Origin of the sequence: Rhodopirellula halodulae, from assembly GCF_020966775.1 — a bacterium.
GTDB lineage: Bacteria > Planctomycetota > Planctomycetia > Pirellulales > Pirellulaceae > Rhodopirellula > Rhodopirellula halodulae.
Map to the genome: position 1 here is coordinate 57,672 of NZ_JAJKFV010000007.1, position 57,549 is coordinate 115,220.

At 55.9% G+C, this 57,549-nt stretch carries 53 protein-coding genes and 1 tRNA gene (2 of these 54 running past the window's edge); 12 read left to right on the forward strand and 42 right to left on the reverse strand.

What is annotated here, in order from left to right:
- The 19 genes from LOC70_RS05650 to LOC70_RS05735 form a co-directional block, all read right to left on the reverse strand.
- Positions 1–186 carry the start of a phage tail tape measure protein gene (locus LOC70_RS05650; RefSeq protein WP_230252427.1) on the reverse strand. It extends 1,908 nt beyond the left edge of the window, so the window shows 186 of its 2,094 coding nt (coding positions 1–186); it begins with the start codon at positions 184–186; its stop codon lies off the left edge, out of view.
- Positions 187–235: 49 nt separating this feature from the next.
- Entirely contained in the window at positions 236–1,171 is a 936-nt protein-coding gene (locus tag LOC70_RS05655; RefSeq protein ID WP_230252429.1) for a hypothetical protein, read from the reverse strand.
- Positions 1,126–1,602 carry a hypothetical protein gene (locus LOC70_RS05660; protein WP_230252431.1) on the reverse strand — a complete coding sequence of 159 codons (477 nt, stop codon included), beginning with the start codon at positions 1,600–1,602 and terminating at the stop codon, positions 1,126–1,128. Before LOC70_RS05660 ends, LOC70_RS05655 begins: the two co-directional genes overlap by 46 nt.
- Before the next feature lie 3 nt (positions 1,603–1,605).
- A complete protein-coding gene (locus LOC70_RS05665; protein ID WP_230252432.1) occupies positions 1,606–2,061 on the reverse strand; it encodes a hypothetical protein in 456 nt (151 codons plus the stop codon).
- Positions 2,062–2,350: 289 nt separating this feature from the next.
- Positions 2,351–2,830, reverse strand: coding sequence for a hypothetical protein (locus tag LOC70_RS05670; protein WP_230252433.1), 480 nt, complete (start codon positions 2,828–2,830; stop codon positions 2,351–2,353).
- A 130-nt stretch (positions 2,831–2,960) separates the two neighbouring features.
- Positions 2,961–3,245, reverse strand: a complete 285-nt coding sequence (locus LOC70_RS05675) for a hypothetical protein (protein WP_230252434.1) — start codon at positions 3,243–3,245, stop codon at positions 2,961–2,963.
- Positions 3,246–3,295: 50 nt separating this feature from the next.
- Positions 3,296–3,769 (reverse strand): hypothetical protein, encoded by a 474-nt coding sequence (locus tag LOC70_RS05680; RefSeq protein ID WP_230252435.1) that lies wholly within the window; start codon positions 3,767–3,769, stop codon positions 3,296–3,298.
- A gap of 67 nt (positions 3,770–3,836) precedes the next feature.
- Positions 3,837–4,313, reverse strand: coding sequence for a hypothetical protein (locus LOC70_RS05685; RefSeq protein ID WP_230252436.1), 477 nt, complete (start codon positions 4,311–4,313; stop codon positions 3,837–3,839).
- On the reverse strand, positions 4,313–4,678 hold the full coding sequence (locus LOC70_RS24660) for a hypothetical protein (RefSeq protein ID WP_449314292.1): 366 nt from the start codon (positions 4,676–4,678) through the stop codon (positions 4,313–4,315). The genes LOC70_RS05685 and LOC70_RS24660 overlap by 1 nt, the downstream gene beginning before the upstream one ends.
- 76 nt (positions 4,679–4,754) lie before the next feature.
- Positions 4,755–5,744 carry a hypothetical protein gene (locus LOC70_RS05690; protein WP_230252437.1) on the reverse strand — a complete coding sequence of 330 codons (990 nt, stop codon included), beginning with the start codon at positions 5,742–5,744 and terminating at the stop codon, positions 4,755–4,757.
- 94 nt (positions 5,745–5,838) lie between these two features.
- Complete coding sequence (locus LOC70_RS05695) at positions 5,839–6,219, reverse strand: capsid cement protein (RefSeq protein ID WP_230252439.1); 381 nt, start codon at positions 6,217–6,219, stop codon at positions 5,839–5,841.
- A gap of 43 nt (positions 6,220–6,262) precedes the next feature.
- The gene (locus LOC70_RS05700; protein WP_230252440.1) at positions 6,263–7,591 is read right to left on the reverse strand and encodes a S49 family peptidase; all 1,329 of its coding nucleotides are present in this window, start codon (positions 7,589–7,591) and stop codon (positions 6,263–6,265) included.
- A 21-nt stretch (positions 7,592–7,612) separates the two neighbouring features.
- Positions 7,613–9,172, reverse strand: coding sequence for a phage portal protein (locus LOC70_RS05705; RefSeq protein ID WP_230252441.1), 1,560 nt, complete (start codon positions 9,170–9,172; stop codon positions 7,613–7,615).
- Positions 9,173–9,490: 318 nt separating this feature from the next.
- Complete coding sequence (locus tag LOC70_RS05710) at positions 9,491–9,763, reverse strand: hypothetical protein (protein WP_230252442.1); 273 nt, start codon at positions 9,761–9,763, stop codon at positions 9,491–9,493.
- Between the two features lie 12 nt (positions 9,764–9,775).
- Entirely contained in the window at positions 9,776–10,126 is a 351-nt protein-coding gene (locus tag LOC70_RS05715) for a hypothetical protein (RefSeq protein ID WP_230252443.1), read from the reverse strand.
- Between the two features lie 47 nt (positions 10,127–10,173).
- The gene (locus LOC70_RS05720; protein WP_230252444.1) at positions 10,174–12,201 is read right to left on the reverse strand and encodes a terminase gpA endonuclease subunit; all 2,028 of its coding nucleotides are present in this window, start codon (positions 12,199–12,201) and stop codon (positions 10,174–10,176) included.
- A gap of 612 nt (positions 12,202–12,813) precedes the next feature.
- Positions 12,814–13,011, reverse strand: a complete 198-nt coding sequence (locus tag LOC70_RS05725) for a hypothetical protein (protein WP_230252445.1) — start codon at positions 13,009–13,011, stop codon at positions 12,814–12,816.
- Between the two features lie 63 nt (positions 13,012–13,074).
- The gene (locus LOC70_RS05730; RefSeq protein WP_230252446.1) at positions 13,075–13,488 is read right to left on the reverse strand and encodes a hypothetical protein; all 414 of its coding nucleotides are present in this window, start codon (positions 13,486–13,488) and stop codon (positions 13,075–13,077) included.
- Between the two features lie 6 nt (positions 13,489–13,494).
- Positions 13,495–13,761: a hypothetical protein gene (locus LOC70_RS05735; RefSeq protein ID WP_230252448.1), complete on the reverse strand. Its 267-nt coding sequence runs from the start codon at positions 13,759–13,761 to the stop codon at positions 13,495–13,497.
- 431 nt (positions 13,762–14,192) lie between these two features.
- Here LOC70_RS05735 and LOC70_RS05740 point away from each other — a divergent pair, with 431 nt between their 5' ends.
- Complete coding sequence (locus LOC70_RS05740) at positions 14,193–14,813, forward strand: hypothetical protein (RefSeq protein ID WP_230252449.1); 621 nt, start codon at positions 14,193–14,195, stop codon at positions 14,811–14,813.
- 244 nt (positions 14,814–15,057) lie between these two features.
- Here the strand turns inward: LOC70_RS05740 and LOC70_RS05745 are convergent, their stop codons facing one another.
- The 6 genes from LOC70_RS05745 to LOC70_RS05770 are packed head-to-tail and all read right to left on the reverse strand — an operon-like array spanning position 15,058 to position 20,802.
- Positions 15,058–15,855 (reverse strand): hypothetical protein, encoded by a 798-nt coding sequence (locus LOC70_RS05745; protein WP_230252452.1) that lies wholly within the window; start codon positions 15,853–15,855, stop codon positions 15,058–15,060.
- A gap of 51 nt (positions 15,856–15,906) precedes the next feature.
- Positions 15,907–16,593 carry a hypothetical protein gene (locus tag LOC70_RS05750; RefSeq protein ID WP_230252454.1) on the reverse strand — a complete coding sequence of 229 codons (687 nt, stop codon included), beginning with the start codon at positions 16,591–16,593 and terminating at the stop codon, positions 15,907–15,909.
- Positions 16,593–18,692: a hypothetical protein gene (locus LOC70_RS05755; protein ID WP_230252456.1), complete on the reverse strand. Its 2,100-nt coding sequence runs from the start codon at positions 18,690–18,692 to the stop codon at positions 16,593–16,595. Before LOC70_RS05755 ends, LOC70_RS05750 begins: the two co-directional genes overlap by 1 nt.
- Positions 18,693–18,740: 48 nt before the next feature.
- Positions 18,741–19,337, reverse strand: coding sequence for a PAS domain S-box protein (locus LOC70_RS05760; protein WP_230252457.1), 597 nt, complete (start codon positions 19,335–19,337; stop codon positions 18,741–18,743).
- A gap of 47 nt (positions 19,338–19,384) precedes the next feature.
- Complete coding sequence (locus LOC70_RS05765) at positions 19,385–19,696, reverse strand: hypothetical protein (protein WP_230252458.1); 312 nt, start codon at positions 19,694–19,696, stop codon at positions 19,385–19,387.
- Between the two features lie 50 nt (positions 19,697–19,746).
- Positions 19,747–20,802 (reverse strand): hypothetical protein, encoded by a 1,056-nt coding sequence (locus tag LOC70_RS05770; RefSeq protein WP_230252459.1) that lies wholly within the window; start codon positions 20,800–20,802, stop codon positions 19,747–19,749.
- A gap of 787 nt (positions 20,803–21,589) precedes the next feature.
- On the opposite strand from LOC70_RS05770, the gene LOC70_RS05775 reads away from it, so the two are divergent.
- From LOC70_RS05775 to LOC70_RS24590, 4 genes are all read left to right on the forward strand, one after another.
- The gene (locus tag LOC70_RS05775) at positions 21,590–22,111 is read left to right on the forward strand and encodes a hypothetical protein (RefSeq protein WP_230252460.1); all 522 of its coding nucleotides are present in this window, start codon (positions 21,590–21,592) and stop codon (positions 22,109–22,111) included.
- A 68-nt stretch (positions 22,112–22,179) separates the two neighbouring features.
- Positions 22,180–23,898, forward strand: coding sequence for a DNA primase family protein (locus LOC70_RS05780; protein ID WP_230252462.1), 1,719 nt, complete (start codon positions 22,180–22,182; stop codon positions 23,896–23,898).
- Entirely contained in the window at positions 23,895–24,089 is a 195-nt protein-coding gene (locus LOC70_RS24585; protein WP_390888998.1) for a helix-turn-helix transcriptional regulator, read from the forward strand. The genes LOC70_RS05780 and LOC70_RS24585 overlap by 4 nt, the downstream gene beginning before the upstream one ends.
- 176 nt (positions 24,090–24,265) lie before the next feature.
- A complete protein-coding gene (locus LOC70_RS24590; protein WP_390889000.1) occupies positions 24,266–25,345 on the forward strand; it encodes a tyrosine-type recombinase/integrase in 1,080 nt (359 codons plus the stop codon).
- Between the two features lie 175 nt (positions 25,346–25,520).
- On the opposite strand, the gene LOC70_RS05785 is transcribed toward LOC70_RS24590, so the two are convergent.
- Positions 25,521–25,604 (reverse strand) — tRNA-Leu (locus tag LOC70_RS05785).
- Positions 25,605–25,916: 312 nt separating this feature from the next.
- Here LOC70_RS05785 and LOC70_RS05790 point away from each other — a divergent pair.
- From LOC70_RS05790 to pgsW, 4 genes are all read left to right on the forward strand, one after another.
- Entirely contained in the window at positions 25,917–26,717 is an 801-nt protein-coding gene (locus LOC70_RS05790; RefSeq protein ID WP_230252464.1) for a 3-keto-disaccharide hydrolase, read from the forward strand.
- Between the two features lie 787 nt (positions 26,718–27,504).
- Entirely contained in the window at positions 27,505–28,830 is a 1,326-nt protein-coding gene (gene pgsB / locus LOC70_RS05795) for a poly-gamma-glutamate synthase PgsB (RefSeq protein WP_230252465.1), read from the forward strand.
- A gap of 1 nt (position 28,831) precedes the next feature.
- The gene (pgsC, locus tag LOC70_RS05800; protein WP_230252466.1) at positions 28,832–29,332 is read left to right on the forward strand and encodes a poly-gamma-glutamate biosynthesis protein PgsC; all 501 of its coding nucleotides are present in this window, start codon (positions 28,832–28,834) and stop codon (positions 29,330–29,332) included.
- Positions 29,329–30,543 (forward strand): poly-gamma-glutamate system protein, encoded by a 1,215-nt coding sequence (gene pgsW / locus LOC70_RS05805; protein WP_230252467.1) that lies wholly within the window; start codon positions 29,329–29,331, stop codon positions 30,541–30,543. The genes pgsC and pgsW overlap by 4 nt, the downstream gene beginning before the upstream one ends.
- Before the next feature lie 165 nt (positions 30,544–30,708).
- On the opposite strand, the gene LOC70_RS05810 is transcribed toward pgsW, so the two are convergent.
- The 3 genes from LOC70_RS05810 to LOC70_RS05820 form a co-directional block, all read right to left on the reverse strand.
- Positions 30,709–32,283 carry a hypothetical protein gene (locus LOC70_RS05810; RefSeq protein ID WP_230252468.1) on the reverse strand — a complete coding sequence of 525 codons (1,575 nt, stop codon included), beginning with the start codon at positions 32,281–32,283 and terminating at the stop codon, positions 30,709–30,711.
- Positions 32,284–32,674: 391 nt separating this feature from the next.
- Positions 32,675–33,877, reverse strand: a complete 1,203-nt coding sequence (locus tag LOC70_RS05815; RefSeq protein ID WP_230252469.1) for a 3-hydroxyacyl-CoA dehydrogenase — start codon at positions 33,875–33,877, stop codon at positions 32,675–32,677.
- Positions 33,878–33,891: 14 nt separating this feature from the next.
- Positions 33,892–34,890, reverse strand: coding sequence for a YdjY domain-containing protein (locus tag LOC70_RS05820; RefSeq protein WP_390889001.1), 999 nt, complete (start codon positions 34,888–34,890; stop codon positions 33,892–33,894).
- 218 nt (positions 34,891–35,108) lie between these two features.
- Between LOC70_RS05820 and LOC70_RS05825 the strand changes: the two genes are divergently transcribed.
- Complete coding sequence (locus LOC70_RS05825; RefSeq protein ID WP_230252472.1) at positions 35,109–37,160, forward strand: hypothetical protein; 2,052 nt, start codon at positions 35,109–35,111, stop codon at positions 37,158–37,160.
- 44 nt (positions 37,161–37,204) lie between these two features.
- On the opposite strand, the gene mqnB is transcribed toward LOC70_RS05825, so the two are convergent.
- The 4 genes from mqnB to LOC70_RS05845 all read right to left on the reverse strand — a co-directional run bounded on the left by mqnB (position 37,205) and on the right by LOC70_RS05845 (position 41,626).
- Positions 37,205–37,912, reverse strand: coding sequence for a futalosine hydrolase (gene mqnB, locus LOC70_RS05830; protein ID WP_230252474.1), 708 nt, complete (start codon positions 37,910–37,912; stop codon positions 37,205–37,207).
- Positions 37,902–39,209, reverse strand: coding sequence for a nucleoside monophosphate kinase (locus LOC70_RS05835; RefSeq protein WP_230252476.1), 1,308 nt, complete (start codon positions 39,207–39,209; stop codon positions 37,902–37,904). Before LOC70_RS05835 ends, mqnB begins: the two co-directional genes overlap by 11 nt.
- Positions 39,210–39,296: 87 nt before the next feature.
- The gene (locus LOC70_RS05840) at positions 39,297–40,661 is read right to left on the reverse strand and encodes a hypothetical protein (RefSeq protein ID WP_230252477.1); all 1,365 of its coding nucleotides are present in this window, start codon (positions 40,659–40,661) and stop codon (positions 39,297–39,299) included.
- A complete protein-coding gene (locus LOC70_RS05845) occupies positions 40,658–41,626 on the reverse strand; it encodes an ABC transporter permease (protein WP_306796886.1) in 969 nt (322 codons plus the stop codon). The genes LOC70_RS05840 and LOC70_RS05845 overlap by 4 nt, the downstream gene beginning before the upstream one ends.
- Positions 41,627–41,976: 350 nt before the next feature.
- On the opposite strand from LOC70_RS05845, the gene LOC70_RS05850 reads away from it, so the two are divergent.
- A complete protein-coding gene (locus LOC70_RS05850) occupies positions 41,977–44,397 on the forward strand; it encodes a hypothetical protein (RefSeq protein ID WP_230252479.1) in 2,421 nt (806 codons plus the stop codon).
- A 47-nt stretch (positions 44,398–44,444) separates the two neighbouring features.
- Here LOC70_RS05850 and LOC70_RS05855 read toward each other — a convergent pair whose 3' ends face one another.
- Both LOC70_RS05855 and LOC70_RS05860 read right to left on the reverse strand, forming a co-directional pair.
- Complete coding sequence (locus LOC70_RS05855; RefSeq protein WP_230252480.1) at positions 44,445–44,762, reverse strand: P-II family nitrogen regulator; 318 nt, start codon at positions 44,760–44,762, stop codon at positions 44,445–44,447.
- A complete protein-coding gene (locus tag LOC70_RS05860; RefSeq protein WP_230252482.1) occupies positions 44,759–45,835 on the reverse strand; it encodes a Gfo/Idh/MocA family oxidoreductase in 1,077 nt (358 codons plus the stop codon). Before LOC70_RS05860 ends, LOC70_RS05855 begins: the two co-directional genes overlap by 4 nt.
- A gap of 235 nt (positions 45,836–46,070) precedes the next feature.
- Here LOC70_RS05860 and LOC70_RS05865 point away from each other — a divergent pair, with 235 nt between their 5' ends.
- Entirely contained in the window at positions 46,071–48,890 is a 2,820-nt protein-coding gene (locus LOC70_RS05865) for a hypothetical protein (protein WP_230252483.1), read from the forward strand.
- Between the two features lie 1,187 nt (positions 48,891–50,077).
- On the opposite strand, the gene recG is transcribed toward LOC70_RS05865, so the two are convergent.
- From recG to LOC70_RS05895, 7 genes are all read right to left on the reverse strand, one after another.
- On the reverse strand, positions 50,078–52,330 hold the full coding sequence (gene recG / locus LOC70_RS05870) for an ATP-dependent DNA helicase RecG (RefSeq protein WP_230252484.1): 2,253 nt from the start codon (positions 52,328–52,330) through the stop codon (positions 50,078–50,080).
- Positions 52,331–52,339: 9 nt separating this feature from the next.
- The gene (locus LOC70_RS05875) at positions 52,340–53,149 is read right to left on the reverse strand and encodes a TatD family hydrolase (protein WP_230252485.1); all 810 of its coding nucleotides are present in this window, start codon (positions 53,147–53,149) and stop codon (positions 52,340–52,342) included.
- A gap of 118 nt (positions 53,150–53,267) precedes the next feature.
- Positions 53,268–53,525, reverse strand: coding sequence for a hypothetical protein (locus LOC70_RS05880; RefSeq protein WP_230252486.1), 258 nt, complete (start codon positions 53,523–53,525; stop codon positions 53,268–53,270).
- An 80-nt stretch (positions 53,526–53,605) separates the two neighbouring features.
- Positions 53,606–53,770: a DUF2256 domain-containing protein gene (locus tag LOC70_RS24595; protein WP_230274005.1), complete on the reverse strand. Its 165-nt coding sequence runs from the start codon at positions 53,768–53,770 to the stop codon at positions 53,606–53,608.
- A gap of 64 nt (positions 53,771–53,834) precedes the next feature.
- On the reverse strand, positions 53,835–55,112 hold the full coding sequence (serS, locus tag LOC70_RS05885; RefSeq protein ID WP_230252487.1) for a serine--tRNA ligase: 1,278 nt from the start codon (positions 55,110–55,112) through the stop codon (positions 53,835–53,837).
- Between the two features lie 256 nt (positions 55,113–55,368).
- Positions 55,369–56,808 carry a hypothetical protein gene (locus tag LOC70_RS05890; RefSeq protein ID WP_230252488.1) on the reverse strand — a complete coding sequence of 480 codons (1,440 nt, stop codon included), beginning with the start codon at positions 56,806–56,808 and terminating at the stop codon, positions 55,369–55,371.
- Positions 56,805–57,549, reverse strand: partial view of a penicillin-binding protein activator LpoB gene (locus LOC70_RS05895; RefSeq protein WP_315857205.1) — the 3' portion only. Its footprint extends 167 nt past the window's final position; only the last 745 of its 912 coding nucleotides appear in the window; its start codon lies off the right edge, out of view — the gene reads right to left on this strand; its stop codon occupies positions 56,805–56,807. Before LOC70_RS05895 ends, LOC70_RS05890 begins: the two co-directional genes overlap by 4 nt.

Consider the following 57,549-nt stretch of genomic DNA (forward strand, 5'->3'; position numbering starts at 1 on the left):
AGCGAGGCTAACCAATGGAGCGAGGGCAATTGCTGACGAGGCCGCGAGGGCTCCGCCAATTTTCGTGAGTCCGGCACCGAATCCGCGAAGTCTTCGGGAGAGTTTCCCGAGCTGCCCCTTCACGTTCTTATCGTTGAGCCAGACGCTGATTGCCGCGCGCCCAGCTTGAATATCTTTTCCAGACATGCTCAAGGTCTCAGAAGGTCAGAAATGATTCCGTCCTATGTTTGAGAGCCTATTCCTGGTCGCTCTTGCGGTCCGGCACGTTCCCAGAACTCGCCCCGCGATTCAAAGGGCTATCTGAAAACTGGAACGACTGGAAACGAATCGCCTGAAAGAATCGACCCACCGAAGCCCGTGAAAGATCCGACTTCTCCACCAATTTCCTCACGAGCGATTGAGAAGGGGCCTCGTCCGTCAGGAACAGCTCTTCCAGCGAATCAATAAGAAGAAGATGCTCCCGATTGAACCGGCAAAGGTCGCGGGCCTCCGAGAAAAATCGATCCATCGCGCCCGAATCCCGGTTTATATCTCGACGCTCCATAGCCGACTTGTAGCCATCATGCTGCATCCCATCACGATTGTCCTTCTTGATATAGGCGAGAATACAAGTCCTCGAAACCTGCGTCCAGAGATTGAAGACCTTCGAGGTACCACGCCAAAGGATACGCTCCGTCCCGCCATACCTCCCCTGAGAAGGCTCAATGATTGCTTCCCCAAGGAGCGAGGCCCCACAATGCGGGCAGCGGTACCGGCTCAGCCTCTGGACCTCCTCCAAAGTCTTAATTCCGTACTCGAATTCGCCGACGGTATAAAGCACGGACCTCGAAGGCTGTTTGGGCCTGAAACAGGTGCGGCAATGGGGCGTTGCCCTGAATTTGTAGAGCGTTCTCTCGATCTGAATCCAGGCTGTCTGGACCAGATCCCCAAAGGATGCATCATCATGTCCAGCATAGATCTTATGCAGCCCCTGCTTCCGAATGATCTGGCGGATAAGACTCTCGCTCCACTGCATAATCTCATCACGAAGTTCCACGCTCGTGCAGCCCGTCCAGTTATATTGGGTCAGTAGCCATTCGACGACCTCATTCGTGAAATAGTAGTTCCGCTTCATAGCCTGAAGGTCTACGTCGCTCGGGATGGCCAACCCCTCGGATTTTTCGCTATACATAAGAGCTTGCTCCCCTCCCAATCAGTCTCCAGGAAGCAATGCTCCCCACGAGCCTGGATAAGTGCGTTGCGAAGCTTGCGGGCCTTCCCCGCCAGCTTCCAGATTTCAAATTCATACGCCCGAAGACCTGCCGGTTCCTTGGTCTTCAGATAATGTTGGTAGGCTGCCTGCATCGAAATCGAACGCTCCGAAGCAATGACCTCGATGCATTCCCTTCGAAGATCCCCTGACAGTTTCCAGAGAAGACGCTCCAAATACTTCGTCTTCTGGATCGCATCGCCGCTCGTCACGTAATAGTCACGCGGTGAAATCCCCTCCCTATCCAGCCCGAAATCTTTTGTAGAGATCGGTTTGAAATAGTCCGAAAGAACCAGCTCAAAAACCGTCTCATCGCCCGCGACAGGCTCGCCAATTTTCGGGAACTCACTCATGGGCTACGGAAGAATCGCCTCCGAAAGCGACTCGTGTAGCGTCCCCTGGGCCAGCTCCTCATCCAGAGTTGGTCCCGCAAATGGAAACGCGCGATAATCAACGCTCTTGTCGACGCCATTCTGGGAAACGACGCCGGTCTTCCCGAATTCGAGAAGCTCCGGAAGGGGTGTAGTCCCTTTCACCTTCGAACTGCGGAGCTTGACCGCCCCAATGATGGTCGTCTTCTTCTTCGCATCCACATAAAACTGAATATTCTTCAGCGTCGCATACTTATGCTTCGAGTGGACGCTCGGAGCCTGCCCATTCTTGGCGGACTTCTTCCGCCTCCTGAGTTTGGACCGCATCCGTCTACGAGCGAAGGCCCCGAATCTCGTGAGTGCCCGAATTTCAGCCCTGTCCAGAGCCGTCAGGATCTTCTGCTGATGAAGTACGAATTTCGAGGTGAATTGCGCGTTCATGCGACAGCCTTTCGTTTGTTCCTTTCGCGAATCACTTTCTGCCAGACGCTAAGCATGTCGTTCGTGAGCGGCTCTCCTCCGCCCGAAGGTCTCGCAGCCTCACGCTGAGTCAACGGATGGAATTCTGCGGGGCTATATGGCTCAGACCTTCGTTTCGGATCTCGATTGACCTCAGCAATCATCGCCATGATGGCGGAGGCCGGTCTCCACATCTCGTCGATATGAATCTCATAGCGTTCGAACAGTTCGCGAAGGCTCATCGGATCAGGGTCCAGCTTGATGGCGTACCCTATTCGTCGGATTTGCTCCCAGAGTCGCGCCCCATCTTGTCCAGTTCCTTCTCCGCCTTCTCCAGCTCCTGAGAGATCACTCTGCTGATCGCGTCCGTCGTCGTCTTGCTCTCCAATAGCTGGAGCCGTTTCAGCTCCGCCTCGTTCGTCGCCTCCCAGACCCTCGCTATCGCTCGGCCTACCGCTTTCTTCCCGTGCCTCTGGGAAAAATCCGTGACGGCACCCACCAAGGCCGTGTAAGCGGAATCTGCGGACTTGCTATATCGCTTCGCGAATTCTTCAGCATCAATGGAGAGACTCTCGGCCTGATCCTTGACGATGTGCCAAAGAATCTCGTAGGCATCGAAAATGTCGCTAAGTTGTTGCGAGAACTTCTCGAAATCCATCATGTCAAAACCATTTTCCTTGAGTCTCTTCGCATCAAGGATGGAGATTTCGACGTTCCATTCGACGTTCTTATGGTCGCTGAAAGTGTGCATTGAAGGGGCGGCTCCTGTCTGGGGAATTGAACGGGGTAACTTTGCCCGAAATCATTCCTATCTACGACAGAGCCCCACTTCACCCGAAGACAAAATGGGGCTCCCCCAGACGCACCCTCAAGGTGAGAGGCTATTTCTTATCGCCGGTCTTCTCGCCGCCAGTGAAGCCCGAAGACTTCGGGCTAGGCTTCTTGGAAACCAACAGTTCCGCCACCGAATGATGGACGCTCAGAGTGTCCGAGAATTTTCCTCTGAAAACCTCCAGGGTCTTCGCCATCGAGACTTCCGCATCGACATCGGATTTCGGATCTGGCCCGAACGCCTCCGCCAGTTCGCAGAAGGTCTTGGCCTTGATCCGCACATACTTGGGATTTTTCGCCAAGGCTTGCTCGATCATCTCGGTTGGATTTTTCATCTGGGGCCTCAAGTTCTATAAGAAGGAAGGACTAGTGAAGGGGGACTGAATTAAGAGGTCGTGAATTCCACAACGTCGACGACGCTATCGCTCTCCTCGTGATCAACCTCTTCCCAAGTCACGCTGCGGGTCACCGAATCGTTGACGGGCTCAGCTCGTGAAAGTTCAGTGACGGCGAATTGCCCACGAACTCCGGTGCTGCCCGAGGTTTCAATGTCCTGATTCATGGCAGCCATATCCATTTTCCCGCCAGTGTCGTCTGGTGTATCTGCCATATAACTGGTGAGAATCGCGTCGAGCACACTATCGGCAGCGATTTTCTCGTGATAGGTGGCGGTGAGTTGGAAGATCTTGGAACCAATAACGGTCTTCTGGTCCGGGCTCTCCCTCGTCGTCACGCTGCCCGTATTCTTCGTCATATTGACGTTGACATCGGAAACGCGGACGATTTCCACCCAGGTAGGCGAGGCGTACGTTCCACTGTTGTAGTAAAGCTTGGCCAAACGACCAGGATGAAATGACATTTTCGTATAACCTCAGTCGTGGACTTCGGAAGGATTGATTCTTACTCCTTAGTTTTGACCAGAGGCTTCATTCACCATTGAACATGAAGCTGACCACCACAATCGAGCTAAATAGACGGTGCATCAGCTCATCCGAATTGAATAGTCTCTCGTGAGACAGGCCATTGAAATAACATCCCCCAATTCGGACGCTCCTCAATTCTCCTTCGTCCCGAAACAGATCCTTGATCGAATCCACCGTCTGCATCCGAGCATCCAGGAAATCCAGTTGGTTGAATTCCGCGTCGGGATTCCCTGGGGATTGTTCTCCGGATTCGGGCAACGTTTGAGCTACCTGGATTCCAAGTTCGAATCGATCGTCATCATGGCTGCGAGTCGTGACAGTCTCGGAGTCACTGACCATATAGACCGTGATTCGCTCCTCTTCGAGCTGGACGTTTTGGCTCGTCAAATACGGAAGGTAGCGTCTACGGACCTCTTTCCCGAGCTGGGCTTCGAGCTTGGTGGTGAGATCCTTTGCGAGTGTGATGATTCGGGCTGCCATTAGTCGTTTGTCAGTTGTACGTGAATGCGGTAGTGACTTTTAAACTGGTCGGTGTATCTCCAGCAGCCTTCTCCACTGATGTACGGGACAGCCGCGAAGGTTTCGGAGCCAATGACGATGCGGTCCCCAGGGAGTGGCTCGTGTTTGATGCCGCCAAATGAATACTGGCTTGGCCGGATGAGGATTTCCTGATGCTCAAGTTCAACGTAGGCTTGACCGTCTTGGCTCATTAGCTTCGGCTTGTTCGATCCTCGGACTACGGTGACGGTCGTGGAGTGGTGGCCCCGCCTCAGTGTGGCCGTCTCGCCGTCCAGGAATTCGGAGGTGCTGTTGAGCCATCCGAGGGCGTCGCTGTGAGATCCCATCTGGTTCCCCTATGAAATGAGCCCACCCGCCGAATTGGGCGAGCGGGCTCTATGAAAATCAGTCGAAGGCGACTGCTTATGCCGAAGTAGTTACGTTGTCCAAGAGCTGGACAAGCTCAGGATAAAGTATGACTTCATCCACATCGTGACGAACTCGGATGATGTCACTGCGGCTCTGAGGCTCGTAGTAACTTTCTACCCGTCCACCGGGCATCGAACCGTCCTCGGACCAGTGAATGATGCGCCCGAAGCACGTGTCCTTGATGCTGTTTGTCGTGGCAACACGAGTCACGGCGGCGTATTCGTTGCTCCAGATCTGCTCCAGATCCACTTCAAGACCTTCATCCGCAGCGTTGACATAGTTCCCAGCGACCAAGACATAATCCAGGTCGAAAACCGAGGCCAACATTTGCGGAGTGATATCCGAAGGCTTGCCCGGATTTCCAGCACCAGAAGCCGTGATTCGGTTCACGATCTGGTTGAGATTTCGCAGGTTCCTGAAGACCAAGCGGTTGATGACCAAGGCATTCGGCCAAATACCGGTGCGGCTTGCTACCTCTCGGACTGCCGTCTCCACGTCGTCGATTGGAGTCGCGTCAGTGGTGTGATTCGAATCCCACTCATTGCTGACGTTCGTGGTCTGGCTAGCAAAAGCCGTCGCGTTGAACAATGAATCGGCGACTCTTCGCTCTTGGCTGGAAAGGACCGTCTCATATGCCGCAGCCGTGGCGTCCTGTTCCGCGTCGAAGTAGCTCGCATACAGTGCGGCTTCCCTGCGGTCGACAGGTTCCTCAACTCCGTGCTCCTGGGTGGCGAAACTAGCGGTATCGAAGTTCCGCTCTTTTCGGTTATAGCCACTACCTGGAGCCCGAGCTGTTTTCTCGGAGCTACGGGCAATTAAGTCTTTGAGCTTTTTCTTTCCGAATTTTCCTGCAGACGCACCGGCCTCGAATACGGGCATCACGCGAGATGCAATGTAGCCGCGTCTCTGCATTTCGAGATCGAATTCGTCAAAGGTTGCGAGGTCTGGACGCAGTGTCTCGACTGCATTGTCTGGACTTGGCATTTCATCATCTCACTTCCCCTAGTATTAATGATGTTGAATTGAAAAAATGAGCGGGGTCAGTGGCCACATCACCCGCCCACCACTAGGGTTCGGTTTATGACTCGGCGGAAACGCCTGGAGCCTGAAGCAAAGCGCATTCAATGATCGAGCCATCGCTAGAAGCAGCCTGAAAGGCCTTGGCGAACTTGAACGAAGTGCTAGCGGCAGTATCCTGGACCTTGCCCGATACCTCCGTGTAGAGGTCCGCGCCAGCAGCAAAGGCTTCGCCAGCAATCATTTTGAAAGTGCCCGCACTGTTCCAAAGCTTCACTGGGATGGAGTCTCCAGCAGCGAAGGCTTCGCGCATCGCAATACCATCACCAATTTGGGCGATGCCTGCGGTGACGATTTTGCCATCAGCTTCCAGAATGACCCTGGCATATTGCGCTATAGCCGCATCAGCTTCGAAAGTTTTTGTGCCGTTATCGTTGTACATGTTTGAATCCGAAAAATTGGGTTATAAGATCTTTGAGCGGCGATTACCCGTTGACTTCCTCAAGCATCGCCTTATGCAAATTCGGATCTTGGCGAACGACCGTGGCCGTTGCCTTGCCCCGAGTCATTCCCTGAGCGACCTTCTCCGAAACCAGAGCGTTGAACTGCTCAGTAGCGGAACCAGACGCCGACGAAGTCCGAGGCGAATCCTCCAGTGGGTCAACGCCCAAGGTCGAATCGGTCGCAGCAGCTTCGGCAGCCTCAGCCTTCGCTTCAGCATCGCTCAACTTTTTCGCTAGCTCCGCGTTCGCTTCGGACAGGGCTGCATTCTCAGTGGCCAATTCTTGAAGCCATGCGTTCTTGCATTGGTCCAAAGTCTTTCCGGCTTCGGCGAATTCCAAAACCTTGTCGCTCGAAATACCAGGGCAGTTAGCCTTGATGTCAGCAACACTCGCAGTTGCGTTTTCAGATGCCATTCTTCGGCTCCTATTAGTAGAAAATGAATTCTGGCCCTGAACTTCGGCCAACGTCTCTTCAAAAGATTGAACGCCATCGATCAACCCCAAATCCTTCGCCGCAGCGGCGAAATGAGTCCTGCCGTCAGCAAGGCCCTTCACAGCATCAGCTGAAAGACCACGCCCCCTAGCTACCGCATCCAGAAAGAACGAATTCGTTCCCTCAATCTGTCGCTGCAACTCTTCAAGTTGCTGAGTTGAAATCTCCGTGCCAGGAATCCCCATGCCCTTGAACTCACCAGCACGGACAACGTGAACCTTCACGCCCTCCTTCGCAGCCAATCCCGAAGAATCCGTGACCACCATATAAGCACCGATGCTGCCCACCTTCGCCGGACTATTAGCCCGAATTTCGGGAGCCTGGGACGCCAACCAGTAAGCCGCCGATGCCCCGAGATCCTCAATATGGGCAACCAAACGCTTCCGCTTGGCAGCCGAGGCGATGTCATCCGCAAGCTGTTGCGTGCCCGAAGCAGTGCCACCAGGGCTTTCGATCTTCAGGACGATTGATTTGATGTCGTCATCGGTGACAAGAGTCTTCAAGGCGCGACGAGCCAAGACGGTCGAAGTGCCTCCTGTAACCGAAGAGGCATGCTTCATAAGAACGCCGTCGAGGTTCAATATGCCCGTGCTTCCACTGACTTCGATAAGTGATTGAGCATCGTCGAGGCCCATGCTTCGAGTCTTTGCGACGACTTCCGAAGCCATATGGGCGGCGATGTCCAGCGACTGAATGCGGCTGAGAAGCAACGAAAATGTCGCCTCCTCGCATAGCCAAATACCGGCGTACTGATCCAGGTGCGGAATCCCGGCTAGATCCTTCCTGGTAAACTCTGTCGTTTTGAAGTTGTCGCTCATACCTTAGAATTTGACCGGGAATTACCTCCCGCTCTGTGCAGCTATCGCCACAGGCTCCGGCTCCGAATCAAACGAGAGACGATCCTTCTGGCTCAGGGAAAGCATTTCGCGCCAAGTGATGTTGGCCTCAGGAAACTGCCTATTCAGATCAGCAGCCGCCTCCAAAGCCTTCATGAGCATCAGCTTGTTATCCTCGACGATTTCGGAAGCGACCGTCGTATAGTCGCGTCCCCTCGCAGCCTGAATTCGGCGGGGGCTATTCAGCAAAGCCTGCTGTTGCCAATCATCCGCCTTCGCATCCGTGAGAGGCTCGATATAGGCCCAGGATGGAGGATTCCACACATGCCTAAAAATCTCGATACCGCCCCTCTTCGCCGCTCGCTGTAGAGCTGAATCCGACGCCAACCATTGACGCATCTTCCACTTATAGACGGGGCTGTGGAATTTCTGCCGCAAATCGCATTGAAACTGGCGGAAGCGAATCCGGGCCTGATCGATGCTGCCCCTCCATGAGGAGAAATTGCTGTCCGAGGGATCAAGCAACATCACAGCTGCGGGAAGATCAAGGTTCGCGCCAATGAACCTCAAGATCATCATCACGTGCTCGAAATACTGCGGCGAAGGAATGTTTGGGCTGAACCCCTGAAGCTTTTGTCCAGGTCTGCCCGTGATATCCAGGCCAGCCGCCAATCCTTCGATCTCCCTTATGCTTCCGTCCTCGGAAACCTCCGTCGTCGGGCCAAGTGGGGTATCGAATGGCAAATCTTCGGTGCCCGCAGCCTGTTCACGGAAAATCGCGATAAGGCTTGCCACCTGTTGCTTGACCAATGCACTGAACTGGAGATCCCCGTGGATACCAGCTGGAATCACGACTGGGGCTAAGGCTGAGATTCCCCTTCGCTGCGAGAACCTGTCGGGCAGATAGCAATGAAAGACCGCCCGATTCCCCTGGGAGTCTCTTGCTGGATATCGTTGAACATCAGTTACCCTTTGAAGCGTCTCACGAAGTCCGAGGTCTTCTTTCGAGATCCAATATTCCGTGCGTTGAGCCTTCTTATTCATCATGACCCCATGTACGACATTCCGCGTCGTGTTCGTAGGCGTCCTCAGGCGGTGAGCTTCCACGCATTGAAGGGCTCCGGACTTCAACGGGAGGTGAATCATATCGCCATCGCGAAGGATGCTCAGGAGCGTCAATCTTTCTATGGTGTGGAAATCCAGCTCGCCTTCGGAGTGACACTGATCAGGGTCACTTCCCCAGTCCTGGAACTTGGCTTTAATGTCCTCATCGAGCCCGTTGTCCCCGGTCTGCGGGTCCAGCGAGAATCCGTCCTGGACGATATTCGCTACGAGCCTTTTCAGGGCGGACCCGATGATTAGGTCGTTTCGCTCAAGATCCCGAGAACGCTCGATGATCTTCAGGAATTCGCGCTCATTCCTGATGTGGTAGGAGTGCCCTGAACCAGCTGGATCTACTCCGGAAAGCCTTGGGACATAGCGATTCTCCTTGGCTGCGTCGTAGTCGGCCTTCGCATCATTGAAGGCGTTCAGAAGGCTGATCGTATTTCGGCGGCGCGTCATATGGAGACCTACAGGAGAGGAATTCTTCTCCTGTAGGTTTGGCCGAGGGATTACCGGCGACCGATGTTGCTAATGTCCGCAATACGAACACGACCTTGGCGTCCAGACTTCGCCGAAACGAAAGTCTCCGCCCTCTTCAGATCCGCCATAATAGCTGCGCTATTGAAGCGAGTGCTCACGCCATCGGTGTTGATGCTGGCGGGACGCCTCATCAACAGAATCCGACAGGCCTGGATGAATAGCCGCGCCTGTGGCAGGCTATTGTCAACGTCATATAGGCTATTGTCCGTATATGCCGCGACGATTTCGTCAATGGAACTACTGCTGGTCAACATCTTCGGACCTCAATTCGATTTGGCCTATGATCCAGCGGACGGCATGCATGACGGTCTGGACCTTCGTTCCGTCCGAGAGTGCAGCACCCTCGTCTCGAAGTTCGTCGCGAACCGTCAGGACTTTCAAAGCCTCCTCCGGCGTCACGCGAATACGATGCAGATCGAGTTGGAGCCAACCTCCGGCGGCGCTTTGCTGCTCGTAGTTCAGCTTTTCTTTGGCGGGCTTTTTGGCCGGTTTCTTTTTAGTCGTTGCCATTTCGCTGGCTCCTTAGCCCAGACGCTCTTCGAGGATTTCGAGCAGGAACTTCAGGATGAGGCTCCAGGGAATGGCTGCTTGCGTGACGATCTCGCCTTCGCCAAGTTCTTGCCTTTTGTCGATGGCTCTTTCGAGGGCCTGGATTGCCTGCTCGCTCGTGTCGGCGGTCTGTGCCGTCAGCTCGAAATCGGGAGCGTCTGGCGTCTCCGTTTTGGCTTCACCGATGAGCATTTTTTGCGCGTAGCCTTGGACGACCCATATGGCATGGGCGAATTCGTCCAGGTGCCCATCAACGGTGCCGCTTCTGAGGCGGTCGATGATGAGCTTGATTTCGGTCAGGGGGAGACTGTCTGGGTATTGCATTCGAATTCCTCGGATGAAAAGGGGCTCACGGTATATTTGGCCCGTATTTACCGAGCTGTTACCCAGAAACTTCGATGCCCCTTGGGGGCAGATCTTGTGGTTTGTTGCTGTTGCTTCTGCTGCGGAGGATTCTTCTGAACAGGAACCTTCTTGATGGGCATCGCGAATCCTGGGAGTTGAACTCCCTTCACGCTTGCGGCGACAACGCAGCCAACGAAACTATCCCAAAAATGGTTATCCCGATTCGGTTTTTTCTTCCAGACGATTCCCGTCTGTCCCTTTTCAGACCTTTCAATCGCCTCTTCAGCCGCCAAATGCTCGGCGTACGCTCCATGGTCTGTCCGATGGTTTCCAAAAAGACTCCACTCCCCCGGAGTCTCTCTGTCCTGGGTGAGTCTCGCCGCCGCCACGCTCTTCCAATAGTTCGCATCGAAGGTGATCGTATGCACACCATTGATCGATTCAGGTGGGACATACCATCGCGGACGCCTGGGATTCGGACCGCAACGGAGCATTCGCTTCCTGCTCGTGTCGTAATCAGTCATCGCCATTCGGCCTAGCTCAATGAAGCGACCTCTGGCTCCCATCAAAATCTGCTTGAACTCGGACGCGCGAATCCCTGCAGCCACCTGATCCGGCAAATAGCCGACGTCATAGAGTCCGAGGCCGACCGGCACGCTCTCGCCATTCGGCGTCACCCAATCTCGCCCGCAAATAATCTCGGAAACCGCCTTCACGCCCTCCTTCACCGCCTCTTCCACAGTGGGGACGCCGAGAACGTCCCTCATTTGGTTTCTCACCGTATACAGCGTGAAATTGTTATGCGGCTGTTCTGGGAATGTGCCGTAGTCCACAATCTGTGCGGTGAAATTCGCCTTGATGGCGGCGACGCTATAGAACAGAACCGCATTGTGAACGTCGCAGTGAAAGACAACCTCCGTCGTGCCGTCAGGGATGACGAAACGATCGAAATCATTCGTCCTGTTCTTAATCTCGGCAGGCCGTATCTCCCGAATCCCAGCGGCGACAAGTTTCTTCGGGCTGTTCTGGCATTCTGAAAGGAAAGCCGCCTCTCCATCGTCGACGAGAACATTGATGGCATGTTGAAGCGGCGATATCTCGCCCTCAGGCAGTGGAATATTCCGCCAGCCGACCTCGGAGCCCGTATCCATCGCCTTCCGATTCTTTTGGTAGAATTCGGTGGCGGCTTCCCAGGCCTTCTCCTGCCCGAGGATATCATCAGAATCGTAGTTGGTGCGAATCCTCGCATAGTCTTTGAGCCAAAGGTCATCCAGGCGGTCCGGCATTTTAGGGACCATTTTGATCCGAATGGACTGCCACTCTGGATGCTTGTCGCTACATAATTGGTCCACCAGATCGCCCTCAGCGATGACAGTGCAGTTCATCACCATTGAGAGGTTCGTTCCGTGGCCTCCAAGCCTTGCCACACTCTTGGCGATGGTCTGCTTGAGTTTCTCGACTTGGGTGGGACTGACAGCGAGCGAGTCGGTCTGGATGTCGTCCAAGATGACGAAGTCAGGCCTTATCTGAGCCCCAGATGTCCGCTTATGGCGAAGGCCTCGGATTGAGTTGATAACCCGTGCCTGGATGACGCTCTCGCTGCTGAGCGATCCCGGTATTCGCGGAAAGACGAGTTGGTCCGCATTGAGCTTCGGATGGGTCTTTTGGCCCATGAAGGTCTGGCCGTTGCATCGCTGCGGTTTCCCCTCAAGTCTTCGGATGGGGACGCATGCCTCGGGGAAGTCTTCGAAAAGGAGGTCATTCTCCTGCACCTCCGTCATCATGCCGTGAATAGCTTGGTCCGCAGCGTCTTTGGTGGCAGCGAGGATGACGCCATAACTTCGGTGCCCATATAGGATCGCCCACAATAGGGCGAGTTCTGAGATGGTGGACTTCGAGAATCCTCGGGGCATCGCATTGACGAAGCGTCCGTGATGCAGGATGGCGCGTTCTAGGCGAGTAATCGCTTCGATCTGGCCTTGCCCGAAGGGTCCAAGGCCGGTGCTTCCTGGGAAGTAGGCTTGCAGGAAGAGGAGGAGGTCGTATTTGCACATCCTTCGGCGGGTTTTGTGCTTGACCTCGGGGAGCGGTCCTATTTCGCCTGCGGCTGCGTATGCGGCTCTGGATCTTTCAGCGAGCCTTGCTCTCTCTCGTTCTGCGAATTGTTGTTGTGCGAGCGTCATTGGGGGACTCGTAGGTTTGGGGCCTACTTATCTTTTCCCTGGTGCCGCTCGGACCTCTCGTGTCTGTAGCGAGCTTTTCCTTTGTGTCTTCTTGGCTTTCGGGCCTTGGCGGGGCTGGAGCGTCGCATCCCTGCTAGAGAGAGCGAGGGGACGCAAGGGAGGGGCCTTCGTGGCGACTCGGTGCGAATGTTGGGCGAGTGGATAGTAAGGGAATTATATAATTCTACTATTCCTCCGCAGTCCGGACTTCGGGCAATACCCCTCCGGAGGACCCATGATTCATTTCCAAATAATGGGGCCAGACTTCGGGCAGCTATTCAACTACTCAGCCAGCTATTTTCCTGCCGCAGATTCTGCCCGGATAAGCGAAGAGGCCCCCATATGCCACAGATGAGGGCCTCTTCTAGGCAACCGTGATCGCAGAGAGAGAACGGAGCAGGAGTATGGGCTCCTTCACGGTTGCTTACCGCCTGGGACGATGGCTCATCCCAGGCCGTTCGCTTCTAAAATTTGCTTGAATACAACCCTGAATTGCTCAGGCTCTTGTGCCGCCCAAATGATGACGGGAATCGTTACCACGTGAAGCAGGGCGAAGGCGGCATAATTAAGTACGTCCCATATCCCAATTCTTTGTTTCTTGCGTCTCTTTGTGACGATACGCACGTCTGCTGCTGTTGCCATCTTGGTTTCTCCAGTTTCGGAAGTGTCTTCAAAAAGGGCGTTCCATCGAAACGGAGACGGTGTCTATTTCGCAAGGTTTCGGTTCGGAAATAGTATGTGCCTGAGGAACTTCTTCCGGAGGCTCGCCCCTATCTTCGGCTCTGCGGGCACTCGAAGGAGTGTTTCGAGGAATTGATGTAGGCCTTCAATACTCTCGGGCTCGTGGAGATTGATTCTCAGGACGTTGCTACTGTTACTTACGTGGAGGTTTAGGTTGTCGTCGAGGGATAGCCAGAGCTGGTGAGTGACGGGATGCTTTCTCTTGCCGTCGATTTTTACGGTGTGGTAGTTGTCATGTTTCTGCAGCTCGGTTGTGACTTTCCAGATGAAGGCGTGGTATGTGGAGACCGATTCGGCTCCGAGTTCCACGCTGCTGTGTGTGAGGCCGTGTCTTTTCTGGAGGTCTTCGAGGAGGCCGTTGAAGATTTCGTATAGCATTTGTCTTTAGTTGGTGTGGAGGATTTGGTCGATTCGGTTCATGGACTGGGGGTCTTGGAGGTCGAGCCATTCGGATTCTTGGGCGGTGAATTCGTGTGTGGCGTGTCTTCGGATGTGGATGTGGAGGTCGTCGATCGCGACTGTGTAAATGGGTTGCGATCCTCCGCCTTTGCGGTGGATGATTTGGTGGATGTTGGTGCAGAAGTGTTCGTAGATTCGATATCCGGGCAGCTGGTCTGCGAGGTGCTGCAAGATGGCTTTTGCCAGTGGCATGGCGTGTTTCCCTCTGTGGCTTGGGTGTGGCTGGGGTAGCTTTGCCCGAGGCTTTTAATACTGAGGAGGCTTTCTCTTGCCCTCCCCTGGCCTTCGAAGGCTCTGGGGCCTGAGGCGTCGGGGGAGTGGTCTTTGTGGCGAGGGAAGCGAAGAGAGAGGACGGGAGACTAGGCTGGCGGGCGAGCGTCACTGTCCAATTAGCTGTCTCCCGTGCCTCTCAGCTCTTGAAAACTTTGTCCGAAATTTTGTCCGGTTTTTTAGTCTGCCGCAAAGGCCTCCGTGGAAAGTACTTACGTGGCTCCCGAGGGTTCGTTTATGCAGCATGGTGCTGCTTTGCTTGCTTTTTTGCGGCGAATGTTGCTTGACTTGACGATCGAATTGTGAAACTCTGCGTGAAACGTTGACTCGTTACATCCCACAGAGACAGACACATGAAAGATTCCGAAGCAATTGCGACTCTCCTGGGAGTTTTGGAAAGCTTGGAAGACCCGAAGGCCGTAACCCGCGTGCTCGGTTGGGCCAATCAATGGGCACGCGACAATCACGACGCGATGGATATTCCGGGGCCAGTTGCTGTTCAACCGCAGTCAAGTGGTGGAATCCAGCAGCCGCTGACTTATGGCGATGAAGATGAACTCCAGGATCGTGAGATTGCTGGTATCGCACTGATCACCGATTCTGGCGACTTCAAGCTAACTGTGCGGAATCCGAAGGCGAGAAATACGAATGACGCAGCAATCCGTCTCGCACTTGTCACTATCTGGGCATATATGCAACTGACTGGTGAGAAATCGGTCTCGTCTCGGAAAGTCGTAAAGCCCGTTCTCGAAGACTGGCGTGCTTACACCGGCAATACCCGCCAGGCTATCTCGCGTCACAATGGAATTATCCGGAATGGTGACGCTCTGAGTCTCGATCAACACGCTCGGATGGAAGCAGAACAATATGTGGAAGAGATCCGGGATGATGATATTGCGGTTAATTGGACACCGACCGCACGGAAGCGTTCGAAATCGAATGGTGAGTCGCCCAGTGAGGTGACTGTCAAATGAATCCGGTGAAGGAAGGGACTATGACTGAATCGACAATCGTTATTCTCGGCTCGATGGCTATTTTCGGGCTCGTGATGACGGTGACTATTGCCCTCGTCTACAACAGGAATCTGGGAGTTCGAGCCTCTTCCGAGAGCATCGAGGTTTCCACCGGCGATACGAGGGCTGTTGAGCGAGGAATAGATGCAACGCGGATCGCTAATGAGAACTCGAATGGGCCAGAGCAGCGGTAGAGCCTAGGCTCCTAGCGTTCTTCGATGTTGCCCATCGACTCCCAGAGCTTGAGAGACCCGCGAATCAGGTGAGTGATATCCCCGTCTGCGAAGACGGCTTCAATGTCCCATCCATATGTGCCGGGATCTTTATCGAGTTCGTCCTTGTCGATTTCGATGTAGAGATCGTATTGCTCGGGCTCTCCCTCAACCGATTCGGCGTATGCAGTGCCTTGGATGTGCTTGCGGGGGTCGGTTTTGTCAGCGTATGCACCTTTTCGGATTTGGTATGATGCCCCGAATCGGAGGCTTGGCGGATTGCTCTCCCTGAGAAGTGGTTTGGCGGTCTGCACTCGAATCGGGCCTATCGGGAAGACTTCGTCGTCATTGGCGTAATCCGTGAGCTGTGTCAGATTCAGCTGAGCAGCGTTGGTTGGATTCTCGAAGTCTATTCTGACGATTCCGTTCGCTCTTGCGGTGACGGTGATGCTTGCCTGAGCTTCTGGCGTGTCCTTATCCCCATCGAGGCCCAGGCGGTACCGGATTTGTTGGCGTTCAGTCTCGGTCCAGTCCGTAGTCAGCGTTGCGTCTATGGTGGTAGCCTCATCCGCGAGCGTGACGACTCCGGTAGCGATGGCTCCACCGTCTCCGGCCAATAGCTCGAATCTCCCGACGAGGGCCTCGGTGATGGTGATTTCGTAGACGCGCGTCGTGATGGCGGCGATCGTATAGGCTTCAGCTGGTGTCCCGGTTCCGCCGATGCTTGTCAGTACCGCGTCCTCTTCATCACCTCCGGGCCATCCCATGAAGCGGAGTTTTGTAGTTGCCATGATGCTTTGCTTCAGAGTGTGAAGGGCTGGATTGCTATCACGGTATGTTTGCTAGGCTGGCGGGCTCGTGAAGCTTTCGAGCACTTTTACCTTGCCTCGAATAATCGTCTTGTAGGTGCCTTCTGAAGCGTCGAAGGTCTGGAGATCGAACTTCCCCACGCTGGTGAACGGCAGGGCTCCGGTCTGAGCAGAGGTGAGCTGAACAGAAACGAGCTGCGTTCCGGTCGCTTGGTTTATGGTCGCGTCAACTTCGAGGGTGGTGTCACCGTACTGGAGGCCGAATTTCAGTGTCTTGCCGGTCAGCTCCCATTGATTGTCTACGGTTGAAGTCCAGCTGATATCGGTGCCGGTATAGTCATCGCCTTGAATGATGGAGATGGTGCCTCCATCCGCTGAGACGGCACTGAGTCGCTCGGTGGATGTCGAGAGCGAGGCGCTGATTTGCGTCGAGATTCCGTCGATGGCGTCTTGGATACTTTCGAGCGGGAGGGTGGTGTCGATGGTGATCGCCTCATCCACGAGTGTGACGACTCCGGTAGCGATGGAGCCGCCCGCCCCCGCTATGAACTCGAATTTTCCGACGAGGTCTTCGGTGATGGTTATCTCATAGACTCGGGTCCCGATTGCGTCGATGGTGTAGTTGGCAGCCGGGGTCCCGGTTCCACCGACGCTTGCGAGGGTGGCGGTCAGTCCGTCGCCTCCGGGCCAACCCGAGAATCTTAGTTTTGTAGTTGCCATTATGTTAAGATTCCGATTGCTTTAAGTGCGGCGACAATTTGACCAATCGTGTAGCCATCAAACGTCGCCGTATCATCCGAAATGCCCGAAGTATTCGCCGCAAAAGTCGCAGCCGTAATACCAGTGGTAGCTCGGGCAACAGGCGTTACACCATAAAGAGCATGTTTAATCTCTTCAGCCACATTATCATATTCTTGGCAGAAACCCGCCACCCAGTCTTCAGTACCCCATAACCAATCACCGGTTTTCATGCTTTGTATGGTGTATGATGGATCGTTATAGCTGAACCATTTGTTCTCTGAGAACTTGCTAAGTTTGTTCCAGGAAGGACTACTGAATCCAACATTTCTTGCTGATGTGCTCCCGGTACAATTGATATTTGGCATTTCCGCCATTAGTCGAATACCTCCGCCGACACTCTGGTATTCTTGTCCCCAAAAAACGCAAGATCCGGCTCCGTTGTGATAAAGACGAATCCCTTCGGCCCCAGTCGCAAATACCATGAACCCTGTATTGTCCCAGTTTGTTCCAACGTAGGAACCTCCGTCAAACCCGTCCCCTAGCGCGATCGCATCATATGACGCATCTAGTTGCATTTTTGCATGTTGAACGGTGTCGTCCGTGTCCAACCCAAGGCTATCGCGGTCCACCAATCGACGAACAGTCCCATCGTCGTTTATCCACCAGTTCACCTCTCCAGAAGTCGAATTGGCCCAAAGAGTAATTGTGTCTTCCGGGATGTCGGTGTCGGTTGGATCATCAGTGTCTGTGCGTGGTTCCTGGGAGTAAATCCAGGTTGTTCTGTCCTGTCCTTGTACGGTGAAAGCTTCCGACCCTGAATCGTCGCTAACAAATAATGTTGGGTCTGTGATTCCGGCTTTACCTAAAAGCATTAAAGCTGGTTGGTCTACTTCAGTCGTGAGTATAGTCAGAAGCCCCAGAGAACCGTTTAACGCTCCTAAATATCCATATAGCACATCATCTGCTCTCTTTAGCTCCATGCCACCAAGAGTACTTCCGGAGGTAAGAGTGTTTACCTCCAATCCAGATAAATCTAAAGAATTTGTTGCTGAAACATTCGAGCCATCGCCAACCAACACACCATCCAAATCGGTCTCGGTGGATGAAGTGATGGTGGTGTCGACCAGCCGCCGCACCGTGCCGCCGTCATTGATCCACCAGCCAACCTCACCAGAAGTCGAATTGGCCCAAAGAGTAACTGCATCTTCTGGAATTTCAGAATCGGTTGGGTCATCAGTATCTGTGCGTGGTTCATGAGAGTAAAGTCTAACAGTCTTACGCAGATCGCCCGCAGTCAGAACTTCAACTGAATCCGGAGATCGCACAGAAAGAGCAGGAACCGTTCCGTTTACTGCGGGTAAAATTGTGACACTGGGCCTGCTTGTTCTAGGTTGTGTAAAAACATTTGCCCCGTAAGGATCTAGATCGATGGCGAAGTATGCAGATATGTTGTTATCTGCATACTTCATCTGCAACCCATTCGAAGAATTCCCCTTTATCGATGCGAGGGTGGGGTCAAGTGTACTACTGACGTTTGAACCATCACCAACCAACAAACCTGTTAAGTCTGTCTCGGTCGATGCAGATACTTCATTAGGTCCGGCTGGGCCTTGAGCACCGTCTGCTCCAGCAGGTCCTTGGACTCCAGCGGCACCCTTCACCGACATGTCGGTGACGTAAGTCCACGACGTTCCATCATAAAGATAGAGCTTGCCGTAGTCCTCGTCGTCTTCGGAAAGTGTTCCTGCGACCAGACCGAATCGCCCAGCTGTCACAGAGCCCGCCTGAAGTTCAGCGACAGAGTTGAAGATTTGTTCGATTTCGAAGCCATATCCAGGCTCTCCTTGCGGACCTTGTTCTCCCTGTGGACCAGGAGTCAATTCGATATCCTGGATTAGAGAATCAATCGTTGCCGTGTCGTATGTCGTGAACCATTCGAGAGCATGACCACCATTCGCAACTGAAGCCACCCGAAGAGAATCGCCCTGCGAGCCATTCGAATCCGGCATTCGGATGTAGGCTCCACCAAGTCCAGGCTGAGCACCAGAAGGGGGCGAAACATTATTCAGACTGCTCATCAGGACGCACCAAAAAGGGACAAGTGAAGACTCTTCCCTATATTTGGTTCAGAGCGTTTCCCGAAGCTCGATCACCTTCGCGACGATCTCCAACACCCGCTCCCCGAATAGAAAGACAGCCGCCAGCAGGCCAGTAATCGAAGCCACAATTGGATGCTCCTTCGCCCAATCCCAGGTCTTGGCGAACGTAAGGCCCGAAGGCTGGTGTTGGAGGATTTCCAAAAGGAGCTTCCGGAATTCTTCCATTTGGCCTAATGTGAAATCCGCATTCCTATTCACTGGGAAGACGGTGACCAGAAAGCACTCAAAATCACCCTGAATTGGGTATCGCAGGACATCAATAATGACCGACAGGGAAGGGCCTCCCCTCGTGCGATACCGTTTATGGAGCTGGTAACTGGTCCTTTCCCCATTTATGGTCTCTAAGACGAGCTGTTCGTCCGATTTCAAGACCTCCTCATCTTCGGTCAGGTCTTTCCAGGACAGCTTTCCGATCAATTCTGGACTTGAGTAGCCTAGCAATTTCTCGAAGCTATTGTTTGCCCAAAGAATTTCCCCGTCAGGCTTCGTCGCGAGCATTGCTGCCGCTGTATTTCGAATCCATTCTTTGGCGAGGCCGTGAGTTTGTTTATCTAACCAGGACATATGATCTCGTTCGCTTCAAGTTGCTTACAAGATCTTTGCTGGGATAATTATTTGGTCGGGTCTTTCATATGCAGCTCTCGTAATATGTCAATCGAGTCTTGCATCGCGTCGATGACTTCCTTGCTACCCCGCTTTCGGGCCGGAACTTTCGCGATACCTTCATGGACGTAAATGAAGTCCATCGTCTTCGTCTCAGGATTCGGAGCCACATCCAGACGATAGCTGTGGAGCTGCTTTCTCGCCTTGAAAGTGAAATTCCATTGGGTGTGAGGAGGATCTTCCGTCTCGTATGTCTTCGACCCATCCAACGGACCGCCATAGACTTTGATAAATCTCTTTTCTTCTGATTCTTGTGGCATTTGTTTTCTCTCTGAGTCAGGGAATGGCGTCTTCTGGACTTTTTAATACGTCAAAAGTATCTTTTCCTTAATCGTTCATCTCTCAATTTTCGATTCTCATCTCTCCTCTGGAGATCGCCGCCAATCCGTTGAATCAGAGAGTCCCTGACGGGACTTGAAACAGGCCGGTGAATGCTGTTCCGTCTCCAATTAGTCTGGGGGCGTGTGATGGACTCCTGAAGTTCCGATGCCAAGCCCGCTTCTGCGGGCGGGCTTTGCTCGCTCTCGCCGAGCATTTTTTGGTCCGCCAGACCTTCGAGATAGGATTCTTCTTCAGGGCTCAGAATAGAGCCTCTCTGACTCTCAAGGAGTAACTTCTCCTCTTCATTTAGAATTGGACCGCCTCCTCCTGAACAGGATGAATCATCATCAAGACATTCGAACGTTAGTTCGAATTCGGGTTCGCTCTGCGAACCCTGGAGACTTTCTGTTTCCATCTTCAGAATCCTATGGCGAATCTGCTCAGGTTCGTAGTGGCGGTTGGGTGGGGAGGTGGTATTCAGTTCGCGGGAACCGCGAACGGGCCTGCCTTGCGGCAGACTCAGAGGAGGCTCGCCTTTTCTGGGTTGGCGGTTAGCAGGCGAAAAGACTTGAGGTAATGGCGCGTCGTCGTTATCTAAAGGTTTTTCTTCTCGGGTGACACCGGTGACACTACTTCCTGGTGACACCGGTGACACTACCTTTTCGGGGGATGAGGTAGCTTCCGACCTTTTCTTCCAAAGTTTCTTCAGGTCCTCGCTCTTGCTTCCCAATGCCTCATCGACAGACTTCGGAAGGCGGTAGCTGGCACCGCTCCAAAATGGATGCTCGGAATTCAGGATGTAGAGATTTGGAGCCTGATCTCGAAGGGTCTTGTTGAATTTCGGAACGAATCCGTGCTGGGACTCGCAGTATTCAACCGCGTCCGTTCGCTTCTTGAATTTTTTGACAGTGAAGATGCCTAGTTCACTGATAACCGCTATATGACGCTTGGCGGTCCGGCTGCTGATTCCGACAAGTCTTGCCAGTCCTGCTGCGGACAGCCAGCAGACCTCGCAATCGCTTGCGGGATCGAGGTAGTCGATCATTATTGCCAGGGATTCGCGAATTTCACGCGGTAGGCATTTGGAGTATCTCGCCCTCTTCGCTCCTTGTGAGCGTCGGGCATATGCCTGTTTAGAAGTTTTCATCTGCCAATCCAATTCGAATCGATTTGGTATGGCGGACGACTGGGGGCAGGGGTATCGGTTATCACCCGCCCCCAGTCGCTCGGTCTCTCGACCTTTTCTTTCAATACATGTGATTCGTCTAACCGAATATTTCCGATTTCTCGGCCCGCCAGAGCCTCCGAAATCAGTTCAACGTAACTTTGCCCGAGAGCAGTACCCCTATGTACGCACGGAAAAATTCCCGAAGTAAATAAACGCACAACAGGGACAGCTCTTTCGGAGTTGGCAACAGCGAGGGGGCAAGCTCATCACAGGGTTTGCCCCCTCGTCGTATACACCCAGAAAAACGCCGAAGGCTGGGCATTTCCCTGGTCCGCAGACGCTCGAAAAAAGTTTCCGGAAAATTCGCCGAAGCCCTTGACCTGCCGTGGGGAGAGGTCAATCATGCCAGCGTTCACTTCAGGTGACGCCGACAGGTCCGTTAATCTCCCGCGAGAACTGGGACAGAAAGCGTCGGCATCTTTCACCTCCGTGAGCAGTCACGAGACATCGATTTAGCGACTAGCGGTTGGGTTGCTTCCTCGATTCCGAGTCAAAAACGGCTCGTCTCGTGCGACTGCCCGCGTAGAGGTTTCTAGTCCAGCACGACTTCCGAGTTGGCACCGCATTGCGGGCAACCCTTTCTCATATAGGAAAGTTTGTTGCCATGTCCGAAAGTAATCAGAGCCGCCTGAACGATTACTGGAGAAAAGCTGAGCGTGCTCCGAAGAATTATCGAGGAGGCCGGTTTACGATCAACGAGCAAGTCAACCTGCTCGCTCCGCATCTGTTGCTGGCCTATTTTGAAGGTCGCGAGGTTTCACCATCCCAGTTGCTTCTCGATGAACTCGAATACGCGAGGCGAGGAATTACGGGTGCGAACGGAATCGGCGATGTCATCGGTGCTCGTGGCTTCGGTCTTTATCGTAGCAGTAGGGGAGTCGAGCCTTCTTTTGAAAACGCGCGACTCATTCTTGGCAAAGCTGGAGATCTCACGGTAGTCGCGAAACAATTGGGCTTCGAAACCAAAGATGATCTTCAATTGGCGATCGTCGCTCGTGCCTGCGATGAATTTCCCAAAGGAACGTGGGAAGACGAGCCCGAAGTGCTGGAGGCCCTAGGCTTCGCAAGCAGAGAAGAGCTGCTTGAGACAGTAGAGAAATTACCTGCTCCATCCTTGGCGAACTAAATCGTTGGGGAACTCGTGACGCGGGATGCATTGCGTCCCGCGCCATTTTAATTTCGAAAGGAGCAGGTATGACAAAAGAAGATGAGAAAATCTATCCGAACAATATCGCCGACTTATTTTGCGATGTGTTTGATGTGAAATATCGCAAGCAACAGCTGTATGTATACAAGGATGGAGCCTACTCGCCTGTCACCGACGAGTGGCTTTTCAATCAGATGTCTTACATTACTAGAGAGCTGGGGCGCGAGAGCCTAAGGATGGTGAAAGATGCTGCGGAGTTGGTGAAATATCGTCACTACCTCGAAGGTGGACATCAGCCATTTTGGCTCTGTAACCCGAATGAAATGGCATCAGCTCTGTTAATGTCGAATGGCATTCTCGATTTTTCACCGATGCTTGCTGAAGACCCTATTGCGCCTCAGCTATTGGCGTTCAATCCTGGACTGTTTGCGACGGCTAGATGCGACTATCCGTTTCAGCTGGGAATTCGCTGTAGTGAATTCGACTCCTTCTTGGACTGGTTTACCTGTGGGGACGGGCAGCTAAAGCAATTGGTCTTGGAGATGATGGCTTACTGTCTGCTGCCGAATCTTTGTTTCCAGAAGCTCTTCTTCCTGGTTGGCGATGGGGGCAATGGCAAATCCGTGCTGCTGAAAGTCATTCAACGGCTCGTCGGTAAAGAAAACTGTTCTGCATTGAACGTTGAAAGATTCGGTGGGCGGTTCGATCTGGCCTCACTTGATGACAAGCTGGTTAACATCACCGCAGATATGAATAGCGAGCTTACAAAAGTCTGCGAAGGTACTCTGAAGATGCTTTGCGATACGTCCCCCATTACGATGGAACGCAAAGGGAAGGATTCATTCTCCTCAGTTAACCGAGCGAGAATCATCTGCGCGACCAATTCGATGCCCAGATTGCAGGATCGCACGGATGGAATCTGGCGTCGTCTGGTGATCATCCCGGCCTTAGCGAAAGTCGATCCCTCGCAGAAGATTGCGGACATCGAGCAGCAATTCAACTACTCCGGGATACTAAATAGCGTTCTCGAAGCCGCAGCTCAACTTATTGCTCGTGGCGATTTCAAACTGCCAGAAATTAGCCTGGGAATGATTGAACAAGAACGACGGGAAGCAAATCCAGCAGCGGATTTCCTGTCGAGCTACACGCAATATGACTCCAAAGAGTTTGTGGTTACCGATGAGCTGCATCGCCGTTACCAGCATTGGTGCGAGATGTGTGGCTATAAGCCGCTAGCGGTTGCCAAATTTGGGACTGAAATTCGCCGTCACTACAACACCTTAATCAAGAGCGGGAGAATCACTCCTGGTAAGTCCAAGGTTGCCTCGTCGGGTAGTCCACTGCTCGAAGGGCAAGCACGTCCTCGCCGTAATGGTTATTACGGCATTGCATATCATGCGGAGACCGTCGAGGCTGCGGAAAACCGCTCTGAAATCGAGCGGCAAAGCATCGAGAAGTTCCGTAGCCAGCAGATCTCGGAGGCGGAAGAGCGGATCAGTGAAGCCGCCTTGGAAAAGGAGCAGCTCAAGCTCGCTCAAAATCGACTCGACAGGCGGCGGGAGCGGGAACGCAAAGCTGACGATGAGAGGAAGATCCTCAAACGTCAGGCGTGGCTCGATAAATCCGGAAAGAAGATCGACGAGAAGCGGGCTGAGGCTGAAGAGGATATCGAGGTGATGCTGCGGGAGATCGACGTCGAAGAGGATATTGATGTGGTGGCTTCGATCACAGATCGCATTCTTCCAAAGTCGGGGGGATGCGAATGAACGGACGTAATAAAAATGACCGCCTGGGTCTGATCGACATTAAGGAAGTCGCACGGCTTTTCGCCGTTAGCGTGTCCACCATTAAGCGTCGTCGAGATCGAGGTGAGATTCCGAAGCCGATCAGGAATAAGGGAACAGCTCGATACAAGAAGGCTGAAATCTTAAAGCTAATCGATGACTTAGAGTCCTGATTCGCGGCTCGAAAGCTTATGTCTCGCACCGCAGCGAGATCCTTTGGGGGAACGTGAACGCACGCGCGTTCCCCCATTTCTTTACATTCGATGAAAGTATTCTCATGGCGTCCGTGTACGTTTTCAAGCCAACCGTCACTCGAAATGGAAAAACCACAAAATCTGGTGTGTGGTGGATGGGTTGGCGTGACCCCGTTTCAAATGAACGTCGGAAGCAGTCGACTGGCGCACGTCTCAAATCCGTCGCTAAGGAAGTTGCTTCCGCGAAGGAAAAACAGTTATGCGTCGACCCTTTCCAGATCAAACGGCAATCAAGTAAGCCGATTAGTTGGCAAGATCTAAAGAAGCAATTCCTGGAGCATGCTGAGGCAACGAAGCGTCCGAAGACTGCTGTGGCGTATCGAATCAATCTGAAGCACTTCACGGACTTCATCGGTAAAAAATTCCTTCACGAGATAACATCCGCCGACCTATTGCAGTTTGCTGCTCATCGGAGGCAGCAGAAGCGATCGCGCCATTCAACTGAAACGGTCAGTGATGCGACGGTGAATAAAGACCTCCGGGGAATTCGAGCAGCGTTGAATTTCGCTGTTGACTGCGGATACATCCCTCAGGCTCCAAGCTTTCGGGGCGTTCAGTTGCGAGAGTCAAGACCATCGCCGGTTGTGGTCGCGCCGGACTACCGCAGGAAATTCGAGGAGGCTTTGAATGATCCCGAGTTGAAGCTCAAGTTTCGGAGTGCTCAGTGGTGGCGTTTCCTTTTTCGGACTATTGAGGAGTTGGGAGTCCGATTCGGTGAGGCTTTGGGCATTCAATGGGGCAAGGTGAATCTCGGGGCGGCTGAGATCATTGTCGAAGCTGAGTCCAGTAAGGGGCGACGCTATCGCACGCTTCCGCTATCTGCCGAGTTGGTCGCGGTTTTGAGATCTTGGAAGCCTCGGGGGGCGGCTGATGACGCTCTCGTTTTCCCCTGGGGGCAGGAGGTAGGGCAGGCGACTCGTCGAAACCTTTATCGGGAGTGGCATCGGATCAGGAAGGCCGCTGGAATTCCTGACTCGGCCAAGTTTGTTCCCAAGTCTTTGCGTTCGACTTGCGGGAGCGAGATGATCGCTAGTGGTGCTCCGACGGTGGTGGTGAAGGACTTCTTGGGGCATGCGTCTGTTACCACGACGGAGTCCCACTATATAAACACGGGTTCATCGCTTCGGGCGGCTTCGGAGCGGAGGCGGGGGCGGGGTGGCTCGAAGGCGGATTGAGGTGTCTCGTGTTGTAGCTGTTGTTGTACCTCTTGTTGCACCAACATGAGCCAACATGGACCGGAGGGACTCTTGGGGAGTCTGCTTTTCGGAGGGGAGTCCGGAAATGATTGAAGCCCGCCGAACCACGTTTTTTACGGGCTCGATGGGCTTTTCCGGGCGTTTTTCGAAGAAGTACCGAAGGAGGGACTCGAACCCTCACTCCCTTGCGGGAACTGGATTTTGAATCCAGCGCGTCTGCCAATTCCGCCACTTCGGCTTCTTCTGAAATGGGTCGATGATGCCTGTGGCGGCCGCGCGAAGATAGTTTCGGCGGTGGGTGTTTTCCGAAGAAAACGTGCCCGGCTCCATCGAGACGCGGATTATGTCGGAGCCATCCGGATCCCGCAAGGCGGGTTTGGCGATCTTCTGAGGCGATGAGGAGGGGGGCTGCCCACACATTCCGGTGATGGCGAACGCAACTGTTTTTCCGAAAATGATGGGTGCCGTTGAATCTCAACCAGACGCAGAATCGTTCAGCTAGAATGTCGACGAACTGTCCCCACCTTCCCTCCCTTCCTCACACAACGCCATGCTCCACCGAAGTTGTTTCACTGCCCTCGCTCTTTCCGCCACATGTCTTGCTCTTCCGCTCCGAGCTGAAGAGTACCTCAACGGCATCACGTGGCAGGCTCCTCCCGTGGTCACGCCCGGCGAAACTGCCGCGGACCCGCCGTCGGATGCGACGGTGTTGTTTGGCAAAGCCAGTGACACAGAAAATTGGCAGAACATTTCAAAGTGGTCGACCGAAGGCGACGTGTTGGTGACCGGCCAGGGAACCATTCGCAGCAAGGCCGAATTCGGTGATTGCCAAGTGCACGTGGAATGGTCGGCTCCCGTTCCTGCGAAAGGCTCGGGGCAAGGACGTGGCAACAGCGGCATTTTCTTGATGGGACGCTACGAAATTCAGGTGCTGGATTCGTACGAGAACGAGACTTACCACGATGGCCAAGCGGGGGCGATCTACAAACAAACGCCACCTGCCGCCAACGCGATGCGTGCCCCCGGCGAATGGAACACCTACGACATTTTCTGGACGGCACCTCGGTTCACCGAATCGGGTGAGCTGGAAAGCCCGGCGTACATCACCGCAGTTCACAACGGCGTGTTGATCTTGAATCACTTCGAACTGAAAGGCGACACGCCTTACAATCGTCCGCCGGAGTACAAGGCTCACGCGCCCAAGGGGCCGATTGCGATCCAGGACCACAACAACCCGGTCCGCTTCCGAAACATTTGGGTTCGCGAATTCGAGCCGGCGTCGGGCGAGCAGACTCGCGAGCCGTACCTTCGTGACGGAAAGAAAGAGACTCCACTCAGCGAAGCGAAGTGATCGGCTGAGTTACCAAGCAGAATTCAATCGCCGTCTTCCCTGCAAGCGGGAAGACGTGATTCCAAAGTCAGCCGGACCGCACGAAGCGAAGTTCCGGCGGCTCATTTCTTCACTCGTACAAGCTCGAATCGTCCGCTCGTGCGAGGTGGGGCATCACGAGCAAACGTCGCCGGTTAGCCGCTGCACCGCCGGCCGAGTGTTTCCACTCATCTGACCGCGAACTTGAGAACCCGAGGGTTCGCCGAGACATAGCGACATGTCCGCGGAAGACAAGTCCGTTTGGTCGCGACGAAACCACTTTGGTTGATGCTGATCGACCAGCCTGATCGATGATGAATCAGGGGGATTTCAGCCTGCTCGGGCTAGCGTGAACGGGACGTCCATCACACGGATTTGTGAGTGTCGATCCATCCGAGACACTTGGGCAAGTTCGCGAAGATTTGGCGAGCCAAGACTTCACCGTTTTGGACGGCGACGCTCATTTATAAGCCATTCACGGGCGTCCGGAATTCCCTTAGACGATTCTAAGTGAAATTTGGCGGAATGCTCTTTACTCGGACCCGGCCGAAATAATAATTCTCGCGATTACCAGGAACCACTTGGAGATCGCTGACTCCGGTTCATGGCCTTTTCTTCAGCACCGGATGACCTCCCCAATCTTTTAGGGAACCCTGCGGGCAACTCACGCCTTGCCAGTCCAGACGATGACGCCCTGACTTTCCTGATGGTCGATTCCGACCTGGGTTAGGTTGCGTCCCATCCCCAACTCCACATGAAAGATCCGTTCGTGAACGGCACGCTTGCATTGGTAGCTTTTGCTGCCTCCGTGTGCGCTGCGGCTATGGTCGAAGCGTACTGGTATCGTCGTCAACTTCTCAAAATTCCGTTTCGCATCCACGTCAACGGGACCCGAGGCAAATCATCGGTCACGCGTTTGATCGCGGCGGGTTTGCGCTCCGGAGGCATTCGGACGTGTGCCAAGACCACTGGCACATTGGCACGGATGATCCTTCCCGATGGCAAAGAGCTGCCGATCTTTCGGCCGGACCGCGCCAACGTCATCGAGCAAAAACGAATCGTTCAAACGGCGGTTGGACATCAAGCCGAAGCTTTGGTCATCGAGTGCATGGCGCTACAGCCTTTATTGCAATCGGTTTGCGAACTGAAGTTGGTTCGTTCGACTCACGGAGTCATCACCAACGCTCGTGCCGACCACTTGGACGTGATGGGACCGACCCGTTTGGATGTGGCACGTGCTTTGTCAGCGACAACTCCCATCGGCGGAACCATGTTCACGGCCGAGGACCGCGCGGACAGTTTGTCGGTGATGAAGAACGCTTGCGAAGATCGCGGTAGCAGTCTTTCCGTGACGACATCAGACGACGCGGGCGACGTGACCCAAGACGAGTTGGCTCAGTTCAGTTACCTCGAGCACGCCGAGAATGTTGCTTTGGCGCTCAAGGTGTGTCAGTCCATGGGCGTTGATCGCGAAGTCGCGTTGCAAGGCATGTGGGAAGCTCAGCCTGACCCCGGCGCGATGCGCGTGCACACTCAAAACGTTCACGGCAGACAGTGGCACTTCGTCAACGCGTTCGCAGCCAACGACCCTGAGTCGACCACACGTATCTGGGACGCGGCTTACAACTATTTCCCGGGTGCGAATCAGCGAGTGTTGATCATGAATTGCCGCGTCGACCGTGCGGACCGATCCACCACGATGGCGGAAGCCGTCGCGACGTGGGCACCCGCGGACCGGTACGTGATCATTGGTTCGGGAACAGACATTTTCCTGCGTCGTTTGCTGAAACGAGGCGTGCATCCGGACAAAGTTCTCTGTTTGGGAAATGCTTCCGGAACTGAGTTGGTTGAATCGGTGTTGGAATCATTCCGCCGCGAAGAGCGTTTGGCTCACACCGGTGGACCGCACTTCGGCGTTGGCACTGCGGTTGCCGAGTCGAACGGCGAAAACGAAACATCGGCCTTGATGTTGATGGGAATTGGCAACGTTGCCGGCCCAGGGATGGCATTGGCCGATCACTTTGGACAGGACCAGGGTTGGGAGCGTTTCCGCGAGCCTGTGACACGTCCAGCACGAGTCTTGGAGATGGTTTGAGATGGAATGGCTCGCCTTGTCGATCGGCATTGGGTTGATCGTCAGTTTGATTTTCACCGAAGCGTTTGGCCTCAGCGTCGGCGGGATGATTGTCCCGGGTTACTTGGCTCTCGCGTTTGATCAACCGGCGACCATCATCGCCACCATCGCAGCCGCGTTGGTGACCGCTTGGGTGGTCTACCAAATTGATCGTTGGGCGATTCTGTTTGGTCGACGACGTGTGGTGCTGACCATGGTGGTTGGTTTTGCCATCGCGGCAACGCTGCGTCACTTGGTCGAACTCACGTTCCCCGTGATGCCGGTTGGTGTGCCCGTGGAATCGGGAACATCGGCGGCAACGATGATGATGGCGGGAACAACGGTGATTGGTTTTGTCATTCCAGGGTTGGTCGCACTCTGGATTGCTCGCAGTGGCGTGGTGCAAACCTTGTCGCCGCTGGTGATTGCGACGTCTTTGGTCTATCTGGTCTTGGTGACCGCAGGTGTTGAAACGCTGGTATGAAGAAACTGTACTATCGCCCTCAGAAAATCTCGTCGGGCTCGTTGTTGTTCCTCGCTGCTCTTTCCGTGGTGACGGTTCTCGCACTGCGAGCTTTGCCGAGCAACATCACCGGATGGAGCACACTGGTTGCCGGAATGTATGGCATCCCGGATTTGAAGGATCGCATGCTGGAAGCATCGCTGCGAGCCGAAACCGCGTTTGATGCCATTCATTGCCGCCGCGTTGAGATGGGACATCCGTTGTTGGATGCTCAGGATCCCGCGGACACCGGCATGGTGGGGCCATCGATGTCAGTCGTGACGACCTTGCCAGGTCACTTGGCCGCCAAGCAAACGTCGATCAACCCAAACTTCGCCGCGGTGGCCATGCGTTTGCTGGTCGATGCGGGCGTGCGGCCTGGCGATCGAGTTGCCATTGGTTGCACCGGATCGTTTCCCGCGTTGAACATCGCCGTCTACAGTGCGGCTGAATCGCTGGGAGCTCGTCCCACCATCATCAGCAGTGCCGCGTCGAGCCAGTTCGGCGCGAACTCGCCCGACATGATGTGGCCGGACATGGAGAAGTTGTTGTTCGACGAAGGCATTTTGGCGTTCCGCAGTTTGGAAACGTCACGCGGTGGTTTTCGCGACCGCGCCGCGGGGATGAGCGACGACACACGCGCCGTGTTGGAAGCTGCCATCGAACGCAGCGGAGTTCCGTTGATGGATAGCGAAGACGACGCCGACGCGATTGAACGCCGCATGTTGGCCTATTCGAAGGCGGCCGAAGACGAAACGTACGCGGTTTACATCAATGTCGGTGGCGGTGATGCGTCCGTCGGTGGTACCGAAGGGAACGATAGCATCGGCGAAGGTCTGATCTATCCCAAGCAACTCGCGACGATTCAGAAAAAAGCCAGTTCACCCGAAGCCGTCGATTGCGTGGCCACTCGGTTCCTGGCGTCGGGCGTTCCGGTCATCAACATGATCAACGTGGTGGCTTTGGCCAATCAGTACGGCTTGCCCATCGCATCGACCACGAAAGTGGAAGTGGGCCAGGGGGCGGTGTTCACGATCATTGACCCGCGTCGCTTGCTAGCGTTGCTCGGAATCTTTTTCATCACCGCGGCGACCGCTGTTGTGGTGAAGCCGCCGCATCGATTGACCAACTGGTTGCAAAGCAAAGGCTGGTATGGAGAACAAGCCAAGGACCAGCCGCAATACATGGTCTAGTGAATGCTTGCCGCGTGAGCGAGTGGTCCGCGAGGACGCTCGCTCGCGTTTGTTCTGGGAACGCCCGAGGGTTGATCTTGGGTCGGATGGCCAGAGCGAACGAATGCGGTGCCTTTGGCTCGAATCGTTGTTCGCTGAGCGTCGCCTCTTGTTCCGCGAAAGTGACTAAAGCGGGAAGGCGTCTTCGTCTTCTTGTTCCGCGTACAGCGGCATGTGGCGGTAATAGACTTCCAGGATCATCGTTGCAAACGAGGTAGCGGCAAGACGCCCGCCCTCTTTCGGGCCGGTGTGGTTGTTCGCGTTGGGGAAGTACCAACTGCCTTTGCTGCCGCCGGATTGCGACTGCGATTCCACCAACCAATCACGCAGCTCCGTGTTGAATTTGTCCCACTCGGGACCACCGACATGCCGAAGGACTTGAGCGGCGTAGTAGTCGTAGTAGATGTTGTCTTTGCGGACTCCGATGTCCACCAATGCTTTCACGCCTTTTTGCAATCCAGGGTGATTCTTGTCCCAGCCCAAATACATCCGGCACAACAATCCCGCCGCGGTGCAAGCGGGACGGACGCGGGTCGATGGCGATTGGTAGCCGTACATGGCACCACCGTTGGACTGGACCTTGTCCAGAAACAAAGACGAACCGTTGATGGTCTGCGGTGGCACGATCAGGTGCCCCATGTGAGCACTCTTGAGCGCCATGACTTGCCAGCCAACCACCGACGTGTCGCCACCGGACGCTTCGCGAGGCCGGTACCGCCAGCCGCCATCGGCACACTGCGCGGTCACGATGAAGTTGATGGCTTGTTGAGTGGGGACGGCCAAAGCAGGATCTTCGGTCATCGCATAAGCTTCGCTGAGAACGATGGCCGCCAACCCATGCGAGTACATCCCGTTGCCAGCGGATTCAGACAGGTCCAACACCGGCAAACCACGAACCGTGCCTTTCTTGCCATTGGCGACCAAGAACAACAGTCCGGCGCGGACCACGTTTTTGAATTCGCCTGCGTAGTGAGTTTGTCCCGCGCCCAAGAACGGCAGCAACGCCATTGCCGTGGCCGCGTTGACCGCAGCGGCTCGTTTGGGCTCGCCGGGGTTTCCGCATTGCCCGTTGCAGACCAGGTTGTGTTGAAAGGTCCATCCGCCGTTGGGGGCTTGGTGCAATGCCAGCCACTTGAGCGCTTCGGTGACTGCGGCTTCGCTTGCCGCGGAACCACCGTACTCGCGGAGCAGCTTTTTCTTCATGTCAGCCGAGCGACTGTCGGTCGGCGTCATCATGACCGACGACAGCGTTTGCAGTGTCTGGGCCGCGGGAGCCATGTCGGATGCCAGATCCGTCATTTCCATGGGCACCGTGGCGACTTCCATCGGCACGTCGATTTGAAGCGTTTCACTGGTCTCGAGAGCTTCGGTCAGCTCAACGGGCTCGGTGAATTCTTCCATCTCCACCATTTCGCCAGGATCGATCTGTTCAATTTGGAACTCCTCGATCTCCGGTCCTTCCTCACCTGTCGCGGTCGCCGACAGAACGTTCACGATCTTCATCGGTTCGGCAAAGGTCACCAACCCGAGGATCAGGATCACACCCACATGGAACAAGGTGCTGATCAACCAAGCTGGAGCGGTCTTCAGAAAACCAAAACGTCGACGCGGCGCGGGTTCTTCTTGGGCGGGAACTTCGTCCGCCAAAACGGCGTCGACAATTTCGTCTTCAGGCAGGGACGTTTCCGATACCGTGGCCATTAATCGATCCGTGGAAGAAGTGTCTTGTTCTTTGCGTCTGCCTCATCTGACAATGGAACACGCTGCCGCGAGCTTTTGTCGATGGATTCGGAGGCGGGTGACCAGGAACGATGGACTCGTTCAATGATCCAGAGGCACAACGTTGAGAGGGCGAAATGCGGGCCGTCCTACAACGCGAAAAGGTGCCAGCTCCAAGGACTTCCATTGTAGCCGAAAGTCATCAAATCGCCGTCAAATGAAGCTTGGGTGAAAATAGAACGCGTCAATCGAAGGAATGTACCCGTCCCAATCCGCGCATCCCGCCCCTACGAAGATGAGTTGGGACGCACCCAACCCTCCATTGGGTAGGGCTGTGTGCCGCTTCCGCAACTGAAACCGCGACCAAATTGGATCAACGAGTCATGCGAGGAGGTTGCAACGATTTCAAACCGCGAAAACCAGTTACCAGGTCATCGATGGTCGACCCGCCAATCGACTCGATGTGCTCCCTCCAAGACTCATTCGGCGGAGGGGCGTTGTAACCCAACCCACCGGACATCGCCGCATCGATGGTCGCCATGTCGGCCACGCCATCGGCAAGGATCGCTTCGCTTTCGCGCCACATACAGATCGCGAAAAGTTGCGCGATTTGGTTTGGCGAGTCGGCCATCGCGGCCGCTCCAAAATCATCTCGTTCGTAACGCTGCACCAAAGCCTGGGCATCTTCGGAAAGAGAGTCGCTTGTTCGTTTACCACGATCGTAATCGTAGAAACCGGTTCCACTCGCGACGCCGCTGAGTTTTCGCTTGACCATCGCGGGCAACAATGGCGACGGATCCATTCGGTGGGGAAAGGCTTGCCAGACGACTCGTCCGCCGTCGAATGCGGTTCGTGGCCCGATCAAGTCAATCAGTTCCAGCGGCGACATGGGCATCCCGTAGAGCAAAGCTGCTTTGCGGATCGTCGAGGCGGGCACCCCCGCGCACAGCAACTGCATCGCCAAATTCAAATACGGTGCCAGCATTCGGTTGACCACAAACCCGGGAGCATCTTTCACTCGCAAAGATGCTTTCGCGAGGCTGCGGACATGAGCTTCGCAGAGCCGGATCACCTCATCGCTGGTTGCTGAATGCGTGATGATCTCCGCAGCGTCTCGACCAACAACCGGCATGAAGAAATGCATGCCGCAGAATCGGTTGTTGTGTTGGGATAAGCCCGACGCTATCTCGGCGATTGAAAGCGTGGATGTGTTGCTCGTCAAAACCGGTGGGCGAGAAAACCATGTTTCGGCTTCGGCGAAAAAGGCTTGTTTGATCGGCATCCGTTCGGCGATCGATTCAATGACCAGCCATTCGGGCAACGCATCCATGGAATGCTCCGGCGTTTGAGCTGCGTCATGCTGAGGCGGCATCAAATGAACGACGGGCAGCGGCACGTTGGCACCCCACGGTGCGGCGGAATCTGCGACTCCGTTGGTTCGGCTCAAGACTTCATCGCATGCATCCGACAGAACCGTGGCGTCTTGATCCGACAGCCACACTTCTTGTCCGTGCAACAAGTGGTCGGTGGCGATGGCGCGACCGACCACGCCCGCCCCGACCAACAGAACACGCAATGAGTCACCCACAATCAGCGGGGCTCCGGCTTGGTTTCCGCTGATGACGCCGGCGTGTTGTCTCCGGTGGTGTCGTCGGACGATTCATCCGCAGGCTTCTTTTTTGTCGTATCTGTTTTGATGATGGGAAGGATGGCTTCCGTCGGCGGTTCGGATGCGGTCGGATCATTCTCAAACTGAGGCACCAGTACCAAACGGACCGAGGTGGCTTGCTCGGGAATGCGTTCGGTGAAGGCGACGAAGAGCAGGTTGCCGGCTTGTGCACTGCTATCAAACGGAACGTCCAGCATGGCACTGCTGAAATTGGACACGCAGATCATGTCACCGGAATCGGCTGAGTAATGCGTCACCTTGTCGACGGGATCGGTCCAAAGCTGGCTTCCCGCAAAGACCCATTGTTCCGCCAGCGATTTCTTCGACTCGTTGTTCTGCACCCAAGTTCTCGCGTCGACCGCTTTGAAGTTGCCTTTGCCGTCTCGCCAAGTCACCCAAACGGCAACGGGTTGGCCCGTTGGCGGTTTGAACTCAGGATCGTAGGCGACGGGGGATCCGGGTTTTGCTCCTAATGCGAGCAAGGCCGCGTGCACTTCTTTGCTCTTGGCGAATGCGGCAACAACGGCTTCGTGTTCTTTGGTGCCAACCGGGCATGCGAACATTTCGAGCGCACCCTTTCGCATCGTGACGTAGCCGTCGATGTAAATGCGTTTCGCCTTTGGGTCAATCCAAAGGTCAGGAAGCTGCGTGATCTGTTTCGTGTTTGGTGGAGCCGCATACTTGTCCGCCATGGCTCGCATCTTGCGATCCCATTCTTCCAACTCAGCTTGGATTGCCGCATCGCTGTAGGGATCCGGATCCGTTGGCGAAGCGACTCCCAATGACCGTTCGTCGTCGGTCGCTTGTTTCGTTTCGGCATCCGCGGCAGCGGTGTCTTGAGCGATCGCGGGGGCACCGGCTGAAATCAACAGACTGATTGCCGCGAATCCGGTCAGCGTCCATCGAAGCACCGGATGCATCGATGGAGAGCAAATCGAGGCCGTGTATTGCCGCGGCGGGAAGGTCGCTTCGCAAGTGTCATGTGAACGAGACCGCGAAAAACAGTTGTCAAACATAGATTTGCTTCCATCACTCGAATGCGGGGAGTCAACAATCGGTGTCGTCGGGTTAGACTGCTACAGCGGTCGAATTCCTTTTTTCCGACCACCGATTATTCCCTGCGTAGCACCTCGGGTCCATGACACTGACCAAACCGCCATCGAAAACCAATCCGTCCAAAAAATCGGTCGTCGGGAATCCGTCGGGCTCGATGGATGCAGCAGGTTCGTCACCGTTGCCGGACGATGCATCGTGGCAGAAATTGCGAAAGAAAATTGTCGCCCGTTGGCAGCGCCATCCGGCTACCAAGACCTTTGGCGATGATGCGGTGGACGGCCAAGTCTATCTGTGGGGATTGTCCACTTTGTTGGACGGTGCCGTGGATCCGCTCAGTGAGCGTTTGGCTCGCTTGGCAACCGCGGACCCCACAATCCAAATCAATGATGCTGATCTGATTTCCGCTGCGGAGTTGTTCCTCGATGCTTCTCGCGAAGGTCGATCCGATTTGGCAAGTGATCTCGGTTGCGTTCTGTGGGCAGCGTCCTTGCCGGTGCTGACGCAAACGCTGCCGCTGGAGCTTTGGTGGAGCCTGTTGTCGGAACTGCAACGACGCGTCGCAGCGGCATTGGCACAGGATGAAACGCCGTCGCCTCACCACTTGTTCTTGGCGGGGGAAGTTGGTTTGACGCTGGCATTCCGATTGGCGGACATTCCCAGTTGTGCCTCGCGCGGCAAGGCGTCCGCATCAGCGGTGCAGGCTTACTTGGAAGATGACGAGGTGATCGAAGAAGCCCTGCGATCGCCGGAAGCGTTGCGCGTGATCATGGCATCCATCGTTCGTTGTGAACAACTGCTTCAGGGTGTCACCAAACGAAAGTTCAGAAAGTCTCATCAAGCCTCCGCCGAAGAGTTGGCTGGCTGGATCGCCGCAATGACTCGCGTTGATGGAACCCAAGTCTTCTCACGCACCGCAGCGCGGGAGGTGTCGTTGGACCATGTCGGACTTGTCTCTCGTTCAACGTCCAAAAAAACGACCGCCAAAGGTTCGGGCCGCAAATCAAAAGCGGTCAAGCCGACCGCACCCGCGGGTTTGATGGGGCGTGCGATGAAGTACGACACCGACTCGTTGATGCCAGCGTTCTCCGCTTCGTTGGGGCAGAGCCACAGTGGAGGCCGGTTGGCGTGGGAGATCTCGCTGCCGGAATCGATGTGGCATAGCGATGAAGCCAAAATCGTCGCCATGTTGCCCGAATGGGATGTTCGTCGCGGAAGAACCTACATCGACTACAGCGAAGAGGTGATGTCCGTCGAAATCATGGCCGGACGACGCACCATCTTCCGTGGTCCGTTGACAGCCACGGTCGAGCTGGACGGAGTGGTTCAATATCCCAGCGGACCATGGCATTCCACATGCGAGTACACCGACGACGATGTTCACTATTTGGAATTCGAACAAACCTACACCGGCGGTGTTGTCTTGCAGCGGCAATTCATGCTGATCCGCGATGATCGCTGCGTGATGGTGGCCGATGCGGTTTTACCGGCCCAAGCTGGGACGGCGTCGCAATGGGATCATTCGGCGGAGGACGAAACGTCGCCGGCCAATGCTCTCGCGTCGAGTTCCCCTTTTGGCGAATTGGCGGATGTGGCCATCCGATGTGTGACTCATTTCCCCGTGTCAGAAAAGATTTCAGTCATCCCGGATGAACAAACACGCGAGCTCTATTTTCACGACAGCAAACGCCGAGCGATGATGTTGCCTTTGCCGGCGTGTGAATGGCGAGTCGGACCAACTGACTGCACGGCCGAGCCAACCGAAGTGAGCCTGAACGAAGGTGGTGTTACCGCCGATTCGAAAGTGACTCACGGAGTCACCGTGGCAACACAAGGACTCGGGGCCGTTTACAGTCCTCTGTGGATTGACTTTCAATCACGTCGGTTCCACCGTAAACGAACGTGGCGCACGTTGACGGTTGCTGATGAGCTGCAATTGATCCCACGCAACGTTGCGACTGGTTTCCGGATTCAAATGGGCAGCGAGCAATGGATGGTCTACCGGTCGTTGGTCGGCAGACGTCCGCGATCCGTTCTCGGCAAACACTTGGTCGCGGATTTCTTCGCCGGTCGTTTCCATGCCAGCGATGGTGGCGTGGAAGAGTTGGTCACGGTGGACGACGCCGCACCCGAATGATTTCATTCACTGGTTCGTGATGCGACTCTTCGCGGGGGCGTCCATCAGGTTAACTTGAACGCTTCGCAAATTCGTTTGGCCGCTGCTGCTAACGCTGGATCGATTTGCCAATTCGCATGATCGCGGTCGCCGGCTTGGTTGCTGATGCCTCGAACGACCATGCAAGGCGTCTGGTGAAGTTGGCACGCCAACGCGACCCCAAATGCTTCCATGTCTTCGGCGTGAATTTCTGATTCGATGGTCGGAGTCAGCATGTCACGACGACGTTGTGCCATTTCAGGATCGGCGGAAGCGGCACAAACGCTCAACAACGTTCGTCTCGCGTTTGGGTGCGGTGATCGATCGTCAGCAGATGTTTGACGAGAGGGGACGCAAAGCGAAAGCCGGTCAGTGACTGCTTGAGATTGGTTCTGGTTGTCCGCGGCGATTTGAGGCCAACCGAGTTGACTGGCACTTTGAAAGGATGCACCTTCGCCCACACCAATCCCATCGCAGACGACGTCGTTAAACCAAGACGCGGAACCAACCGCGGCATCGGGATGCAGACTTCCCGCGATCCCCGCCAAGACGACTCGGTCCGGTTGGTGTTGGTGCAACCAGTGCATGGTGGAAGCGGCTGCGGCGACCAAACCGAAACCGCACAGTTCGATCTGCCAAGATTGCGATCGAAGCTGCGTTTCGTCGAGGTGCGATAACAAACCGCGTCGTTCGCCGGCGGTGGGAATCAGCAGTAGCGTACGATCAGCGTCCACCACGACGGATTTCCGAACCGGCAAAGCGAATTTGGAACCGATAGATCTTCTTGGTCACGCAAGTGATCTTGCCGGTCTCGATGTCGAAGTGATCCGGTGTTTCCGCCAGGTTGATGTTGGCCACCGCGCGGAAGCCGCGTTCGGCGAAAACATCAATGACCATCGCCAACGTGATGGGGTCTTCGAAAATGGAGTCTTCGCTGTTGACGACCGCCAGCCCCGCAATCGCGTGACGACGAACGATTGGCATGAATCGCGATTGGATGATTTCGATCACGTGATGGAACAATTCACGATGTTCCAGTTCATACCCATCCAAACGACGGACCAATTCTTGTCGAGCGTGAACACCAAGCTCTGACGCCAGCGGCAGATGTCGCACCGCGTCGTAGGTTTCCGGGTCCAGTTCCAACGATGACTGGTATTCCAGTTCGTTGCGAATATTGCGTTCCACTTCCGCGATGTCGCCGCCGGCGTCGATGAAGTGATAGTGGTAAATCTTTTTCAGTGACTGCAGCGCGTCCCACGTCTTCTCTTTGAAGACCCGGTAACGTCGCTTGGCCGCGGTTGGGTCCAAGTCTGTCAAACGCAGTTCCAACGGTTCGCCGTCGTTTTCTGTTTCGACGCGTTCGTTGTGCTCCGCAATTTTTCGACCGCGAAGCAATTGACGTTCGATACTGGTTTTCTCGTCGATGAATAGAACGACGGCGTGAACGGTTGGCTTTCGGAAATTGATCGCCAAAGGGGTCGAGTGATACTCGCGATAAAGTTGATTCATTTTCTGAACCAACAGGTGCAAGCATTCCACCTGAACGCGCGTTCGCGGAAATCCGTCCAAGATGCAACCGTCGCGGTATTCTTCTTCCAACAATTTGCGGAACAGGATCCCCACAACTTCGGTATCGCCGACCATGCCGCCGGCTTCTTTGATGCGTTTGGCTTCGGGCGTGTCCAACAAACTGCTGACCACGATCGGATCGCAAGTCAGACCGCGAGCTTTCGAGATGAAACCACTGTTGGTTCCTTTCCCCGATCCTGGAGCACCGCCAAGCAAGATCAGCTCTTTGGAGAACCGCAGATTTTCACGACCGATTTCTTCTTCCAGATCATTCCACACGTTGGTGAAGATCACATGGGCGTCTTTGACTTCGAGGTCTTCGACGGAGTGTTCCGACGCGGCGGCGACGGCTTGGTCCGTCACCAGTTGGGAAGCTTGGTCCTCAGCCATGTCGACGACCGTTTCAGGCAAATTCGCTTCGGAATTTGCAATTTCAGGGGCTTCGTCCAGTGGATCCATAGCGAGAACGGTCAGTCAATCAGGTCGTGAAATATGAAATGATCAGGCCGCATCGTAACCAAGGAGGCATCGATCGCGAAGCGTCGATCACTGCGGTGACGCAAGATGAACTACGGGATACGGCGAAAAATCCGTTGCGACCCGTAAGGCGACCGGTTGGGAAGGATCCGCCCCCGAACTGGGAACGCTTTCGAGCGTCAGCCATACCTTGTCTTTGCCTAAGATCTGGTTTCGCAGCACACGAGCAAATCCGGGTTCGATGCCCTCGCTGCGAGTCCCCATGACATCATCCGCGATTTCGCGAACGACGGGTTCCAAACGCTGTCCCGCCGCCCGTAACTTTTCGCGAGCGTCATCAGACGTCCATACGTTCACCCACACCTCTCGCAACCGTTGGTTCTCCACGACCGATTCAATCAAAATCGTTCGTAGCAATTCGCGGGCTTCCTCGTCTTGGATGACTTGCAGTGCCACATCGCCCATTCGGTCCCGCAGTGTTTCGTTGGCGGCTAGATCGCGAATGATGGCTTCGACGGCGACCGAGATTTCATCGAGATGGTTTTCCACGATCGGAACGACTTCTTGTTCCACGAACCGAGACCACTCTTCGCGAACGAGTTCTCGTTCCGGCAACGGCGAACTGTCGTACAACGCTCGCCAACCAAAACGCCACAACGAGGCACGCCCCCAAATTTCGCGACCGATGTTTTCGGCTGGTTCACGCCCGTGTTTCTGAAGCACGGGCAGAACTTCCGATCGGACCAACGGCAACATTTGCTCGTGCAAGATCTCTTCACGGAATCGTGATGTCAGCGATTCGATTTCGGGATGGTGACGATTCAGCGATGCCGACAATTCGGATTCGATGACCGGTAGACTCTGCCGGAACGTTTCGATGACGAGAGGCAGCATGGCATCGCTGATTTCACGCCCGTGTTCTCGCATCGCCAATGAGATTTTCTGAGCCAGTTGCTCTCGTTTGGGTTTGGGTAACAACGTGGCGAGGACGTCATCCAGTTTTCCGGAGGAACGATGCAGGGTCGCTTGGACCGAAGACGCATCCAAGTTGGTTGCCAACGATGAATCGCCCGTGGGATAGAACGCCAACGTCGCGGTTTGATTGGACAAGTCAACGGAACGAACATGCCCGACTTGCCGCCATTCGTTGGGAGAAGCAAACTCGTTCGAGGTTGTTTTATCCCCCGCTGATTTTGCGTTGTCGCCCGTGCTGGCAACGACTTTCGCGAAAGCCGCGTCACCGATGGAGAGCACTCCCTTGGGGTTGTCGATGGAAAGCGTTTCCGAGTGCGTCCAAATCGCGGAAACGGGCGACGGAGACTCCGGTTTGGACGACGCGATCAGCCAACCGCCTCCTGCCAGCACGCACGCCACCCAAAATGCAATCCCGATCATTCGTGCGGGTGACGACGTTTGGTTCAGTGAGGAACTCATGCGGATTCCTTTTTCAACGCACGAAGTCGGTCGACATAGACGGCCGCGATGATGATCACGCCAAGCAGGATGTTCTCAACATGGTTTTCAAGCCCAAGTGAGGTACATCCGTGAGCAATGACGCTCATGATCAATACCCCGCACAAGGTGCCCAGGACGCTGCCTCGCCCGCCCAGCAACGACCCGCCGCCAATCACCACCGCGGCAATGATTTCGAGTTCTAAGCCCATGCCTGCCGATGCGTCGCCTTTGCCCAACCGAGCAATGTCGACGCAGCCGGCTAGTCCAAAGAGAGCCCCCGCGACGGCGTAGACGAGGATCTTGGTTTGTCGAACCCGAACGCCGCACAGTCTGGCGGTTGCTTCGCTGGACCCAATGGCAAACACATGTCGCCCAAAGAGCGTTTGGTGCAGCAGCAACGCGGTGGAGATGGCGAGGACGATGGTCAACCAAACGCCCCAGCCGAAATTGGGGATCACCGGGTACGCGATCCATTCGGGTTGCGGGAACGGGGTCACCGCCGCCCACAACCATTCGGGGATGGATTCGGCGGGAGGCGTGATGGTGCCGCCTTGATCGGACAGGCTTTTGCCGAGGCCCATGAAGATGGTCATCGAACCCAGCGAGATGATGAAGGGCGTGAGTTTCAATCCCGCGATCAAGGCTCCATTGAACAGTCCACAAAGAGCTCCCGATGCCACCGCAAAGAACAACGCCGGAAGAATCGACCAGCCGCTGTCCAGTGCCAACGCGGCAACGCATCCGCACAACGCCGCAGCGGTTCCGGCTGAAAGATCGATGCCGCCGCTGATGATGATCAATGTCATTCCCAACGAGGCGATGCCGATCTTCACGCTTTGAACACCCACCAACCGAACGGAGGCCATCGATGCAAAGTTGCCATCACTGGCGGTGATCCATTCCGCGATGGCGAAGAACACGACGACGATCAGCAGCGCCAGCATTGGTCCCGCGGTATTCAATCCTCGTTTTAGCAACGGGTGGGCTTGTTGGAGCAACGGTCAATTCCTGAGATCGATCGTGGGAAATGGAGATTGGGAACGTCGAAGTCGAGTTCGCCGCGTGCAATGCATGAGGGATCGCGAAACGCAGCAGTGTAGCAGCGCAAAAGCTCCGGTTCATTCGGGTTGTGACACATGCGCTGGTGTCTTGGCAAACATGGCAAACCTTACCGGCAATTCGTCTCAGTGAATCCGCAGGGGATGGCCGATCGATGCGTGTAGGCGGCAATTGGCAAGGATGTCAGGCCATTGTTGACTCACTCCCTCCCCTTGTCATTCACCGAAGACCAACCGTGACCAGAAACCCATCCAATTTTCTGCGTGTCCACCGCGGCGACCATGCATCGGATTCTGCGAAGCTCTCCTCCAAGCGGAAGCAGTTCGCGCATGGCAAACGCGCTTTGGTCACTGCGGGTGACGCTCATCGTTTGGCGGCACAAGCCAACGAACTGGCAGACCAGTTGCAGGCTCAGCAATCGGTCATTCGTCAACAACAAATCGAGTTGGCGGTTCGTGCGACGTTGGCGGCTGGCCCCAGTCAACGTCCCGATCCCTCCGACGCGATTGACCGTTTGATGGCGGACGCCACGTTGGCAACCGGAACCACCGCGGCGGCGGTTTACCTGTTGGACGATGAGACCGAGTACCTCGCGACACGGTTTGTGTTCGGGTTGTCACCGTCGGAACGCTTGGGGACTCAACGTCCTCTGCGTGGTGCTCGGGGGGATTTGGAAGCAATGGTGCATGGTTTGATCGCCATCGAAGACACGAATCTCGGACCGGTTGATTCTTGGCGGACACCGGAGCCCTTCCCCGCCGGGATTTGTGTTTGTCTGGGTGATTCGGACATGCCAATTGGCACGATGTGGTTGTTTGCCGAAGCTGCAATGGCATTCACCGACGTGCACACCGCCGCGGCTCGTTTGGCCGCATCCAACTTGCAGCAAACCTTGCAGCGTTTGGCAGAACAAGACGCCGCACCGGACTCCTCCATCCGGTTGATTCTGCCAAGCGACGTGACGCACGATCGTTCTCGCGATGTCTCGCCCCCCTCCCACGAGACTCATGACGACGCAGAACGAACTCGAGCGGAACATCCCACCCGCGAGGTTTCTGCTTCCGTCGATGCAGACGCACGTGGTGCCATCCCTCCCGGCACCGCGGCATCTGCAACGGATGACATCGGTTCCCCTCCCGCCGATGAATCCGGCTCCGCAGCCATGCCTCACGCGGAGCTTTCCCAACCCGTGGATCTGATGAAAGCCCCTTCGGATGATTCGCTGGACGGTATCGACGATGAGAAGATGTTGGATGCGGCCCTGGAGTCCGCCATTGAAGAAGAGCTCGCCAAGAGCGAGGAACTGATTGCGGAATTGCAACGCGACTATGAAGCGAACCCGCAGGAGTATGTGATCGGGTTTGACACCTCCAACACCGATGTCGCTGATTGGGGACAATCGGATTCCGAAGATGCACCAGCGATGAACGATCTGGGACGTGAAGAAGACGCGGAACAGTGGCCGTTGCTGTCCAGCTACGACGAAGAAACCATGCGTTTGGCGGCCAAGCTGGATTTGCAAGATGCCCAGTTCCTGTCAGGGAACTACGACCCATCCGAAGTCGACCAGTTTGACGCCGATGCGATGGAGTTCCACCATGGCTGGGACGAGGGTGACACAGACGGTCTGGATTTGGTCGCGGAAGACGCCTATCCGTTTGCCGATGACGACGAAGATGATCTCGATTGGACGCCCAATGTTCGAGTGAAGTCAGAATCCGAAACCATCGACGCGATCAATGACATCGTGGCGTTGATCGACGACTTCGACGCGGATTTTCCATCGCGTGCACCGGAGCGGGACAACGATCAAGATTCGATCTTGACCAACCGACGACGCGAGGCCGAAGAGACTCAGGCTGAAAACGAGTCTTTGGCGAATCAGGTGTCCATTTGGCAGCACCAAACGTTGCCGATGGGAGCCCAGATTTGTCCGTCGTGGTACATCGATGGAATGATCGAATCGCCGTTGGATGTGGCTCAAAGTTGGCATCACTGGGACATCCTCCCCGACGGCCAAATCGCGCTCGCCATTTGCCAACCCAATGGGGGTGCGACCCCGAAGATCGACTTGGGGAACGTGATGGACGTGACCGTCGTGCGATCGGCGTTGCAATCGCACATGGGATATCGACATCAACCGTCCGACGCGGTCCGTCGAGCCTACGACACGCTGTTTCAGATTCGCGACCAGTCCTTCGCGGGGATCGAGCACGGCAATGTTTCTTTGCTGTACGCTCACATCGATCCCGAAACGGGCGAGACGCGGATGGCGTCGACCGGGGACTGGTCGACGCTGGCGATCTCAAAATTCGGCTACCGGCCTGTCGGTTGGCTGGACCGAGAATCCGATGCGAACCATCGCGATCTTGGTAACAGCGACCTGGCAGCATCCGGCATGGGAAACATCGACATCATCAACAGCCACCTGTACTTGCAACAGGGTGAAGTCTTCCTGGTTACCGGTCGACGCTGGATGGGATTGCAGCCGATTCAAGGAACGCCGGGTTACCCACAGCACCAAATTGGAACCGCGATCACGAAAGCGATGCGAGAAGGCAAGGTGCGACCGCTGGCGGCACTGCGTGAATGGATGATGCAAACCACGCTGGACGGCGAACGAACCGCGATGGCTCTGCACCGATTTGGTTCCTGAATGCCGCAGATGCAGCGGCAACGTTCTCGCGGCGATCGTTTTTGCCGCTAGATTTCGATGACGTCGGCGACGGGCAGGACAAAGATCTTACCGTCGCCGATTTGGCCTTCCGTGCCGGTGCGGGACGCGTCGCGAATGATTTCGATGACGGGTTCCAGATCGTCGTCGTCGATCACCATTTCAAAGGTGACTTTCCGCAGCAGATCGATTTTGTATTCGTTGCCGCGAAACAGAGCGGTTTGCCCACGCTGGCGACCGTATCCGAGCGCGTCGCCGACCATCGTTTCGCTGAATCCAGCTTCGTCCAAAGCGGATTGCACATTCGACAATTTGGTCGGTTGAATGATGGCTTGGATCAAAATCATAGCGTCACCGTTTGTTGGTTCTTCATCGAGGTTTCGATCGCTTCGAGCAATCGTTGCGTTTCGATTGCTTGCCGATGATAGTCGCTCCACGGCGTTTTGGCGGACTGCCAAAGCGAGGCGTCTTCTTGGGTTGAATCAATCCAACCCAGCAATCGCTCGATCATTCGATGTTCTTGGTGGCATTCACAACTGAACGGGTGCACTTTGCCTGATGCTTCGTGAACCCATCCGCGAGCCGGTTTGTCGGGCCACGGTCGCGTGAAATCATCGCAAACGATCGAGGCTTCTTCTCCGGCGATTTCAAACCACTTGCGAGTCGCGGTGTCGAACGCACACGACATCGTCGCCGAAACATCGTTCGGGAAATCCATCATCGCGGTCACGCGATAGGGCACGCCGCCTCGCATCACGCATTGGGCCTGAACGGTTTGGGGCAATCCATTGTTTGCAAAACGCAGCATGCCCGCCGCGTACCAACCGAGATCCAGCAAGCAACCGCCGCCTAGCGAGGCGTCTTGGCGGTGATCGCCGGATTGAAACGGATTGAAGAATGAAACCGCGGAGCTGACGTGACGCAACGCCCCCAATCGAAACGCGTTTTCGCCTTGCGGTGCGGTCGCGTCGGCCAACCAGGTGCGGAACATGTCCGTTCGGTCATGGTGCAACCATGCGGTCGCGTCGAGCCAATGCACATTGGCTTGTTGGCATGTGTCAGCCATGCGTTGTGTTGCTGCGGAATCCGTCGCCAGTGGCTTTTCGCACAGAACATGTTTACCGGCTTGTGCCGCCGCCATCATCCATTCTTCATGGAGCGATGGAGGCAACGCCACATAAACCGCGTCGACATCGTCGCGTTTGATCAGCTCGGAATAGCCTTCGACCCCGTTGGCGATGCCGTACGAATCGGCGTACCAGCGGGCTCGCTCGGAAGTCCTGCTGGCAATCGCGGAAACGTTCGCACCGGGGGTGGATTGCAGGTCCGCGACCAGCCGGCGAGTGATCCGTCCGGTGCCGAGAATACCGAAGCGAATAGGCGGGGAGGCGTGCTCGGAGGGTGCAGTTTCTGGTGTCAAAGATTCGGCCGCTGAAAGAGTGATCGATCCGTGAAGGGGACGCGGTGAGCTGACGATCGAATGCGAAAGCCTAGCGGATTGAACGCATAATCGGCACCACCGGTCCAGACCAAACTGAACGTCGATCCGATGGCGAGGAATTTGATTTTTCGGCTTGTCAACAAAGGCTCCTTTGATCCTGCGTGCTAGCTTTCCTACGGACGGAATTCTTTCTTCATGCAGAACCGATGGATCGATGACAACGCAAACGATCACGAACGATCAATCCTCCGGCAATGGCCTTCACGCCATTGCGGAGCGTTCGCATCGCTTGCTCCTGATGACCGTTGGCTTGATCGCTCTGCTCACCACCGGTTGCTCGAATCTGCGATTGCCGGCGATCGATAGCTCGGGCAGTTGCTTGTTCGCACCCTTGCCGACGACCACCAGCTTGGTTTTTCCCGGTTGCTTGGAAGATGGCAGTTGCTCATGCCTTGGCTGCGTTCGCAAACTGGGGACCTGCCTGAAGTCGCCTTGCTTGGGAATCCCCAATCCGGCCTTCCCTGAACCCGAGGATCCACCGCAGTGCGTGGATCCCAACGCATCGATCGGCAGTGGCGTCGCCAACACCGGACCCTGCGTGCCGGGCCCAGGATGCTCGGGTGATTGTTTGACCGGTCCTCCGGCGGTTCTGTACGGCACGGAGATCAATGCAACGAAAGCATGTCAGTTGCCGTCTCGTGGTGACCGAGGCTGCATCCTGCTTACGCCTCAGAAAATCGTTGCTCCCGTCGGTGGCGAAGTCATGCTGCTGTCGGGGATCTGCGGAACCGACGGGTACTTGCTGACCGGTGAGCCGTTGGAATGGATGATGACCCAAGACAGCGTGGGACATATCATCGAAGTTGGCGACGACGATCCCGGGTTCGTGCATCGATTGGCGAAGATTCCAGAAGCCAAGAAGGAGACACCCGGGTTTGCCCGCGGGGTGACCAGCACAAAAGAAATGGTGGTCACGCGAGGCAATAGCAATGCGGCCGATGACATCAAGCTTGAGAAAGGCCAGACCTACATCACGGTCAGCAGCCCCAGCGAAGGAACCAGCCACGTCACCGTGTTGGCACCGGACAGCGATTGTTGGGACCAACGCAAAGCCACCGCGACGATCTACTGGGTCGATGCCCGTTGGCAGTTCCCCGGTCCACAACGAGTGGAAGCCGGAACGATTGTGGATTTGGTCACGCGAGTGACGCGAGCCGAAGGAAGCTTGCCGGCTCGCGGATGGAAAGTTCGCTACGAGATCATGAATCCTGAGCTGGCGACCTTTGCCGGGACAGGTGGATCCTCCGTCGTCGAAGTCAACGTGGACGATTCGGGTGACGCTCGTGCGACGCTCGAGCCCATCGCGGGAACCAGCGGCAATGCCGTGATCGACGTGCGTGCCATCCGTCCGGGGGGAACGTCCGACAACATGCCCGATTTGACGTTGGGACGTGGGCAATCCTATGTGACCTGGAGCAGCCCTCAACTGGAGATTCGTGCGGGTGGGCCTGAGGTGGCTTCGTACCAGATTCCATTCGACATTGCCGCCAATCTTCGCAATCCCGGCGACCAAGACGCAACGGGCGTGAAAGTCGAACTTGGTTTTCCCGCAGGGGTTCGCATCGTTTCGACGGATGCGTTCGCCAAGGTCTACACCAATTCCATTGTCTGGGACATTGGCACCATGCCGGCGCGACAGCAGCTTGATTTGGCGGTGAACTTGACCTCGCCTTCGGCGTTGAATTTGACGTTCCGTGCCACTGGTGACAATGGTTTGTTGGCGGAAGACAATGTTCGCGTGGATATCTTTCGGCCGGCACTCGCGCTGCGTTTGTCGCCCGCCGAAGATCGTGTGACAGCGGGTGAGCCCGTTCGTTTCAATATCGAAGTCGAGAACACGGGCGATCGACCGTTGAACGAAGTCGAGCTTGAAGCGACCGGCGACAATGGCATGATTCACACGGAAACCAACGAGCGTGGTGTCGGCAACCAGAAGACCGATGGGCCGCTGAATCCGGGCGAGATCTGGTCGACGAACGTCACGTTTGTGCCCACGGACTCGGGGCAACGCTGCATCGATGTGGTGGCTTTGGCCGCTGGAGGCCAACGTGCCCAGGCTCAGGCTTGCGTGATCGCGATCAACCCGGCTCCACCAACGCCGGCCATCACCGCGAACTTGCAGGTTCGTGATCGGATGGCAGTTGGCGATTTATTGCTGGCGACCGGACGTGTGACGAACTCGGGCGAAGTGCCTTTGACGAATGTGCGTGCTAGCATGGCTTATGACGTGCAGCTCATCCCTCGGCGAGCCACCACGGACTATCCGTACGTGATCGATACGCCCTATGTGATCGCATGGAATATTCCCGAGCTTGCACCTGGGCAAACCGTGATTTTGGAAACGGAATTTGAAGCCCAGACGGAAGCGGCGGCCAGCCAAATTGTTTTCTCGGCGGAAAGCAACGAAGGGGCACGCAACAGCATGTCGGATCGCATTCAGATTTTCCCCGGAGCACCGCAAAACGCACCGCTGACACCGGGGCCCGTTTTGCCGCCCGCCACGGGTGCACCAAGCATTCCGGGCGGACCGGGAACGCCACCCCCCAACCCCAACGCGGGACGTAGCACACCAATCCCGGGAACCAACGCACCGACGCGTGCTGGGGTGTTGCGATTACAAGTGCTGCAACGGGAGATCTCCCCGCGCGTTGGTGATTTGATCCCGTACGCAATCGCGATCACCAACGACACGGATTTATTGGACTCGCAGGTGCAGATCCATTTTGACCTGCCGCCGGGAGTGATCGTCGAGCGTTTGGTGCAGACAAAGAGTCCTGAATTGCAAGGTTTGAGTCGCAGTGGCAACACAATCTATTTCACCGAGATCAAAACCATGAAGCCCGGTGAAACGATCGACTACGAATTGGTTTTGCGAAGCAACCAAGCTCAGGATTTCGATTTGGTTCTCGAGGCCGAATCACGCAACGTTCCCAATGGAATCGCCGTCCGAGAACCCACCACGGTGTCGCCGTAACGACAATTGTTCGCCGTCGCACAAACGCGACGTTGTTGAGTGGAATGCTGGTAGATGCAACGCGTTCGAGAGACCTCACAGCCGTAGTGCGTTAGCACCGGTTTTCACCCTGCGACCACGTCGGCGTGTCGGCCAGCCGATTGGTAGGCCGTGCCGAGCGAAGCGAGCTACGGCGTGAGCGGTGTTGCTCGGGAGCGTTTTATCGTTCGGTTGCGTCGACTAGGTTTTGAATGAGCGGGCCAACCGCGGCTAACGCCGATCGGCTACGGGGTTGGTTGGTGTGTCAGTATTGCTCGACCGAGTGCACCAAGTAGCCGATGTGCGTTAGCACCGGTTATCACCCTGCGACCACGTCGACGTGTCGGCCAGCCGATTGGTAGGCCGTACCGAGCGAAGCGAGTTGCGGGGTGGGAACCGGTTGTTCTTGAGCGTATTGTCGTTCGGTTGTGTCGTGAAGGTTTTGAATGAGCGGGCCAACCGCGGCTAACGCCGATCGGCTACGGGGTTGGTTGGTGTGTCAGTATTACTCGACCGAGTGCACCAAGTAGCCGCAGTGCGTTAGCACCGGTTGCCGCACGGCATAAACGGAAATGTGACAAGCAACGTGTGGGCGTTTGTAGGCCGTACCGAGCGAAGCGAGCTACGGCGTGGAGCTGGGATGCTCGGGAGCGTTTTGTCGTTTGGTTGTGTCGACTAGGCTTTGAATGAACCGGCCAACCGCGGCTAACGCCGATCGGCTACGGGGTTGGTTGGTGTGTCAGTATTACTCGACCGAGTGCACCAAGTAGCCGCAGTGCGTTAGCACCGGTTGTTGCACCCCCTGTTGGTTTGCGACACGAGCGAGATTGCGACTGGCCAGTAGGCCGTACCGGGCGAAGCGAGCTACGGCGTGAGCGGTGTTGCTCGGGAGCGTTTTGTCGTTCGGTTGTGTCGTAAAGGTTTTGAATGAACCGGCCAACCGCGGCTAACGCCGATCGGCTACGGGGTTGGTTGGCGTGTCAATGTTGCTCGGTCGAGTGCACGAAGTAGCCGATGTGCGTTAGCACCGGTTGTCACGCGGCACAAACGTGTATGTGAAGAGCAAAGTGTTTCGATCTGTTTCCAACCGCCAACCGCCAACCGCCAACTTCCAACTTCCAACTTCCAACTTCCAACTTCCAACTTCCAACTTCCAACTTCCAACTTCCCTACGCCCCATCACCGAGGTCGAGGTGGTTGCCGTAGCGGCGGAGGACTTGCGATTTCAATAATTCGAGCCCTTCGGATTCCATTTCTGGATCCCGGTCGATCCAATCCTGCGCCATCTCGCGAGCGACCTGCAGGATTTCTATGTCGCGATGCAGATCCGCGATTCGGAGTTTGGCTCCACCGCTTTGGCGTTGCCCGAGCACATCGCCCGGCCCGCGCAGTCGGTAATCGGCTTCGGCGAGCTCAAACCCATCGAGCGTCTGTTCAAACACCTTCAGACGTTCGTCCTCTTCCGGTGGTCCGTCCCCATCGACGAACACGCACACGTGTCCCGCGTGCTTGCCGCGACTGACTCGACCGCGAAGCTGGTGGAGTTGAGCCAGACCGAACCGGTTGCCGCCCAAGATCGCCATCACGGTGGCGTTGGGAACATCAATGCCCACTTCAATCACAGTGGTGCTGACCAACACATCCAATTCACCTTCGGCGAAAAGCTCCATCACGCGTTGTTTCTCGTCGGAAGCCATTCGCCCGTGCAACAAACCAACTCGCAGGTCTTTCAGCGGTCCGCTGCGAAGTTTTTCGTAGGTGGCATGCACGGACGTGATGTCTTCCGCGGGCGGCTCGGTTGCGTCAACCAGTTCCGACAACTCCTCGTCGGCGGCTTCCACCTCCGGCCCGACTCTTGGTGCAACCACAAACGCTTGGCGGCCTTCCGCGACGCGCTGGCGAACGAAGGTCCACCAACGATCACGCCAACTGTCCCCTGCAAGATAAGTATGCACGGCACCGCGTCCCGCCGGCTTTTCACGCAGGGTGCTCAGGTCAACATCGCCAAATTGCGTCATCGCGACACTGCGGGGGATCGGTGTGGCGGACATCACCAAGTAATGTGGGTCGATGCCTCCGTCGCGAAGTGTCACTCGTTGTTTGACGCCAAACTTATGTTGTTCATCGATCACGCACAGTCCCAGTTGATGGAACTGCACCCCGTACACCAAAGCCTGCGTGCCGATGATCAAGTCAAGTTCACCCGACTTGATTTTGGCAATCGTGTCGCGTCGTTCGGCGGCGGTCAGCGAGCCGCATAGCAATCCAATTCGCACGCGGCTGTCGGCGAGCATTTTGGTGAGCGTCGCGTGGTGCTGACGAGCCAAGACTTCCGTCGGTGCCATCAACGTGGCTTGGTAACCACCAGCCACCGCGACTAGCATCGCGAAAATGGCGACGACGGTTTTGCCACTTCCAACATCGCCCTGCAGAAGCCGGTTCATGGGGTATTGCCGAGCCATGTCGGCGGCGATCACATCCATCACCCGTCTCTGATCACCCGTCAGATCAAATGGGAATCGACGCAGGATACGATTGCGAACGGTGGCGGAGCATTCCAACGAAGGAGCCCGCAATTCGCTGGTCAGCGATCGGCGTCGCATGGCCAAAGCCAATTGCATCACCAAGAGCTCTTGGAATACCAAACGAGTTTGTGCCGCACGCAGGTCCGCTTCGCTTTCCGGCAAATGAATGCCTCTCAGCGATTCGCCGATTTCGGGCAATGCATCCGGCAACTCCATGCCGGTTCGTTTCAAACGCTCGGCGGCGTCGCGGCGCAACCGCTCGGGGAGGACCTCGGGCAATTGACCGGCGAGTTCCTCTATCAAAGGCCGAGCCAAACGCCGCAAGTCCGACTGTTTGATGCCTTCGGTCAGCGGGTAGTTGGCCAGGATCAAACCGCCGTCGTCTTGCTCCTGCAGTTCGTCTTCCTGGATGATCTCGTAATTGGGATGAGTGAACTCCCAACGCAGGCCCGCGAGCTTGGGCGAACCGCTGATGCGAACTCGCGTGTCGAACGTCAACTGTTCGGCTCGGAATGGCTGATTAAAAAAGACGATGCGAACCGCGCCCGATTCGTTTTCGACGATCGCGGCAAACAGCGATTTGCCTGGCGTGCGAGAGATCAGCTCGGCGTCGGTGATGGTGCCGATGAAGGTCGCCGGTTCACCTTCTTGCAGATCCGCCACGCGAGTCGGAGGCGGGGGAAACATGTGATTCCGTGGAAACAGAAACAGGAAATCACGAGCGATCCGCAAACCCAGCTTGCGAAGTCTCGCCGCTCGAGCCGGCCCGATGCCGGGCAAGTATTGAATCGGCGTGGTCAGCGTGAGCGTTGACTCGGAGTTACCCGGGCCCGAGCTATCCGACCCTGCGCCGCCCGACTCGTTGGTTCGCGATTCAGTGGTTCGCGGGTCGCTCACGAAGACGAATTACCGGGGCGTGTAATGAAACTGTTTGCTCTTGGAGAAGAACGCGACGGGGTTGTCATGGACAACTTTGCGAATCAACGCTTCGTCCATGCCACGGCGACGCATGGTGACGATCAAGTCTGGCACGGCCGTTGGTTTGCTAACACCCCAGTCGCCGGCTGAATTAGCCAGCAATCGTTCACCCGCGTAACGTTCGATCATATCGGCGGCACGATCAGGCGTGCACTTGGTCACGGGGTACAGCGTCATGCCGGCCCAGAAACCTCGGTCCAGCACTTCGCCCACGGTGTGTTCTTCCACGTGATCCACCAACACGCGATCAGGATTGATTCGCGAATCGTCGCAGAGCATGTCCAAGATCATCCGCGTGCCTTGGTATTTGTCTTCCAGGTGCGGTGTGTGAATCAGGATGGGTTGGTCGTACTTGATCGCCAATTCCAAGTGCTCGAGAAACACCGTGGCTTCGTTCTTGGTGTTCTTGTTGAGCCCGATTTCTCCGATCCCCAGCACACCGGGGCGATCCAAGAATTCAGGGATCATCGCAATGACTTCTCGCGACAAGGAAACGTTCTCGGCTTCCTTGGCGTTGATGCAAAGCCAGCAGTAATGTTGGATGCCGAACTGCGCGGCACGTTTGGGTTCGACTGTTGTCAGTTGTTCAAAGTAATCGCGAAAACCGTCGGCACTGCCGCGATCAAAGCCGGCCCAAAAAGCGGGTTCGCTGATTGCAACGCAGCCCATCCGTGCGAGGGCTTCGTAGTCATCGGTGACGCGGCTGACCATGTGAATGTGCGGGTCGATGAAGTCCATGATGCGAGTCGTTGGTTGGTGGGCGGTCGAGGTGGGATGAGCCGACGCCGCGAAAAATCAGCGTTGCGTCGGTCTCGTGCGTCATCGAGGGCGATGGCGTTATGGCTTGCTGGTGCCGTTACTGGCCGACGCCAAGATTGGTTTTCCAGTCGGGGTCGTATTCGCGAGAGAACCAGTGTTGGACTTTGGCGGCGCGATCGGAATCTTTCGAGAGCAACATCTCGATCGCGTGTGTCAATTGATCCCGTCTCGGCGAAGGGTCTTGGCCGCCGGGGGCTCGATCCAGACGGTCCAAAACAGCCGCGAGTTCGAGAACTTTGGCTCTCACTTCCAAGTACGAAGCGTCCAAAATTTCGTCGGCGGTCCGTTGGCTCATGGGGCAATCATCAATGCGAGGAAACGTTGGAAAATCAACGATCGTGTTGGAGGGGCTCACCATTCAGTGTACCCGACAACTCATGGACTGGCTTTGGCTGAAGACGCCTTTTTCCGACACGCGTTGCTGCAATAGCGAACAGAATCCCAATCGCGAGCCCACTTTTTTCGCCACGCGAATTCCCGACGACAGACCGGGCAGGTCTTGGTTGGCAGGTTGCGTTTCGCATCGCGGTGTGCGGACATGGCGTCAGGAAATGTCGTGACGATTCGCGGATTCAAATACTGACACGGAATGATCAGCGTGTGGTTAGCATTCGATGACGTCGCATCCGACCCAAGGTCGCAGAATTTGCGGCACGTTGATCGAACCGTCGGCTCGTTGATGGTTTTCCAAAATCGCGATCATCGCACGACCGGTGGCAATGGCGGTTCCGTTCAGCGTGTGAACGAACTCGGTGCCCTTTTGACCGGTGGTCTTCGAACGCACGTTCAATCGACGGGCTTGGTAATCGGTGCAGTTGCTGGTGCTGGTCACCTCACCCCAATCGCCGGCGTCTCCTCGGCCGGGCATCCAGGCTTCCAAGTCGTACTTGCGATACGCCGGTCCACCCAGGTCTCCCGTGGCGGTGTCGATGACTCGATAAGGAACTTCCAACGCGTCGAAAATCTCACACTCCAGGCCACGCATCTCTTCGTGCATCGATTCGCTTTGGTCAGGCAACGTGAACGCGAACATTTCGACTTTGGTGAATTGGTGAACCCGGTACAAACCTTTGCTGGCTCGCCCCGCCGCGCCGGCTTCGGTTCGGAAGCAGTGACTCAAGCCACAGTATCGCAGCGGCAATTCTTCGCTGGCGAGAACTTGACCGCTGAGCATGCCACCCAAAGTGATCTCGGCGGTGGCAACCAAGTTCAACTCGGTGTTTTCGATGCTGTAGATCTGGGTTTCAGGGCCACGCGGGTTGAAGCCCGTGCCCTGCAAGACGCTGGTGAGTGCCAAGTCCGGCGTGGAGACTGGTGTGAAGCCTTTGGAAGCCAGGTGCGAAATCGCGAATTGTTGCAGGGCCAAATCTAAACGCACGGCGGCGTTTCGCAGGAAGTAAAAGCCTGAACCGGCAACGCGGGCCCCGCCTTCGAAGTCGAACAGGTCGTGTTTTTCGCCGAGCTGAAGGTGGTCCAGCGGTTCAAAGTCGAACTTGGCGACGGGTGTCTTCCCGCGACCAATTTCGTTGGCGTCATGTTCGCCACCTTCGGGCACATCGGGGTGCGTCAGGTTGGGAAGGACCGTTTGCAATTCGACGATTTCCGCGTCCAGACGATCTTGTTCCGCACCGGCGGCGTCTTTTTGTTCGCGGAGCCTGCGGCCTTTGGCGATCAATTCCTGACGTTCGTCGTTGTCCTTGGCGGACTTGATTTGCTTGCTGACCTCGTTGGCTTGCCGGTTCAGTTCTTCGGCTCGCTTCAACGCGTCCATCCGTTCGCCTTCCAAGCGGCAGATGGCGTCGACGTCGACGGTGACGCCTCGCTTGGCGGAGTTTTCAGCAACAAGCGAAGCGTTTTGCAGGATGAATTTGCGGTCGAGCATCGTGGTCGGGGGATTCGGGGAAAAACGGAAGATGGGACTCAGCCGAACAACTTAACGAAACTCCCCCGATCGTCGCAGCCCAGGAGGGAGCGGTGAGGGCTGAGGGCTGAGTGAATAGGGCTGAGTGATGAGAAGGAAGGACGAAGTGGCTTCGGGATGATGGCTTTTGATCTCCGCACTTGTCTCTGGGGTCTCAACGCTGGTCTCTCAGTCCTATTTCCTCAGCCCTCGGCACTGACCCCTCTGCACTCCGTCCTCAGCCCTCGCCGCTCCCTCCTTCGGGGCGGGCGGTGACGACGTAGATCTTTTCGGTGGGGGCGATAACCAGGGCGTAAGTGTTGCGGCCGTTGTGAATTCGAACGGGGATCCGATTGGCGGTTGCGATCGGTTGGCCGTTGTAGTTGACGGGGGCGAACTCGACCAAGTGATCACCGGCGGGCAGCTCGGCTCGCAGCACCTGGATTTCTCGCGGCAGGAGTCCCCAGCAACGGGTGTCGGCCGATTCGGCGGCGGTCCAAGCCGTGGAGGAAGCGAACTGGAACAGCGTTCCCATCGGACCGTCCAATCCCAATTGCTGCCGGGCGGTCGACACGGCGAGTTCCTTACCGCCCTGACGAATCACACTGCGGGCGATTGTCCACGGCATTTCGGCATCGGCCTGTTTCTGCACCATCTCGGCGACGTTCGTCAGGGGCTGAGTCGCACCATGGAGTTCGTACAGCGGCAGGGTGTCGGGACCGGTGGGGATGTAGCTGGCCACCGTCACCGCGGCGACTTGGCTGGGCGGAATGACCACGCTGGGGACCTTCACCGAGGTGATCTTCGGCAGCGTGTCCACGTCGTCTTCTTCGTTGCTTTCGTTCAGCATCAATGCGCTCGCGACCGTCATCGCGGCGGTGGTCGTGGGAGCCTCGACGGCTTGCAAAATCGGGCCGCGTCCGACCAGAGCGAACACATACACGGCACCGTGCCCCGGTTGGCTGTGCACGCCTTCGGTGGCTCGTTTCAGATCGTCCGCGGCGGGCAGGAAACTGGGCTGAATTGCACTGACCAATTGATAGTTGCGTCGCGCGTCGTCCAGGTCTCGCATGGTTTCTTCGCGCAAGACGCCGCGAAGATACGGTGCCAAAGCCAGTTCTTGATGAACATTGGCGGTCAACGTGTCCGAGATCGCTTCGCCAAAAACTTGAGTGCGACGTTCGTCGTGTTCCCGTTGCAGTTTGGCTTGCAAAATGGCGGCTTGGTTGATGTAGCTTTCCGCGTCCTGACCATCACGCACCAACGAACACATCGCCAGCATCGTGCGAATCATGACTTGCTCGTACCCAGCGGGTTGGAACCGTCGCGCCGTGTCATCGGTGACCATCGCAGCGGCTTCGTGCAGCGGAGCGAGCTTGCTGGCGTGTTCGAATTCGTCACGCAGTGATCGCAGCCTTTGCTCCGCAGCGGTCGCGTTGCCCGTCGCCAAATCCACCATCGCCAAGTCCAGCTTGGCCGGCGTCGCGAAACGTCCGCGGCCGTTGGCGACTTCGGATAAAACTTCGTGAGCCATGGCCGCATCGCCTGCGGCAAAGGCGTTGCGTGCGGTGTCAATTTGCGCGAGCTTGGTGGCGCAGCCCGTTGTGACCAACGCCAGCAGCGTCAACCAACCAGCGAGCTGGCTCGTCCAACCAACGCCATCGCGAGAGCGGATCATCCGTCGGCTTGGTCGAACATTCCGAAGTTCCACCATTTGCCCGCTCGCGTGTTGTGGTAACCCTTTCGAATCTTCGACGACTCTTTGATGTAGTCGCCCGATTGCAGGTTCACCATTTCCAACGTCAGCAGATAATCTCGCTGCGTGGATTTATTGCGATCGGTGGTTCCCGTCGTGATCGTTGCGTACAGCAAGTAATCCACGGGCGTGCCTTGGCGGCCAAGCGCGGCGGCAAACGCGGATCGGTTTTGAGGCAAGAACAATGAATCCGGACGCAATCGGGTTTCGATCAACGCCGCGTCCACCATTCGGCGGCTGATGCTTCGGAAGGAACTGCCCGAATTGATTTGCGAATCGATGCGTTCGTAGAGTTGATCCTTGAAGTCCACCAATTCCTCGGCGCTTTTGTTCTCGATCCCGATGAAACAAACTTTCGCGGGACCTTGGACCAAGGGGCCGGAGGTGACTTGGGATCCGATGATCGCTTCGCCCGTGCTGGGGTCGACCATGGTTTCCGGCGAGGCTTGGCTGTGGCTGGCCATCTGAGCCGGGGTGCCATTGGCGGCAAATTGATTCGGGAAGACAACCGATTCGTTTGGCGGCGGGCAGCGGCTCAAAATTTTCGCGACGGCTTCGTCAACCAGCGGGTTCCAGGTTGCCGCCCCAGCTTCGTGACTGCCGACCATGTCTTTGTCGTCGCTGGCCAGCAAATGGCCGTAGCGATGCGAGGCACATCCGGAG

What these genes read in the sequence shown, in the direction of transcription:
- LOC70_RS05655 (WP_230252429.1), bottom strand. Translation starts at nt 1,171, where the DNA reads ATGTATAGCGAAAAATCCGAGGGGTTGGCCATCCCGAGCGACGTAGAC.
- LOC70_RS05660 (WP_230252431.1), bottom strand. Translation starts at nt 1,602, where the DNA reads ATGAGTGAGTTCCCGAAAATTGGCGAGCCTGTCGCGGGCGATGAGACG.
- LOC70_RS05665 (WP_230252432.1), bottom strand. Translation starts at nt 2,061, where the DNA reads ATGAACGCGCAATTCACCTCGAAATTCGTACTTCATCAGCAGAAGATC.
- LOC70_RS05670 (WP_230252433.1), bottom strand. Translation starts at nt 2,830, where the DNA reads ATGCACACTTTCAGCGACCATAAGAACGTCGAATGGAACGTCGAAATC.
- LOC70_RS05675 (WP_230252434.1), bottom strand. Translation starts at nt 3,245, where the DNA reads ATGAAAAATCCAACCGAGATGATCGAGCAAGCCTTGGCGAAAAATCCC.
- LOC70_RS05680 (WP_230252435.1), bottom strand. Translation starts at nt 3,769, where the DNA reads ATGTCATTTCATCCTGGTCGTTTGGCCAAGCTTTACTACAACAGTGGA.
- LOC70_RS05685 (WP_230252436.1), bottom strand. Translation starts at nt 4,313, where the DNA reads ATGGCAGCCCGAATCATCACACTCGCAAAGGATCTCACCACCAAGCTC.
- LOC70_RS24660 (WP_449314292.1), bottom strand. Translation starts at nt 4,678, where the DNA reads ATGGGATCTCACAGCGACGCCCTCGGATGGCTCAACAGCACCTCCGAA.
- LOC70_RS05690 (WP_230252437.1), bottom strand. Translation starts at nt 5,744, where the DNA reads ATGCCAAGTCCAGACAATGCAGTCGAGACACTGCGTCCAGACCTCGCA.
- LOC70_RS05695 (WP_230252439.1), bottom strand. Translation starts at nt 6,219, where the DNA reads ATGTACAACGATAACGGCACAAAAACTTTCGAAGCTGATGCGGCTATA.
- LOC70_RS05700 (WP_230252440.1), bottom strand. Translation starts at nt 7,591, where the DNA reads ATGAGCGACAACTTCAAAACGACAGAGTTTACCAGGAAGGATCTAGCC.
- LOC70_RS05705 (WP_230252441.1), bottom strand. Translation starts at nt 9,172, where the DNA reads ATGACGCGCCGCCGAAATACGATCAGCCTTCTGAACGCCTTCAATGAT.
- LOC70_RS05710 (WP_230252442.1), bottom strand. Translation starts at nt 9,763, where the DNA reads ATGGCAACGACTAAAAAGAAACCGGCCAAAAAGCCCGCCAAAGAAAAG.
- LOC70_RS05715 (WP_230252443.1), bottom strand. Translation starts at nt 10,126, where the DNA reads ATGCAATACCCAGACAGTCTCCCCCTGACCGAAATCAAGCTCATCATC.
- LOC70_RS05720 (WP_230252444.1), bottom strand. Translation starts at nt 12,201, where the DNA reads ATGTGCAAATACGACCTCCTCCTCTTCCTGCAAGCCTACTTCCCAGGA.
- LOC70_RS05725 (WP_230252445.1), bottom strand. Translation starts at nt 13,011, where the DNA reads ATGGCAACAGCAGCAGACGTGCGTATCGTCACAAAGAGACGCAAGAAA.
- LOC70_RS05730 (WP_230252446.1), bottom strand. Translation starts at nt 13,488, where the DNA reads ATGCTATACGAAATCTTCAACGGCCTCCTCGAAGACCTCCAGAAAAGA.
- LOC70_RS05735 (WP_230252448.1), bottom strand. Translation starts at nt 13,761, where the DNA reads ATGCCACTGGCAAAAGCCATCTTGCAGCACCTCGCAGACCAGCTGCCC.
- LOC70_RS05740 (WP_230252449.1), top strand. Translation starts at nt 14,193, where the DNA reads ATGAAAGATTCCGAAGCAATTGCGACTCTCCTGGGAGTTTTGGAAAGC.
- LOC70_RS05745 (WP_230252452.1), bottom strand. Translation starts at nt 15,855, where the DNA reads ATGGCAACTACAAAACTCCGCTTCATGGGATGGCCCGGAGGTGATGAA.
- LOC70_RS05750 (WP_230252454.1), bottom strand. Translation starts at nt 16,593, where the DNA reads ATGGCAACTACAAAACTAAGATTCTCGGGTTGGCCCGGAGGCGACGGA.
- LOC70_RS05755 (WP_230252456.1), bottom strand. Translation starts at nt 18,692, where the DNA reads ATGAGCAGTCTGAATAATGTTTCGCCCCCTTCTGGTGCTCAGCCTGGA.
- LOC70_RS05760 (WP_230252457.1), bottom strand. Translation starts at nt 19,337, where the DNA reads ATGTCCTGGTTAGATAAACAAACTCACGGCCTCGCCAAAGAATGGATT.
- LOC70_RS05765 (WP_230252458.1), bottom strand. Translation starts at nt 19,696, where the DNA reads ATGCCACAAGAATCAGAAGAAAAGAGATTTATCAAAGTCTATGGCGGT.
- LOC70_RS05770 (WP_230252459.1), bottom strand. Translation starts at nt 20,802, where the DNA reads ATGATCGACTACCTCGATCCCGCAAGCGATTGCGAGGTCTGCTGGCTG.
- LOC70_RS05775 (WP_230252460.1), top strand. Translation starts at nt 21,590, where the DNA reads ATGTCCGAAAGTAATCAGAGCCGCCTGAACGATTACTGGAGAAAAGCT.
- LOC70_RS05780 (WP_230252462.1), top strand. Translation starts at nt 22,180, where the DNA reads ATGACAAAAGAAGATGAGAAAATCTATCCGAACAATATCGCCGACTTA.
- LOC70_RS24585 (WP_390888998.1), top strand. Translation starts at nt 23,895, where the DNA reads ATGAACGGACGTAATAAAAATGACCGCCTGGGTCTGATCGACATTAAG.
- LOC70_RS24590 (WP_390889000.1), top strand. Translation starts at nt 24,266, where the DNA reads ATGGGTTGGCGTGACCCCGTTTCAAATGAACGTCGGAAGCAGTCGACT.
- LOC70_RS05790 (WP_230252464.1), top strand. Translation starts at nt 25,917, where the DNA reads ATGCTCCACCGAAGTTGTTTCACTGCCCTCGCTCTTTCCGCCACATGT.
- pgsC (WP_230252466.1), top strand. Translation starts at nt 28,832, where the DNA reads ATGGAATGGCTCGCCTTGTCGATCGGCATTGGGTTGATCGTCAGTTTG.
- pgsW (WP_230252467.1), top strand. Translation starts at nt 29,329, where the DNA reads ATGAAGAAACTGTACTATCGCCCTCAGAAAATCTCGTCGGGCTCGTTG.
- LOC70_RS05810 (WP_230252468.1), bottom strand. Translation starts at nt 32,283, where the DNA reads ATGGCCACGGTATCGGAAACGTCCCTGCCTGAAGACGAAATTGTCGAC.
- LOC70_RS05820 (WP_390889001.1), bottom strand. Translation starts at nt 34,890, where the DNA reads ATGCATCCGGTGCTTCGATGGACGCTGACCGGATTCGCGGCAATCAGT.
- LOC70_RS05825 (WP_230252472.1), top strand. Translation starts at nt 35,109, where the DNA reads ATGACACTGACCAAACCGCCATCGAAAACCAATCCGTCCAAAAAATCG.
- LOC70_RS05835 (WP_230252476.1), bottom strand. Translation starts at nt 39,209, where the DNA reads ATGGATCCACTGGACGAAGCCCCTGAAATTGCAAATTCCGAAGCGAAT.
- LOC70_RS05840 (WP_230252477.1), bottom strand. Translation starts at nt 40,661, where the DNA reads ATGAGTTCCTCACTGAACCAAACGTCGTCACCCGCACGAATGATCGGG.
- LOC70_RS05845 (WP_306796886.1), bottom strand. Translation starts at nt 41,626, where the DNA reads ATGCTGGCGCTGCTGATCGTCGTCGTGTTCTTCGCCATCGCGGAATGG.
- LOC70_RS05855 (WP_230252480.1), bottom strand. Translation starts at nt 44,762, where the DNA reads ATGATTTTGATCCAAGCCATCATTCAACCGACCAAATTGTCGAATGTG.
- LOC70_RS05865 (WP_230252483.1), top strand. Translation starts at nt 46,071, where the DNA reads ATGACAACGCAAACGATCACGAACGATCAATCCTCCGGCAATGGCCTT.
- LOC70_RS05875 (WP_230252485.1), bottom strand. Translation starts at nt 53,149, where the DNA reads ATGGACTTCATCGACCCGCACATTCACATGGTCAGCCGCGTCACCGAT.
- LOC70_RS05880 (WP_230252486.1), bottom strand. Translation starts at nt 53,525, where the DNA reads ATGAGCCAACGGACCGCCGACGAAATTTTGGACGCTTCGTACTTGGAA.
- LOC70_RS24595 (WP_230274005.1), bottom strand. Translation starts at nt 53,770, where the DNA reads ATGTCCGCACACCGCGATGCGAAACGCAACCTGCCAACCAAGACCTGC.
- serS (WP_230252487.1), bottom strand. Translation starts at nt 55,112, where the DNA reads ATGCTCGACCGCAAATTCATCCTGCAAAACGCTTCGCTTGTTGCTGAA.
- LOC70_RS05890 (WP_230252488.1), bottom strand. Translation starts at nt 56,808, where the DNA reads ATGATCCGCTCTCGCGATGGCGTTGGTTGGACGAGCCAGCTCGCTGGT.